Below are 54,159 nucleotides of genomic sequence, written 5' to 3'. Positions count from 1 at the left end.
GCCGCAGGAGGCCGCGTCCACCGGCGGCGATCAGGATCCACAGGTGGCGGAACAGGTCGCGGGCGGCCCGCCCGGCCTCGCGAGCCGCCCTGCGCGGGTCCGACGTGTCCGCCCCAGGGTTCCGCGCGGGATCCGGGTCGGTCGGGGCGCGCTCCGGCGCGTCTGACGTCATCGCGATACGTGTTCCGGGACCGGCCGATCCGATCGACGGAGGGTTCTAAGCTGCATTCGCCTGCGAGTCCCACCGACAAAGCGATGAGGCCGGCCTGCCGGAGACGATCGCGCCCGAGCGTGTGACGCGCGCCACGCGGTCCGGTCTCGAACCGCGGGCGGGCGGCGGCTTACCACCCCGCTGCCGTGTGCCGGCTGCGCAGCTGGAAGGCCAGGATCAGCAGGAGCACGCCGAACGCGATCGTGTAGGCGCCGATCCACCAAGTGAGCACCAGGGCCGACATGCCCGGCTCCAGGGCCAGCGCGATGCCGAACAGGATCGAGACCAGACCGCCGAGTCCGAGCCACCAGCGTCCGTAATGGAGGTGCAGCCGGAAGGCGGCCGCGATCATCAGGCCGCCGGTCACGAGCGCCCAGGCGGCGAGCAGCAGCACGAACGCCCAGACAGCCGCGCCCGGGACGAGCACGGCGGCCACGGCCACGATGATGTCGACGAGGCCTTCGAGCAGCAGGAAGCCCCAGCGCTCGTGCCGCTGCGCGGCGCGTACGGCGCCGACGATCGCGAAGGCGCCGTCGACCAGGGTGTAGGCGGCGAACAGCAGCACGAGCGAGAGCACGAAGGCCCCGGGCGCCGCGAAGGCGACGATGCCGAACAGGATCGCGACGACGCCGCGCAGGGCGATGAGCCACCAGTTCCGGGCAAGCGCCGCGCTCATCGCATCGAGGCGCGCGCTGCCGGTGAGCGGGATGCCGGAGGGTGATGTCGCGGTCGAGCCGGAGCCTGAGCCCTGCGGGTTGGGTGTTTGGGTTTTGGTCATGGCGGAACTCCGAAACGCGCCGGGCCCGCCGGCCCGGTCAATCCGCCCGCAGAACGCTGCACTGCGACAAGCGTTCCTGAGGCCGGCCACGGGCCGGGTGGAACCTTGGTGCAATCCCTGACTTTTGCTGACCGAGGCGGGCACGCGTACAGCCCGGCTGCCGTGCGGCGGCCGGTCCATCCAGTGGTGATGAGACGCCATGTTTGACGAGCAGCGGCAGGCCGCCGAGCCCGCATCACGTCCGCTGTCGGTCGAGGGACCGCCCGAGGCGCCCCAGCGCGACATTCTGGATCTCGGCCGCGACGGCGCCCGCCGGAGCCGCGAGACCGCGCGCAAGCCCGACACACGAGACGACGATCCGGGTTCCTCCGACGCAGAGGGCCGGGACGACGATGCCCGAGAGGAGGACGAGCCCGAGGACGAGGAGCGGCGCCCGAACATTTTGCGGCGCCACCCCTGGGCCTTCCTGTTCGGAGGCCTCGCGGTGGTCGCACTGTGCGTCGGCGTGTTCTTCTACTGGCTCCTGTACATGCATCCCTATGAGAGCACCGACGACGCATTCGTCGATGCTCGCAGCATCGCGGTCCAGCCGAAGGTCGGCGGATATCTGGTCGAGGTTCCGGTCACCGACAACCAGCATGTCGAGGCCGAACAGATGCTGTTCCAGATCGATCAGCGCGACTACCGGATCGCTCTCGAGCAGGCGAAGGCTCAGGTCGCGGCCGACGAGGCGGCGATCACGAATATCGACGCCCAGATCCAGGCCCAGTACGCTAATATCGACGTGTCCAAGGCCCAGGTCGCCACCGCCGAGGCGGCCCTGAAGTTCGCCCAGGAGGATGCGGCCCGCTACAAAGACCTCGCGGAGCGGGGCTCAGGCTCGGTCCAGCAATCCCAGTCGGCGACCTCGACGCTGCAGCAGCGCCAGGCCTCGGTGCAGAGCGCGAATGCGAGCGTCGTCGCCGCGCAGAAGCAGATCGGCTCGCTCCAGGCCCAGAAGGCCTCGACCCAGGCGCAGATGGCCCGGGACAAGGCCCAGGTCGAGCAGGCCGAGTTGAATCTCGGCTACACGACGATCCGTGCGGTGCAGCCGGGGCGGGTCGTGCGGCTGACGGGCGGTATCGGGGCGCTGGCGCAGGCCGGGCAGAGCCTGTCGATGTTCGTGCCGGACGACATCTGGGTCACGGCGAACTACAAGGAGACGCAGATCGCCGACATGCGTCCCGGCCAGCCGGTGGACCTCGTCATCGATGCCTATCCGGGTCGCACGATCCACGGGACCGTGGCCTCCGTCCAGCCGGGTTCGGGCACCGCCTTCAGCCTGCTGCCGGCCCAGAATGCCACCGGCAACTACGTGAAGGTTACCCAGCGCATCCCGGTGAAGATTGTCGTGAAGGATTGGCCGACGGACGTCTCGATCGGCCCGGGCATGTCGGTCGTCCCCACCGTCACGGTGCGGTGACCGCGATGGCCGGGACCGGCCGGGCTTCCGCCGGCAAATCGTCCGCCGCCAAGGCGCCGGGCGGACACAATCCGTGGCTGATCGCATGCGTGGTGGCGCTGGCGACCTTCATGGAGGTGCTCGACACCACCATCGCCAACGTCGCCCTGCGCTACATCTCCGGTGGGCTCGCGGTCGGGCCCGACGAGGCGGCCTGGGTGGTGACGAGTTACCTCGTGGCCAACGCGATCACGCTGACGGCGTCCAGCTTCCTGGCCAAGCGCTACGGCCGCAAGGCGTTCTTCATGTGGTCGGTGGCGCTGTTTACCATCGCGTCGATCCTGTGCGGCTTCGCATGGAGCCTCGAGTCGCTGCTGCTGTTCCGGGTGCTGCAGGGGCTGGGCGGCGGCGGTATGGCCCCGCTGGCGCAATCGATCCTGGCCGATTCCTTCCCGCCCGAAAAGCGCGGCCAAGCCTTCGCGCTCTACGGTGTCGCCATCGTGGTCGCGCCGGTGATCGGCCCGACTTTGGGCGGCTGGCTCTCCGACAACGCCTCCTGGCACTGGTGCTTCCTGATCAACGGGCCGATCGGCGTGATCGCGCTCGGGCTGATGTACTGGCTGATCGAGGACAGCGACGCGGCCAAGAAGGAGCGCCGCGCCCTGGTGCGCAAGGGCATCCGGTTCGACATCGTCGGCTTCCTGCTGGTCGCCGTGTTCCTCGGCTCGTTGGAGGTCATTCTCGACGAGGGGCAGCGGAAGGACTGGTTCGGCACGTCGACCCTGATGAACGTCTCCGGCCTGCTGATGGTCGTCTCGTTCATCGCCATGATCCCCTGGCTCCTGACCCGGAAGAACCCGGCGGTGGACCTGCGCCTGATCGGCAATCGCCAGTTCGGCTCCTGCTTCCTGGTGATGATGTTCACCGGGGCGATCTTGATCGCCACCACGCAGTTCATCCCGCAGATCACGCAGGAATATTATGGCTACACCGCCACCCTGTCGGGCCTCGTGCTCGGCCCCGGGGGCATGGTCACGGTGGTGATGATGTTCCTCACCGGCCGCGTCTCGGCTTATGTGCAGCCGAAATGGCTGATCGCGGCCGGCATGACCATCGTGGCGCTGGGAATGTACGACCTGACCCGGCTCAACGGCACGACCACGTTCTCGTTCTTCGCGTGGTCGCGGGTCTATATCGGTATCGGCCTGCCGATGGTGTTCCTGTCGATCACCTCGGCCTCCTACGAGGGTCTGCGCAAGGACCAGACCGACCAAGCTTCGGCACTGATCAACGTCGCCCGCAACGTCGGCGGCTCGATGGGCGTGTCGCTCGCCCAGAACATGCTGGCCTATCGCAGCCAGTTCCACCAGAGCCGGCTCGTCGAGAGCGTCAACCCGGCCGCGCCCGCCTATCAGGAGACCATGCGGCAGGCGACGCAGTACTTCTCCGAGCACGGCTATACCGGTGTCGAGGCCCAGAGCCAGGCGACCGCCTGGATCGGCAGCGTGCTTCAGACGCAGGTGGCCTACTGGGCCTATATCGACGTGTTCTGGGTGATGGGCCTGGTCGCTGCCTGCGCGGTGCCCCTCGCGCTGAGCCTGAAATCGGTCAAGCTCGGCGGCGGTGCCCCGGCAGGCGGGCACTGACGCGGTTTGGCATCAGACGCCGTCCGGAGGCAGTGCCTCCGTCACCTCGACGCGACGGTTGTCCGGCGCCTGGTCAACCGCGTTGGACGCCGTCTCGGTCGGCGCGGGCAACTTGTCGGCAATGACCGCCCCGGTCACCGCGGCGACGCCCTGGTAGCGGGTCAGGCGGCGATCGATCATGTCGTCGATCCGCCCGTGCAACTCGGCCACCGTCAGGCTGCGGCGCTTGCCGCCGGTCTTGGCGGTGAACAGGCTGCGATTGGCGCGCGCCGCGCTGCGGAACTCGCGTCCGGCCACCTCGTCGGGCTTCTCGGAGGAGAGCGACAGGAAGCGCCCGGCGCTGGCGCTGCCCAGGAAATGAGCGAGATAGAGCTCCGTAGTGGTGAGCGCCCGCCCGACCTTCGCCTCGATCCGCTCGCGGTCGCGCTTGATCAACTCGGCCGCCATCAGGGCGGCCACGCGGGGGTCGTTGCGCAGGCCGAGCACGCGGGCTCGCATGGGGCCGGCGACGGTGATCGCGGAGCCGCGGCCCTTCACGGCGGCGGCCTCCTCGGCCAGGCCGTACCGGGCGCCGTAATCGCGGATCATCTCCAGCCAGGTGCGGGTGACGAACTGGAACAGGCCCTGCGCCGAGGAGGTCCCGGCCTTGGCATCCGTGTCGAAGCTCGATTCCTTGTCGGCCAGAGCCATCATGTAAACCGGGTCGACACCGGCCTCGTCGGAGGCCTTCACGATCGTGTCGACCACTTTGCGCGGCACGCTGCGCTCGCCGAACCGCACCGCATCCTCACCCTGCTCCTGGGTCACCCGCGGCAGGGTCGCGAGATCGTCCTGAATGAGCGCGGTGGTCGCGGGCTCCTGGTCCTCGACCGGCAGTCCGGTCCAGGCGTCCGGGCTCTCCGCCGGGGGCGTGTCCGTGAAACCGGCCCGCAGGCCTTGCTCGGAGCCGCCGGCCTGCATCCAGCCGGATTCGCTGTCGGCGGCGAGCGCCCGGGCGGCGCGCGGGCTGGTGTCGATCCGGTCATGGGCTTGCGCGGACGGCGCGAAGACGGCCGGCGCGAAGGCCGCCTGCGGCAGACCGAACCCGGCGATGACGCCCAGGGCCAGGGTCCCGGTGAGGCGGCGCAGGCCAGTGCGGCCCATGCGGCGAAGTGACCGGCGCCCGTTCCCGCGTCCGGCCCGCGGCAGCCACGCCACGGTTTCAGTCTCACAAAGGCTCGCGCAGGGCACGAGTCGGCTCACGTCGTCGGCGCAATACGCCGGCTCCGGGAAAACCCCCATCACTGGTCCTTCTCTAGATTGTCCCTTGCGGCGGCCCGGCGTCTGGCGGCCGGGTTCTCTCAGACGGCGGCCCTATCGGCACTGGCCGTGACCAGAATGGGACGGCCCCGTGATTCAACCGTGGCACGGTCAACGAAGGGTTAACCCTGCTTTTTGAGGCCGCGTTAACGCCGTGATCCGGCCGCGCTTCACGTCGGTTGGGCGCAAAGTTGTCGCATTCGACTTGGAACGGGCCACGGTTGAGCCAGTTAGATATCGCCCCGGGGGGGTCGACTACTCTTTCCCCAGACGCGACGCGCGTCCCCACAAGGACAGTATTTTCTGATGAGCATGCAGACCGGTCGCCGCGTCGGCGTCGCGTTCGTTGGCATGGGTGGCGCTGTCGCCACCACCGCCATCGCCGGCATCGAAATGATCAAATCCGGATCGAACCGGCTCGACGGACTGCCGCTCGCCGGCCTCTCCGTGGCGGGCATGGCCGACTACAAGGACCTCGTGTTCGGCGGCTGGGATCTGAACGGCGACGACCTCGCCTCGGCTGCGGCCGGCCACGGCGTGCTGTCGAAGGACGACATCGAGGACGGCGCCAAGGCCCTCAAGGGCATCACGCCCTGGCCCGCGGTCGGCAGCGCCAAGTTCTGCAAGAACATCGACGGCAGCAACCGCATCGTCGCCGCCGGTCACCGCGAGGCGGTCTCGATCATCGCCAGCGACCTGCGGCGCTTCCAGCAGGAGAGCAACCTCGACGAGGTCGTGGTCGTGAACCTCGCCTCCACCGAGCGCTGGCCCGACCTGTCCGACCCGACACTGAACTCCCCGGACGCCTTCGAGAAGGGCCTGGATTCCAGCGACGAGGCGATCTCGCCCGCGATGCTCTACGCCTATGCGGCGATCAAGAGCGGCATCCCCTACGCCAACTTCACCCCCAGCGTGGCTGCTGACGTGCCGGCGCTGCTCGAACTGGCCAAGGAGCTGAACGTCCCGGTCGCCGGCAAGGACGGCAAGACCGGCCAGACCATGATGAAGACGGTGCTGGCCCCCGCCTTCAAGGCGCGCGCGCTCCATGTCGACGGCTGGTTCTCGACCAACATCCTGGGCAATCGCGACGGCCTCGCGCTGAACGACCCGAACTCGCTTCAATCGAAGCTGAACACCAAGGGCACGGTGCTCGACTCGATCCTCGGCTACCCGGTCGAGGATCACCTCGTGCACATCCACTATTACCGCCCGCGCGGTGACGACAAGGAAGCCTGGGACAACATCGACGTCACCGGCTTTATGGGCCAACGGATGCAGATCAAGGTCAACTTCCTCTGCAAGGACTCGATCCTGGCCGCACCGCTCGTCATCGAGATCGCCCGCGTTCTCGACCTCGCGAACAAGCGCGGCGACGGCGGCGTGCAGGAGCAGCTCTCGACCTTCTTCAAGGCCCCGATGGTGAAGAACGGCCACGGGCCGGAGCACGCCTTCGGCAAGCAGGAAGCGATGCTTCTCGACTGGCTCGGCGTTCACTGATGTCCGACGCGGCGGCGCCGGCCGCTCTGCGTGAACTCTTCGTCGAGATGAACGATCTCAAGCGCGTCCATTCGGCGGGCCGCGACGGATCGATCGCCGAACGGTTGTTCGCGCAGGGGTGGGGCCTGCTCACCGGTGGGGCCTCCCCGGAGGAGGTCGCCCTCGACATCGCCGCCACGACGCTGGCCGCGACACGGCTCTGCGACCTCGACGCCGCCTTCCTGGCGGCGGCGGGGCTCTCGGACGCGGCGGCCTCCGCCGTGCTGGTCGCGGGCTTCGATGCCGTGACCGGCGACCTCGACCCGGACCTCCGGGACCGCCTGCGCGCGCGGCTCGCGCCGCGCCCGCCGGGCCGGCCCGGACCGGTGCCGTCCTTCGTGGCGGCCCTGGCGAAGCAGCCGCGGGCGGGCGTTACCTGCCCCGGCCGCGCCCGGATCCTGCTGGAGCCGCCGGAGAACCACGCCGAGCATTGCCTGATCGTGGCGGTCTACGGCGTCTGCCTGAGCCCGTTCTATCGGGCGGATCCCGGGACCGTGTTCCTGGCCGCGATGGCCCACCATTTCCACAATGCCGCGATGCCCGATGCCGGCTTCACCGGCGAGATGCTGCTTGGCGACCATCTCGGCCCGATCATGGCCGTGACCACCGCCTGGGCGATGTCCGAGCTCGACGCGCCGTTGCGCGGTCACGTCGAGCGTGCCCGGGCCGTGCTGCCGGACGACGCCACCGCGGAGGGTCGTGCCTTCCACGCGGCGGATTGCGTCGACCGGGTCCTGCAGATCGCCCAGCATCTGCGCGGCGCCTCGACCACGATGGCGGCGGTGCTCGATGAGTGGGAGCTGGTCCATGCCGGCCCGGTGAAGGGTTTCCACGACCGTGTCCTGCGCGACATGCGCATTCCTTAGGACCAGATTCGCGTTGTCCGTCAGACCCGGTCGCCCATCTCATGAGGCGGTCCCGAGAGCCCATGATCCCGTTCGAACTCAGATCGCCGCAGACCGGCAACCCGCTGAAGTCCGACGCGCCGCACGCCCTGCGTGACGCCGGCACCGGGGCGCGCTGGCCCGTCATCGACGGGATCCCGTATCTGCGGGTCGGCCGTGAGGCGCTGGTCGAGCGGGTGCTGGCCCATCTCGACGCGGGCGAGTCCGATGAGGCTCTGGCCGCCCTGCTGGTCGATCAGGACGATTGGTGGAACGGCCCCCCGGCGGACCCGGCCGAGATCATCCGGCTGATCAAGGACCGCCGCGACGCGACCCTGCGGGAGGCGGTCCACCGCCTCGGCTGGGGCCGCGTCGGCGACTATTTCCTGCATCGCTGGAGCGATCCGACCTTCCTGGCCGGCCTGACCCTGCTCGAGGCCCATTGGAACGAGCCGCGCTGCGTCTTCGAATTCGCGTGCGGCATTGGTCACTACCTTCGGGAGCTGGAGCGCCGCGGTTGCAAGACCGCCGGGGCCGACGTGGTCTTCGCGAAGCTCTGGGTCGCCCGCCACTGGGTCGTGGGGCCCAAGCCGCAACTCGTCTGTTTCGACGCCGGCTCGCCGCATTGGCCGATCCCAGACGCGCCGGTCGATCTGGTGGTGTGCAACGACGCCTTCTACTTCCTCGACGACAAGACGGCCCTGCTCGAGAACCTGCGCCAGAATGCCGGCGACGATGGCTGGCTGACCCTGAGCCACATCCACAATCGCGAGTGCCCCGGTTTCTCGGCCGGCCGGGCCGTCACCGCCGAGGACATCGCCGAGCTTTTTCCCGACGCCCTCGTGTACGACGACGCCGAGCTGACCCGCGCCCTGGTCGAGGCCCGGGCGCCGGTTCCTCAGGAGCCGGCCGCCTTGAGGACCTGCGAGGCGTTCTCGGTGGTCGCCGGCCCCGGCATGCGCCCGGCGCCCCGGGCAGTGGTGGATGGTCTGACCCTGCCGAAGGCCGGCACGGTCGTGCGGCTCAACCCGCTCTATCAGCCTGACGGCGAGGGATACGTGATCCGCTGGCCCTCCGATCGCTACCGGGAGGAATACGCCCCCCGAGCGACCTACCCGATGCAGTCGTCGGGTCCCGAACAGCTTACCTTCGACGGCAGGATCGACGGTGCCGATACGCAGCGCGTCCGCGCCCGCGAATACGTCGATCTGCCGGAGCGCTGGTGATGGACGCGGTCGGCTGGGGCATCGTCGGCTACGGCTGGGTCGCCCGCGATTACATGGCTCCCGGCATCCGGGCCGCCGGGCACCGGCTCGTGGCGGTCAGCGACCCGAACCCGGAGAGCCGCGCGGCGGCCGAGCGCGAAGGCGCCCGCGCCCATGCCGACCTCGCCGGTCTCCTCGCGGAGCCCGAGGTCGAGGCGGTCTACGTCGCGACCCCGAACCATCTCCATCGGGGCGCCGTCGAGGCGCTCGCCGCCGCAGGCAAGGCGATCCTGTGCGAGAAGCCGATGGCGGCGACGCTGCCCGACGCCGAAGCCATCGTGCGGGCGGTGGAGTCCAAGACGATCTTCTACGGCACCGCCTTCGATCAGCGCCACCACCCGGCCCACCGGGCGATCCGCGCGCAGGTCGCGGCCGGGCGGCTGGGCACCGTGACGGCGGTCCGGATCGTCTATGCCTGCTGGCTCGGGCGCGACTGGTCGGAGGCCGGCCAGCCCAATTGGCGGATCGACGCCGCGCAAGCCGGCGGCGGCGCGCTCATGGATCTCGCCCCGCACGGCCTCGATCTCGTGGATTTCCTCCTCGGCGAGCCGATTGCCGACATCGCCGCCCTGACGCAGATCCGCGCCCACAATTATGCCGTCGATGACGGCGCCCTGCTGATCGGCCGCACCTCCGCCGGCGCCCTGGCGAGCCTGCACGTCGCCTACAATTGCCCCGACGCGCTGCCCCGCCGCCGTTTGGAAATCGTCGGCACCATGGGCCAGCTCACCGCCATCGACACGATGGGGCAGACGGCGGGCGGGTCCCTGACCTTCACCGACGGCGCGAGCGGACGCGCGGAGCCGCTGGCCTTCGATACAGATAGCTCGCCCTTCACCGAGCAGGTGCGGGCCTTCGGCTCGGCCCTGCGCCGACCCGAGGAGCGCGCGGCCTATTCGGCCTCCCGAGACCTCCACACGATGCGACTCGTCGCCCGTGCCTATGGGCAGGGGTAGCGCTCCCAAGACAGGATGATCGACCGCCGAGCCAAACCCCGGGATCTCCCACCCCCGCCCTCATCCTGAGGTGCCCGCGTCAGCGGGCCTCTAAGGAGCCCTCCAGAGACCCCTGCGCTTTCTGGAGGCCTCCTTCGAGGCCTTCGCTGCGCTTCGGCACCTCAGGATGAGGAGGGGACGGGTGGGATGGGGCGGCAAAGCGGTTCACGGCAGACGGGAATACGACTTGACCGACACAGCTCTCAGTCACGACCAGGACGACCGCGCCCGTCACGAGCGGATCAAGGCGCCGCGGCCCTATCGCTTCGGCGCCAAGCGCCGGATCGAGGGCCTGCCGGAGGCGCTGCCCGATCCGGTGCGCGCCTATCTCGACGTTCTGCCGGAGGGGCGCATCGTCGGATTCCCCCTGGCGCCGCTGGACCGCACCGGCGTGCCGGTCTGGTTCGTCGCCCTGTTCCTCGACGATCCGTTCTTCGTGGGCGCGATGCCGTCGGGCATCGGCTACGGCGCCACCGACGAGGAGGCGCTGATCGGCGCCGTGGCGGAGATCGCGGAGAACCTGATGCCCTCGCTCGCGGTCCTGCCGCGGGCCAAAGAGCGCGCGAGCTACGCCGACCTCGTGCGGGTCTATGGGCCGAAATCGGTCGCCGACCCGCTCACCTTGTGCCTGCCGGCGGGCTCCCCGGTCGGCCGGGACACGGTGCTCGAATGGACGCCGGCGGTCCGGCACGGGACCGGCGAGATCGTGCTGATGCCGCTCGACGTTGCCGCCACCGATTATTTTGAATTGTCGGAGGGCTACCGGCCCTTCACCAACCTGATCACCAACGGCCTCGGCGCCGGGCCGGACGTGCCCTTCGCGCTGGGCCACGGCGTGCTCGAACTGCTCCAGCGCGACGGCAACGGCCTGCTGTTCCGGGCCCTCGACCAGGGCGTCATGCTCGATCTCGACGGGATCGGCCCGGAGAACGCCGCGATGCTGGCGCGGTTGAAGGAATTGGGCATCCGCGCCCTGCCGAAATTCGCCACCGACCAGTTCGGCCTGACCAACCTCTACGTCGTCGGCTACGACGAGGATCCCGCCCGGGCGCCGGCGCCGATCGCCCTCTCGGCCTGCGGCGAGGCCTGCGATCCGGACCGCGAGCGGGCTCTGCGCAAGGCGCTGCTCGAATTCCAGGCCGCTCGGGTGCGCAAGACCTTCGGGCACGGTCCGCTGGAGCTGGCCGCCACGGTGACGCCGCCCGGCTACGTCGATGCCTTCATCCAGAAGGCGCTTCCCAGCCTCGACCTGGAGGAGAGCCGCGCCCTGCAGGCGATGCTCGCCTGGATCGAGCTGCCGGCCGCCGATCTCCGGAGTGTGCTCGCCGATACCGTGTACAGCGAGCGCAGCACCAAGCGGTTCTCGGAACTGCCGTCCACCGAGGCGGCCGACGGGCATGACCGGGGCAAGATCGCCTGCGACCGGCTCACCGAGGCCGGGTTCGACCTGCTCTACGTCGATTGCTCGCCGCTCGGCGGCAGCGTCGGCGTGGTCAAGGCGATCGTGCCCGGGCTCGAGGTCGAGACCATGAGCTATTACCGGATCGGCGAGCGCAACACGCGCAAGCTCCTCAACCGCGACCACCCGCTGATCCGCTTCGGCACCGAGAGCGAGACCCTGCGGCCGGTGCGCCTCACCCCGGAGGCCCTGGAGCGCTTCGGCGGCCAGCCGCTGTTCGACACCGCGCTCGCCGAGCAGATCGTTGGCCGGCACTATCCGCTCTATCGCGAGCCCGAATCGCATCACGCGCCGTTCCGGCTCGCGCAGAAGCAGGGGAGGATGGCGTGACCCTCCGCTTCGCCTACAACACCAACGGCGCGGCCAACCACCGTCTCGACGACGCCCTCCACCTGATCAAGGCGGCGGGCTACGACGGCGTCGCCCTGACCCTCGACATCCACCATCTTGACCCCTTCGCCGAGACCTGGGCGGCGGAGGCCGGCCGGGTGGCGAGCCTGCTGGAGAAGCTGGAACTCGGTTGCGTCATCGAGACCGGCGCCCGCTTCCTGCTCGATCCGACCGCCAAGCATGAGCCGACCCTGGTGACGGCCGATGCGGCGGGCCGGTGCCGCCGGGTCGGCTTCCTCAAGCGCGCGGTCGAGATCGGCGCGATGCTGTCGGCCGAGGCGGTGTCGTTCTGGGCTGGCGTGCCGAAGCCCGGCGTCGACCACGGCGAAGCGCGCCGCTGGCTGACCGAAGGGCTGCACGAGGTCGCGGCCTTCGCGAGCCAGGCCGGAATCGTGCCCTGCCTGGAGCCCGAGCCCGGCATGCTGATCGAGACGCTGGACGATTTCGTTGCCCTGGATGTGCCGGGCCTCAAGCTCGCCCTCGATACCGGCCACTGCCTCGTCACCGGCGAGCGCGACCCGGCCGAGGCCGTGCGCGAGTTCACCGATCGGATCGGCACGGTGGCGATTGAGGACATGAAGCGCGGCAGCCATATCCACCTGCCCTTCGGCGAGGGCGACATGGACGTCCCGGGCGTGCTCGGGGCGCTGGAAGAGGTCGGCTTCGGCAAGCTGGTCTGCGTCGAGCTATCCCGCGAGAGCCACCGGGCCGACGTGATGATCCCGCAAGCCCTCGAATATCTGCGCGGCTGCCGCCGCCCCGGCCCGGAACTGGCCGGCAAGCAGGAGATGCGGCGGCAATGGCAGTGAGGGTCGGGCCGCACCGAGTCGAGGCTCAAGCGCGGATCCCCTCTCCAGTGCGGGAGAGGGACAGGGTGAGGGGACAGGTCTCTCCGGAGACGTCGCCTCCCTCACTCCAACCCTCTCCCGTGCGGGAGAGGGGACAGCCGCGTGCGTCCTGTGTCTCGTTAAAAAGCATCGCCCGATGAGAATCCTGTTCCTCAGTCGCCGCTACTTCCCGGCGATATCGGGCATGAGCGTCTACGCGCAGAACCTGATGCGCGAGCTGGTCGGGGCCGGCCACGACGTGACGATGATCTCGCAGTACCGTGGCGATGCCTTCGGCACCCGGGTCTATGGCGGCGGCCCGCCGCCGCCGGTGCCAGGCGTCCGGGTGATCGGCCTGGAGCAGCTCGGCGAGCAGAGTTCGGGCGATTTCGAGCGCGACATCGCCACCATGGTCGAGGCGATCTGCCGGGAGCACGCGGACAAGCCGTTCGACGTGCTGCACGCGCAATACGGCTATCCGACCGGTTGGGCGGTGCTGCTCGCCGCCAGGAAACTCGGCGTGCCGAGCGTGGTCTCGATCCAGGGGGGCGACGGCCACTGGGTCGGATCCTGCTGCGAGACCCACCGGGTCGCCATGTGCGAGGTGTTGGCCCATGCCAACGCGCTGCTGATCGGCGGCGCCTCGTTCGTGGACGAGGTCTGCGAGCGGCTCGGTTCCGATCCGGCCCGCTTCACCATCGTGCCCGGCGCGGTCGACACTGAAAGGTTCGCGCAAGGCACGCCCGACGGGCTGCCGACGCCGCATCCCGGACCGGTCCGGCTGTTCTATCACGGCCGGGTCGACCGCCGGAAAGGCGTGCTCGACTTCATCGCCGCCCTGGCGATCCTGCGCGAGCAGGGCACGCCCTTCGCGGCCACGATCTCGGGGATCGGACCGGACGTGGATCCCGCCCAGGCGATGGCCGCCGACCTCGCCTTCTCGCCGCGGGAGATCGCCTTCACCGGCTATGCCGAGTACGGCCAGGTGCCGGACCTCTATCGCCGGGCCGACGTGTTCGTCTCGCCGACCTACGCGGAGGGCTTCTCCAACACGATCCTGGAAGCCATGGCGGCCGGTCTCGCGGTGGTCTCCTGCCACGCGGTCGGCGTCTCGGATTGCCTGCGCGACGGCGAGAACGGCCTGCTGGTGAATCCAGGCGACATCCCGGCCCTGGCCGGCGCGCTCACCCGTATCGTCACGGACACGGCGCTGCGCCGCGGCCTGGCGGAGGCGGGGCTCGAGGAATGCCGGCGGGTCTATTCCTGGAGCGCCGTCGGCTGGCAGATCATGGGCGTCTACGAGCGCGTGCGCCACGAGCGCCCGGCCACGGACTTCTCCGTCGACCTGCCCGAGGACCCGAGCTGCCGGTTCCGTGCCGAACCGCATCTCCTCTGATCGAGAAGCCACGCTGCGTGCCGACAGCCCTCGCCCTCTCGCCCCATCTCGACGACGCGGCCTTCTCCTGCGGTGGGCTGCTGGCGAGCCTGGCCGGGGAGGGCTGGCGGGTGGTGATGGCGACGCTGTTCACCGGCAGCGTCGCCGATCCGAAGGGGTTCGCGCTCGCCTGCCAGCTCGACAAGGGCCTGCCGGCCGAGATCGACTACATGGCCTTGCGCCGGGCCGAGGATATGCGCGCCGCCGAAGAACTCGGGATTGCGCCGCCGCTGCACCTGCCGTTCCGCGAGGCGCCGCACCGCGGCTACGGCTCCGCGCCGGAGCTGTTCTCTGCACCCCGCGCCGATGACGGCATCGCCGCCGATCTGGCGCCGGCCCTCGCCGAGCTCATCGCCGCGGAGAGGCCGGACCTCATCCTCGCCCCGCAGGCGGTCGGCGGCCATGTCGACCATGTCCAGGCGGTCCGTGCGCTGACAAGCCTCGCCGTGCCGAGTCCAATCCTGTGGTGGCGCGACTTCCCCTACACGGTCCGCGAGGCCACGCCCCGGGAGCCCCTGGCCGACCTGTTCGCCGCCCTGCCGGTGCGGCGGATCGCCCTCGATCCCGGGGCTCGGGCGCGCAAACGCGCGGCCTGCGCGGCCTATACGAGCCAGATCGGCTTCCAGTTCGGCGGCGTCGCGGGTCTCGATGCGCGGCTCGCCCGCGAGGCGGGGATCGAGGGCTTCCGCCTCGCGGGCCGGCTCGGCACGCCAATCCCCGGCCTCGATGCCGGCTGAGCCGCAGGCGCCGAAATCCCTGGTCGACCCGGAGGCGCTCGCCGCCCGCCGCGCCTTGGTCACCGCGCCGCATATCGCCCCGATCCGGGCCCTGGCCGAGCGGATTTCCGCGGAGCGGGGCGCGCCGGTTCCGGTGCCCGATCCCCTCGACGGCGGCGTCGCGGCGCGGATGCTGCTGCTTCTGGAAACGCCAGGCCCGGCGGTGCTGCGCACCGGCTTCGTCACCCGCGACAGCGCGAACGGCACCGCCGCCAACCTGTTCCGGTTCCTCCGGGAGGCCGGAATCCCGCGCGCCGACACCCTGATCTGGAACGCGGTGCCCTGGCTGATCCACGCCAAGGGCGCGTTGAACCGGGCGCCGCGCCGGGCGGAGGTTGCGGCGGCCGCGCCCTATCTGGCGCCGCTGCTGGACCTGCTGCCGCGGCTGAGCGTGGCGGTCCTGGCCGGGCGCTTCGCCGGCGGGGCGGCTCCGACGTTCGCCGCCCTGCGCCCTGGCCTGCCGCTGGTCGCCATCCCCCATCCAAGTCCGACCTATGTCTGCACCTCGCCGGAGGTGCCCGCACGGATCCGGCAGGGCCTGTCGGAGGCCGCGGCGATCCTGCGCCGCATCGATCCGTGAGGAGAGCGAGCCCGCCCCCGCCCGGCCTTCCCTGGCCTTGAGCGCCGGTTCGGCCTACATGCGGGGCAACGGGCCGCGGTCCGGGAACATCCGGCACGGGCGCAGGCCTTCGGCCGGGCCGCGCAGCCGGAAGGGCGGACGCCGAACGGCATGAACTTTCAGGGACAGCACCGGGGACCGGCAGAGCCGGTCGAGCCGGTCGAGCACGACGCTGCCGCGGGCACCTCGCGGAACAGCTGGCGCGGCCGGTATGCCTGGATCGGCACGGCCGCCAGCATCGTGCTGTTCGCGGTCTCGCTTGGCGTGCTGTGGAAGCTCGTCCAGAGCGTGAGCTGGGCGGAGGTCCGCGCGGCCGTAGCGGCGGCGACCGCCGAGCAGCTTGGCCTCGCCTTCCTGTTCGTCGGCATCAGCTACCTGTTCCTCACGGGCTACGACGCGCTGGCCCTGCGCCAGCTCCGGATCAAGGTGCCCTACCGGATCACCGCGCTCGCCTCGTTCACGAGCTACGCGGTGAGCTTCACCCTCGGCTTCCCGCTGCTGACCGCCGGCACGATCCGCTACTGGATCTATGCCCGGCAGGGCCTGTCCACGGTCAAGATCGCGGCGCTGACGGTCATCGCCGGCTTCACCTTCTGGCTCGGCATGGGCGTCGTGCTCGGCCTCAGCCTGATCATCGAGGCGGGCCAGCTTGCCGGGCTCGCCTTCACGTCGATCCGGATCAACCAGGGCATCGGCCTGGCGGCGCTGGCCCTCGTGCTCGGCTACCTCGCCTGGGTCTCGGCCAAGAAGCGCAGCATCACCGTCAAGCAGTGGCGGCTGGAACTGCCCGGCGCCTCGGTCTCGATCGGGCAGATGCTCGTCGGAATCGGCGATGTCTGCGCGGCGGCGGCCGTGCTCTACGTCCTGCTGCCGCAGGAGACGACGCTGGGCTTCACCACCTTCCTGGCGATCTACGTGCTGGCCGCCATGCTGGGCATCGCGTCGAACGCGCCCGGGGGGATTGGGGTGTTCGAGGCCACGATCCTCCTGGCTTTGTCGAGCCTGCCGCGCAACGAGGTGCTGACCTCGCTGCTGCTGTTCCGGGGCTGCTACTACATCGTGCCGTTCATGACCGCCCTCGCGATGCTCGGCCTCTACGAGATCGTGAAGCGGGCCGAGGGCGCGCGCGATCCCGGGCCACCGGAGGGGATTGCCGGCCCGTCCGGGCGGCCGCGGCCCGACGACACCGGATCCCGGTAACCGGTCCGGCACGCCCTCGACCATGTCCGACCATCCGCGCAGTTCCCAATCCTGGATGGGCGCCGCGATCGCGGTCGGCCTGTTCGGCATCGCCGTGGCACTCTCCGGCCGTCTCGAACTCCCGCTGATCCTCGTCGGCCTCGGTGCCGTCTGCATCGGCGGCTGGCTCGGCGGCCGCGGTCAGGAGGCGCCGCGCCCGCGACCGGCGGCGACTGCCCAGCGCCACGCGATCGCCGAGGCGCTTCTCGCCCATGTTCCCGACCCGGTCATCCTGGTGGACCGCCGCACCCTCGTGGTGGAGGCCAATCCAGCGGCCCGGGCGCTCCTCCCCGCCCTGCATCAGGCGCGGCCCCTGTCCTTCGCACTGCGCAGCCCGGAAGTCCTCGACGGTGTCGAAGCAGTCCTCAGTTCGGGCATGCCCCGCCGCGTTCCGCTCGCGACCCGGGTGCCCCTGGAGCGGACCTTCGAGGTCCAGATCGGCGCCCTGCCGATGCCGGACGGATCGGGGGTCAGCGCCGTGCTGTTCCTGCGCGACCTCACCTCGGCCCGGCGCCTGGAGGCGATGCGGGTCGATTTCGTGGCCAATGCCAGCCACGAGCTGCGCACCCCGCTCGCCACGCTGATCGGCTTCATCGAGACCCTGCAGGGGCCGGCCCGCGAGGATGCGCAGGCCCGCGAGCGGTTCCTGGAGATCATGCGCGTCCAGGCCCTGCGCATGACCCGGCTGATCGACGATCTGCTGTCGCTGTCGCGGATCGAGCTGCGCGAGCACGTCGCCCCCACCACCGTGGTCGATCTCGGGGCGCTCGCCCGCCAGATGGTCGACGCGCAGGGGCCGCCCGCCGAGGCGCGAGGCGCCACGGTTCAGTTCGAGGACGGGGCCGGGCCGTATCCGGTGCCCGGCGATGCCGACGAGCTCGCCCGGGTGATCGAGAACCTGATCGAGAACGCCGTAAAATATGGGGGCGGCCATGTCGGCGTCAGCCTGTCCCGGGAGGAGGATCCCCGGCTCGGCCGCCGGATCGTCCTGTCCGTGACGGATGACGGCCCCGGCATCCCGCCCGAGCACATCCCGCGCCTGACCGAGCGCTTCTACCGGGTCGACGTGGCCTCGAGCCGCGCCCGGGGCGGGACGGGCCTCGGCCTCGCCATCGTCAAGCACAGCCTCAACCGCCACCGCGGCCGCCTCGCGATCGAGAGCACGGTCGGCCAGGGGACCGTCGTGCGCGTCAGCCTGCCGGAATACGGCGCCACCGCCGAGCTGCCGCGCGCGGCCGATCAGACATAGGGGCCGATCCCGAGCGCCGTCTCGACGCGCGTGATCCAGGGGCGGAGGGCCGGGTAGGGCGCCAGGTCGAAGCCGCCCTCGTGGGCCATGCGCGTGTAGGCGACCAGCGCCACATCGGCGAGCGTCAGCGCGTCGCCGACCATGAAGGCGGAGCGTTCGAGCGTCCCCTGCATCAGCCGAAGGGCGTCCGCGCCGCGTTCCGCCAGCCGGGGATCGAGCGCGTCCGGCGTCCGCTTCAGGTAATGGAGCTGGTAGCGGCGGACCGCGATGTAGGGCTCGTGGCTGTACTGCTCCCAGAACATCCATTGCAGCATGCGGGCACGGGCGCGCGCCGCCTCGGGAATGAGGCCCGAGCCTTCCGCGAGATGGAGGATGATCGCGTTCGACTCAGACAGCGTCTCGCCGTCGGGAAACACCAGAAGCGGGACCCGGCCGGCGGGGTTCAGCGCCAGGAAGGCCGGGTCGCGGGTCCCGCCGCCCGGGACATCGACGGTGCGCCAGACTGACGGGATACCGAGATGGTCGGCCACCCATTTGACCTTGAGGCAATTCCCGGAGCCGGGATCGCCATAAAGGGTCAGGGGTTCCATCATCGGATCTCGCGCGCGGGTTGCGCAAGAAATCTGTCGGGCGCGTGGCGATTTGGCAATGGGATCCGGCTGGCCCTTGACCTTCCCATCATGGGAAGCCCCATCTGAGCCAGCATGGATGCCCCGATCGGAACCGCCCCCGTGCCCGAACACGTCTCCCTGAGCTTCCCCGTCGAGGGGATGTCCTGCGCGTCCTGTGTCGGCCGCGTCGAGCGCGCCCTCAAAGCCCTGCCCGGCGTCCGGGACGTGGCGGTCAACCTCGCCACCCACCGCGCCAGCCTCGTCCTAGACGGTGGCGCGCGCCCGGCCGACGCCGCCGCGGCGCTGGCCGAGGCCGGCTATCCGGTCCCGGAGACGCAGAGCGTGATCGCCGTCGAGGGGATGACCTGCGCCTCCTGCGTCGGCCGGGTCGAGCGCGCGCTCGCAGCCGTGCCGGGCGTGAGCGGCGCCAGCGTCAACCTCGTCACAGGCCAGGCCGCGATCCGCCATGCGGAGGGGCTCGTGGCGACCTCCGATCTCGTCGCGGCGGTGGAAGCGGCCGGCTACGAAGCGCGCCTGCTCGATGACGGGCCGCGGATCGACCCTGCGGCCCGCCAGGAGGCCGAGGGCCGAGCCCTGCGGCGCGACGCCACCGCTGCGGCGTTGCTCTCCGCCCCCGTCGTCGTCCTCGATATGGGGGGCCACCTCCTGCCGCACCTCCATGGTAGCTCGGTCACGGCCCTGGTCCAGGCCGCCCTGGCCACCCTGGTCCTCGCCTGGCCCGGGCGGCGCTTCTTCCTGCGGGGCGTACCGGGGCTGCTGCGCGGCCACCCGGACATGAACGCCCTCGTCGCCCTCGGGGCCGGAGCCGCCTACCTCTATTCGCTGATCTCGACCCTGGCGCCGGGCCTGCTGCCCGCAGGTTCCGCGCATCTCTATTTTGAGGCCAGCGTGCTCATCATCACGCTGATCCTGCTCGGGCGAACCCTGGAAGCCGGCGCCCGGGGCCGGACCGGCCAGGCCATCGCCCGGCTGATGGATCTGGCACCCAAGACCGCCCGCGTCGTCCGCGACGGTACCGAGGTTGAGGTGGGGCTGGCGGATCTGCGCATCGGCGACGTGGTCCGCGTCCGGCCCGGGGAGCGGGTCGCCGCGGACGGCGCGGTCCTGTCCGGCACGAGCCACGTCGACGAGAGCATGGTCACGGGTGAGGCGGTTCCCGTGCGCAAGGGGCCGGGAGACCGGATGGTCGGCGGCACCCTCAACGGGCGCGGCAGCCTCGACCTGCGGGTCGATGCGGTCGGCGCCGCCACGGTGCTCGCGCAGATCGCCGCCATGGTCGAGCGGGCTCAGGGCGGCAAGCTGCCGATCCAGGCGCTGGTCGATCACGTCACCGGGCGCTTCGTGCCGGCGGCGATCGGGATCGCCCTCGCGACCTTCCTGGGCTGGCTGGTCCTCGCCCCGGCGCCCGCCCTCGGGCCGGCCCTGGTCAACGCCGTGGCCGTACTGATCATCGCCTGCCCCTGCGCCATGGGGCTCGCCACGCCCACCGCCATCATGGTCGGGACCGGCCGCGCCGCGAGCCGCGGCATCCTGTTCCGCGACGGCGCGGCGCTGCAGCGCCTGCGCGACGTGCGCGCCGTGGCCTTCGACAAGACCGGGACCCTCACCGAGGGCCGCCCGCGGGTGACGGATATCGTGCCAGGGCCGGGCCTTACGGAGGACGCGGTGCTGACCCTCGCTGCCGGGCTCGAGAGCCGGTCCGAGCACCCGCTCGCCGGCGCCGTCGTGGCCGCCGCCCGGGCCCGGGGGCTCGCCATCGCCGATCCGGCGCATTTCGAGGCCCTGGACGGTTTCGGTGTCTCCGGCGAAGTCGCCGGGCGGAGCCTCGCCCTCGGCGCGCCACGCTATCTCGACAGGCTCGGCATCCCCCGGGACCCGGACCTCACGGCTCGGGCCGAGCGCCTCGCGCGCGCGGGCAAGAGCCCCATCCATCTCGCCCTCGACGGTCGCCACGCGGCCCTTCTGGCCGTGGCCGACCCGGTGAAAGCCGGTGCCCGCGAGACCGTGGCCGCGCTGAGGGCGCAAGGCCTCGTGGTGGCGATGGTGACGGGCGACGACCCTCACACCGCCGCCGGGGTCGCGACGAGCCTCGGGATCGCCGAGGTCGCGGCCGGGATCCTGCCCGGCGGCAAGGTCGAGACCGTCAGGGCTTTCCGGTCGGCGCATGGGCCGGTCGCCTTCGTGGGCGATGGCATCAACGATGCCCCGGCCCTCGCGGAGGCGGATGTCGGCCTGGCCATCGGCACGGGCACGGACATCGCCGTCGAGAGCGCCGATGTGGTTCTGATGTCGGGGGATCCGCAGGCGCTCGCGGAGGCGCTGGCCCTGTCCCGGGCGGTGATGGCCAATATCCGTCAGAACCTGTTCTGGGCCTTCGCCTACAACGCCGCGCTGATCCCGGTGGCCGCGGGGCTGCTGGTGCCGTTCGGCGGCCCGGCCCTGTCGCCGGTGCTGGCCGCCGGCGCCATGGCCTTCTCGAGCGTCTTCGTGCTCGGGAACGCCCTGCGGCTGCGCCGGGCCGGCGGGCTTCCCGCACCCGCCGAGCAGCCGGCGCTGGCGCCGAGGGCCGCATGAGTGAGGGAGCCATCACGATCGGCGAGGCGGCGCGGCGCACGGGCGTCTCGGCCAAGATGATCCGCTGGTACGAGGCGACCGGCCTGCTGCCGCCGGCGACCCGCTCCGAATCGGGCTACCGCCACTATGACGAGGCGGATCTGCACACCCTGCGGTTCGTCCGCCGTGCCCGCGACCTCGGCTTCAGCGTCGAGGCCATCGCGGATTTGCTCGCGCTCTGGCGCGACCGCGCCCGGCCCAGCGCCGGCGTGAAGGCGATCGCCGAGGAGCAGATCGCGGATCTGCGTCGCCGCATCACCGAGCTGGAGGGCATGGCCCGGACCCTGGAGCGCCTGGCCGAGAGCTGCTGTGGCGACGACCGGCCCGAATGCCCGATTCTCGACGACCTCGCGACGGAGGACAGGCCGCCTGCGCCGCGCCGGCAAACCTCACCCCTGGCGGCTCTGGGGCCCCGCTCGGCCCACCGGCGCGACAAGCGTGGCCGTTGACGGCGCGACTGGCCCCGGCTTTGCTGGTCCGGCACCGACCTGAAGGACACGAAAGCCCGGACTCATGCCCGTCCTCGAACGGATCCGCGATTTCGCCGACACGATGAAGGCGTGGCGGCACGATCTCCACGCCCATCCCGAGCTGCTCTACGACGTGGAGCGGACCGCGGGGTTCGTGGCCGATCGGCTCCGCGACTTCGGCTGCGATTCGGTGGAGACCGGCATCGGCCGGACCGGCGTGGTCGGGGTGATCCGCGGCAACGGCCGGAACTCGAACCGCGCCATCGGGCTGCGCGCCGACATGGATGCCCTGCCGATCCAGGAGATTCGGGACCTGCCCTACCGCTCCACGGTGCCGGGCAAGATGCACGCCTGCGGCCACGACGGGCACACCACGATGCTGCTCGGGGCGGCCAAGTACCTCGCCGAGACCCGGGATTTCGACGGCTCCGCGGTGCTGATCTTCCAGCCCGCCGAGGAGGGCGGTGGCGGCGGCGAGGCGATGGTCGAGGATGGCCTGATGGAGCGGTTCGGGATCGAATCGGTCTACGGGATGCACAACATCCCCGGGATGGCGGTCGGCACCTTCGCGATCCGTCCGGGGCCGATCATGGCCTCGACCGACCGTTTCACCATCACCATCGAGGGGCAGGGCGGCCATGCGGCCCTGCCGCAGAACGCCGTCGACAGCGTACTGGTGGCGAGCCACGTGATCATCGCCCTGCAGAGCATCGTGTCGCGCAACCTCCATCCGCTGGAATCGGCCGTCGTCTCGGTCTGCACGCTCGATGCCGGCGAGGCGTTCAACGTGCTGCCGCAGAGCGTCACCATGCGCGGCACCATGCGGACCCTGTCCCAGGCGGTGCGCAGCCAGATCAAAGCGCGGATCGAGACCCTGGTGGCGGAGATCGCCGGCGGTTTCGGCGCGAAAGGCGTCGTGGAATACGGCTCGAGCTATCCGGTGACCGAGAATCACCCGGCCGAGACGGATTTCATGGCCGGCGTGGCCGAGGCGCTGGTCGGGCCGGAGCATGTCGACCGGACCGTCGCGGCGATGATGACGGCGGAGGACTTCTCCTACATGCTCGGCCGCCGCCCCGGCGCCTACATGTTCATCGGTAACGGCGACAGTGCCTCGCTCCACCACCCGCATTACGACTTCAACGACGCCGCGACCCCGTACGGGGCTTCGCTGTGGGCGCGTCTGATCGAGACGGCGCTGCCCGTGACGGCGTGAGCCCGGCGGGCGCCCCCGGCCTTCCGCGTCCGACTCTGAGGCAGGCCGTCCCGGTCTGGCTGCGGGTTGCGGCTCTGTCCTTCGGCGGGCCGGCCGGCCAGATCGCCGTAATGCACCGTATCCTGGTGGAGGAACGGCGCTGGATCTCCGAGCGGCGCTTCCTGCACGGGCTCGGCTTCTGCACGCTTTTGCCCGGCCCGGAGGCGCAGCAGCTCGCGACCTATATCGGCTGGCTGATGCACGGGCCCGCCGGTGGTCTGGTCGCGGGCGGGCTGTTCGTGATGCCCGGGCTCCTGGCCCTGATGGGCCTGAGCTGGCTCTACGTCCTGTACGGCACGATCGATCTGGTCGCCGGCCTGTTCTTCGGGCTCAAGGCAGCGGTGCTCGCCATCGTGCTGCACGCGCTCTGGCGCCTCGGCGGCCGGGCCTTGCGTGGGCGGACGGACCGCCTCATGGCGGGCGCCGCCTTCGTGGCGATCTTCGCCCTCGCCGTACCGTTCCCCCTGGTGGTCGTCGTGGCGGGCGTGCTCGGCCTCGTGCTGGGGCGGAAGCCCGCCCCGGCTCCGACCGCCGCGGAGGCTGCAGCGGCCGGCGAGGCGGGATTCCTGATCGGCGAGGCGATGCTGCCGCGGGAGCACGCCAGACCGGCGGATTCGCTGCGCGTCGGCGCCCTCTGGCTGGGAATCTGGCTCCTGCCGGTGGTGGCGCTGCTGGTTCTGCCCGGCCCGGCCCCGGTCTTCGGGCAGATCGCGCTATTCTTCTCGAAGATGGCGGTGGTGACCTTCGGGGGCGCCTACGCGGCGCTCGCCTATGTCGCCCAGCAGGCGGTGGAGCATTACGGCTGGCTGCGGCCCGGCGAGATGCTCGACGGGCTGGGGCTCGCCGAGACGACGCCCGGGCCGCTGATCATGGTGCTCCAGTTCGTCGGCTTCCTGGCCGGCTACCGGGCGCCCGGCACCCTGCCGCCGCTGCTGGCCGGAACGCTGGCCGGACTGCTCACCACCTGGGTCACCTTCGCGCCGTGCTTCCTCTGGATCTTCGCCGGAGCGCCGCTGATCGGGCGTCTGCGCGGGAGCCGGCTGCTCGCCGGGGCCCTGTCGGCGATCACCGCCGCGGTGGCGGGCGTGATCCTCAACCTCGCGGTCTGGTTCGGGCTGCGGACGCTGTTCGGCGTGGTCCGGACGGTGCCGCTGGGGCCGCTGCGGCTGGACGTGCCCGTGCTCGCCAGCCTCGATCCCGCCGCCCTGGTCTTGACGCTGCTGGCGATCCTGGCGGTCTTCCGGCTGAATCTCGGGGCGCTGCCGACCCTGGCGCTCTGCGCCGGGGCCGGGATGCTGCTGCGGCTGTCGGGCCTGGCCTGACCGTGCCGCTCAGGTCCCGTAGCGGGCCTTGAGCAGCGCGTAGGTCAGGCGCGCGGTCTGGACCTCGCCCCCCTCCGGGCGGCCCGGCTTTGTCGACGGATTCCAGCCGTAGAGGTCGAAATGGCCGTGCGCCTTCGTCTTGGGCGCGAAGCGGCGCAGGAACAGCGCCGCGGTGATCGCGCCGGCGAACGGCCCCCCGGACACGTTGTTGAGGTCCGCCACCTTGGAGTCGAGCAGGCGCGCGTAGGGGGCGTGCAGCGGCATCCGCCAGATCGGGTCGATCGCCGTCCGCCCGGCCTCCGCGACGGAGGCGGCCAGGCCCTCGTCCTCGGTGAAGAACGCCGGGAGATCGGGACCGAGCGCCACCCGGGCCGCGCCCGTCAACGTCGAGAAGTCGAGGATCAGCTCGGGCTCCTCCGCGTCGGCGAGCGCCAGCGCGTCGGCGAGGATCAGTCGGCCTTCGGCGTCGGTGTTGCCGATCTCGATGGTGAGCCCCGCCCGGCTGGGCAGCACGTCACTGGGACGGAAGGCGTTGCCGGAGACCGCGTTCTCCACCGCCGGGATCAGCACGCGCAGGCGGATTCTAAGGCCGGCGCCCATGATCATGTCGGCGGCTGCCAGCGCCACCGCGGCGCCGCCCATATCCTTCTTCATCAGCAGCATGGCGGAGGATGGCTTGATGTCGAGCCCGCCGGTGTCGAAGGCGACGCCCTTGCCGACCAGGGTCACGCGCGGCGCATCGTCCGGCCCCCAGCTCAGGTCGACCAGGCGCGGCGCCCGCGGCGAGGCGGCGCCGACCGCGTGGACCAGGGGGAATTCCCGGGCCAGCGCGTCGCCCTGCGTCACCGCGATTGCGGCGCCATGGCGCTCGGCCAGGGCGCGGGCCGCGGCCTCGATCTCGGCCGGTCCGAGATCGTTGGCGGGGGTGTTGATCAGGTCGCGGCCCATCGCGACCGCGGCGGCGATCCGCCCGATCTCGTCGCTGTCGATCCCGGCGGGCGCCACGAGGCGCGCCTTCGGGCCGCCGGCGGAGCGGTAGCGGCCGAAGCGGTAGCTCCCCATCAGCCAGGCCAGCGCGGCCTCGGCCGGGTCGGGGGCGTTCTCCAGGCGGAAGTTTCCGTCCGGCAGCAGGCCCGGCAACTTCCCGGCGATCAGGCGGTCATAGGCCGGCGCCTCGGTATCGCCGAGGCCGAACAGCACCCGGGCGAGATTGCCGTCCGGGCCCGGCAGCAATGCGAGGCTCCCGGCCTTCGGCTTGAAGCCGAGCGAACGGGTGAAGCTGCTGTGGGCCGGGTTGAGGGCGGCTTCGGCCTCGGACCAGGACGCCGTCGTCACGAGGGTGACCGGCACGGCGGGCGTGTCGCCGGGTAGAAGGGCGGGATGCGTCGCGGAAGCGTCGGCCTGGGTCATGTGCCTCTCGTGGGGCGGTCGGGCCGGCAGCGGCTTAACCGGTGGTTAGGGTTAACGCTCTATCACCGGCCGGCCGGGAGCGTGAAGCGCGAGCCAGAGCCCGCCCGGCCTGTGCCGGCGGAGCGCATCATGAAGACGGCCCCGATCCGGGTCACCGGAACCCTGGCTTCCAACGTCCGCCGGGCAGGCCTCGCCGCGGCGGCCCTCACGGCGCTGGGTCTTGCCGGCTGCAACACCCGCTCGCCCGAGACCACCGGCTCGATCGGCGACCTCGGTGGGCGCCAGACGGCCGCGCGCCAGGAAGCCCCCTCTCGCCAGGATCTCGAGGCCCTGGCCGAGCGGTTCAACGCCAATCCCGGCGACGGGCGGGCGGCCATCGCCTATGCCCGCGCCTTGCGGGTGAACGATCAGGCGGCCCAGGCCTCCGCGGTGCTGCAGCAGGCGGCCCTGCGCAACCCGCGCGACACGTTCATCCTCGGCGCCTACGGCAAGTCGCTGGTCGAGGCCGGCCGTTACCGCGAGGCGATCGACGTGCTCGCCAACGCCCATTCTCCGGCCTCGCCCGATTGGCGCATCCTGTCGGCGCAGGGCTCGGCCTCCGCGCAGCTCGGCGAGCAGGCCCGGGCCCAGAGCTTCTACGAGGCCGCGCTGAAGATCCGGCCGAACGAGCCCTCGCTGCTGTCGAATCTCGGCCTGTCCTACGCCCTGTCGCGCAACCTCGACCAGGCCGAGCAGACCTTGAGGCTCGCGGCCGACCAGCCCGGCGCCGATGCCCGCGTCCGGGCGAACCTCGCTCTCGTGCTCGGCCTGAAGGGTCGATTCGCCGATGCCGAGGCGATTCTGCGTCGGGACATGAGCCCGGAGGAGGCCGCGACCAACGTCGCGTCCCTGCGCAAGCTCGCCGCCCAGCCAAATCGCTTCAAGACGCTTCCGGGCGCGCCACAGCAGGGCTGATCGCCGCCCGAACCGCATCCAGGACTGAGGGCGCCGACGGGGTCCGTCCGTGTCTCAGGATGCACCGCACCATCGAGGCACCCCCGCAGGCCCGACAGGGCCGCGCAGCTGTCATCGCAACCCGGTAGCGGCCAGATTCGAAAAGTTCTATATCGTTTCCTGGCTGCGCCGCGCGGCTCCACGGGCGTCCAAATCGCCCCCGCGCATCGTCCTGCCCGGGCACTCCCGGGGCGGCGCGCGCCCGTCGGGCGCTACACAGGCCGAACACAACTTCGTAGCGCAGGTCTTGCCTGCGCGTGTTCGACAACCCGCAGCGAGGATAGAACCAGCCGTGCCCTCACTCGACAGCTTCAAGGCCCGCCAGACGCTCCAAGCCGGCGGCAAGACCTACACCTACTATTCGATCCCCGAGGCCGAGAAGAACGGCCTCGCCTCCGCCACCGCGCTGCCCTTCTCGATGAAGGTCCTGCTGGAGAACCTGCTGCGCTTCGAGGATGATCGCTCTGTCCGCAAAGCCGACATCGAGGCGACGGTCGGCTGGCTCGCCGAGAAGGGCAAGGCCGAGGTCGAGATCGCGTTCCGGCCCGCCCGCGTGCTGATGCAGGACTTCACCGGCGTCCCGGCCGTGGTCGATCTCGCCGCCATGCGCGACGCCATGGTGGCGCTGGGCGGCGACCCGCAGAAGATTAACCCGCTGGTGCCGGTAGATCTCGTCATCGATCACTCGGTGATCGTCGACGAGTTCGGCACGCCGAAGGCGCTGGCCGACAACGTTGCCCTGGAATACTCGCGCAACGGCGAGCGCTACACTTTCCTGAAGTGGGGCCAATCGGCCTTCGACAACTTCTCCGTGGTCCCGCCGGGCACCGGCATCTGCCACCAGGTGAATCTGGAATACCTGGCCCAGACCGTCTGGACGAAGTCCGAGGACGGGACCGAGATCGCCTATCCCGATTCGCTGGTCGGCACCGATTCGCACACCACCATGGTCAATGGTATGGCGGTGCTGGGCTGGGGCGTCGGCGGCATCGAGGCCGAGGCGGCCATGCTCGGCCAGCCGCTCTCGATGCTGATCCCCGAGGTCGTGGGCTTCAAGCTGTCGGGCAAGCTGCCCGAGGGCACCACCGCCACCGACCTCGTGCTCACCGTCACCCAGATGCTGCGCAAGAAGGGCGTGGTCGGCAAGTTCGTGGAATTCTACGGCCCCGGCCTCGACGACATGGCGGTCGCCGACCGGGCTACGATCTCCAACATGGCCCCGGAATACGGCGCCACCTGCGGCTTCTTCCCGATCGACCAGCGGACCATCGACTTCCTGAAGGTCACCGGTCGCTCTGACGACCGGATCGCCCTGGTGGAGGCCTACGCCAAGGCGCAGGGCATGTGGCGCGACGCCAAGACGCCCGACCCGGTCTTCACCGACACGCTGCATCTCGACATGGGCGAGGTCCGCCCGTCGCTCGCCGGCCCGAAGCGCCCGCAGGACCGGGTTCTGCTCGATGCCGCCAAGCCCGGCTTCGCGACCTCGATGGAGAGCGAGTTCAAGAAGGCCGCCGATCTCGCCAGCCGCTACCCGGTCGAGGGCACGAACTTCGATATCGGCCACGGCGACGTGGTGATCGCGGCGATCACCAGCTGCACCAATACCTCGAACCCGTCGGTGATGATCGGCGCGGGCCTGCTCGCTCGCAACGCCGTGGCCAAGGGCCTGCGCTCGAAGCCCTGGGTGAAGACCTCGCTGGCCCCCGGCTCGCAGGTCGTCGGCGAGTATCTCGAGAAGTCCGGCCTTCAGGAGCCCCTCGACGCGCTGGGCTTCAACCTCGTCGGTTTCGGCTGCACGACCTGCATCGGCAATTCCGGCCCGCTGCCGGAGGCGATCTCTAAGGCGATCAACGATAACGACGTCGTGGCCGCCGCGGTGCTCTCGGGCAACCGCAACTTCGAGGGCCGGGTAAACCCCGACGTGCGGGCGAACTACCTCGCCTCGCCGCCGCTGGTCGTGGCCTACGCGCTGGCCGGTTCAATGCAGATCGACATCACCACCGAGCCGCTGGGCCAGGGCTCCGACGGCAAGCCGGTCTACCTCCGGGACATCTGGCCGTCCTCGGCGGAGGTCCAGCAGTTCATCGAGGAGAACATCACCTCGGAGCTATTCAAGCGCCGCTACGCCGACGTGTTCGGCGGTGACCAGAACTGGAAGAACGTCGAGGTCACCGAGGCCGAGACCTTTGCGTGGAACCCCGGCTCCACCTACGTGCAGAACCCCCCGTACTTCGTCGGCATGGAGAAGACGCCCAAGCCCGTGGAGGACATCGAGAACGCCCGCATCCTCGGGCTCTTCCTCGACTCGATCACCACCGACCACATCTCGCCCGCGGGCAACATCCGGGCGGCCTCGCCGGCCGGCGAGTACCTCCAGGCGCACCAGGTCCGCGTGCAGGACTTTAACCAGTACGGCACGCGGCGCGGCAATCACGAGGTGATGATGCGGGGCACCTTCGCCAACATCCGCATCAAGAACCAAATGGTCCGGGACCCGTCCGGCAGCGTGGTCGAGGGCGGCTGGACGCTGTTCCAGCCGTCGGGTGAGAAGATGTTCATCTACGACGCGGCGCAGAAATACGCCGCGCAGGGCACTCCGCTCGTCGTCTTCGCCGGCAAGGAATACGGCACCGGCTCCTCGCGCGACTGGGCGGCCAAGGGCACCAAGCTCCTGGGCATCCGGGCCGTGGTCGCCGAGAGCTTCGAGCGTATCCACCGCTCGAACCTCGTTGGCATGGGCGTGGTGCCGCTGGTCTTCCAGGGCGACACGTCCTGGGCGTCCCTGGGCCTCAAGGGCGACGAGACCGTCACCATCAAGGGGCTGTCCGGCGAGCTGAAGCCGCGCCAGACCCTGATCGCGGAGATCACCGCGTCGGATGGATCGAAGAAGGAGGTGCCGCTCACCTGCCGGATCGATACGCTCGACGAGCTGGAATACTTCCGCAACGGCGGCATCCTGCCCTACGTGCTGCGCTCGCTCGCGGCCTGAACCGTTTCGAGGCGGCGCCCATTCGGCGCCGCCTTTTTCATGCGCGCCGTCATGCTGCGCATCCTGACGGAATTGTCTTGCGCACAACCTTGTTTCGCGCCCGCGGCGCCCCATAACCCGGCTCCCGAAGCAGGACCGGAGCCCCATGAAGCATCTCAGCAAGACCCTCGCCGCCGCCGGACTGACAGCGCTGCTGTCGAGCGCAGCCTACGCCGCGCAGGTCGAGCGCGTCCGCGGCACGATCGACAAGGCCGAGGGCAGCACGCTTACGATCAAGACCGAGGACGGCAAGTCCGAGACCGTCGATGTCGGCGGCGCCAAATTCGCCTGGGTGGTTCCGTCGACCCTCGACCAGATCAAGGACGGCGTCTTCATCGGCACCGCCACCAAGGGCGAGAACCCGATGACCGCCCTCGAAGTCGTGCTCTTCCCCGAGTCGATGCGCGGCACCGGGGAGGGCCATTACGGCTGGGACACGATCACCGACCAGACCGGCGGCGCCGGCTCCAAGGTGAAGAGTGCCATGACCAACGGCACCGTGAAGGCCGAAGCCGCCAACGCCCCCAAGGTGAAGAGCGCGATGACCAACGGCACCGTGAAGGCCGATGCGAGTGCCGCCGGCGGCGCCCGCACCCTGACGGTGAGCTACGGCAAGGACGGGTCCAAGGAGATCGTGGTGCCGTCCTCGGCGCCGATCGTCGCCTTCGAGCCGGCCGATAAGACGATCCTGGCCCCCGGCTCCAAAGTCTTCGCCGTCGTCGCCAAGGACGGCGCCAAGGCCGAGGGCAAGCTCGTGGCGGTCGGCAAGGATGGTCTCACCCCGCCGATGTAAGACGAAACGGCCCGCGTGACGGAATGCGTCGGGCGGGCCGAAATGCTCTGCGGAGGATGGCTCCAACAGAGCGCCGAACATTCCACCCGCGCCCTCATCCTGAGGTGCCGGAGCGCAGCGGAGGCCTGGAAGGAGCCTTCTAGCACCCGCCGCGATCCCTGAAGCCCTCCTTCGAGGCTGCTCCGCAGCACCTCAGGATGAGGGCGTGGGTGGGGGCCCTAAGGACGATGCCCGGCGAGCGCACGCCGGGCCTTCGCGTATCAGCCCTTCAGGGCCACCGAAAAATCCGCCTCGGTCTTCTTGCGGATCTCCTCCTCGGAGACGCCGTCGGCGAGCTCGATCAGCGTCATGCCGCCGTCGCCCTTCTTGTCGATCTCGAAGACGCCGAGATCGGTGATCACGAGATCGACCACCCGGGTTCCGGTCAGCGGCAGGTCGCAGGCCTTGAGCAGCTTGGGGCTCTCGGTGCCGTCCTTGTTCTTGGCGACGTGCTCCATCACGACGATGACGCGCTTCACGCCGGCGACGAGGTCCATCGCGCCGCCCATCCCCTTCACCATCTTGCCGGGGATCATCCAGTTGGCGAGGTCGCCGTTTCCGGCCACCTGCATCGCCCCCAGGATCGACAGGTTGATATGCCCGCCCCGGATCATCCCGAAGGAATCCGCCGAGGAGAAGTAGCTGGTCGTCGGCAGGGCCGTGATCGTCTGCTTGCCGGCGTTGATCAGGTCCGGGTCCTCCTCGCCCTCGTACGGGAAGGGGCCCATGCCGAGCATGCCGTTCTCGGATTGGAGCTGCACCGACATGCCCTCGGGGATGTAGTTCGACACCAGCGTCGGGATGCCGATACCGAGGTTCACGTAGAAGCCGTCTTCCAGCTCCTTGGCGGCGCGCGCCGCCATCTGCTCGCGGGTCCAGGCCATCGTTCTACTCCCTTCCCTCGATCAGTGCGTGCCGCCGCCGGCGGCGGCCGCCGGCGTGGTCTCGGAGCGCTTGCGCGTGGTGCGCTGCTCGATCCGCTTCTCGCGCACGCCGACCTCGATGATCCGCTTCACGAAGATCCCGGGCGTGTGGATCGTGTCCGGGTCGATCTCGCCCGGCTGCACGAGATGCTCGACCTGCGCCACCGTCATCGTGGCGGCCGTCGCCATCATCGGGTTGAAGTTGCGGGCGGTCATCCGGTAGCGGAGGTTGCCCTCGGTATCGCCGGTATGGGCGTGCACGATCGCGAGGTCGGCGAACAGACCGCGCTCCATCACGTATGGCTCGCCGTCGAACTCCCGCACCTCCTTGCCCTCGGCGACCTTGGTGCCGACGCCGGTCTTGGTGAAAAAGGCCGGAATGCCGGCGCCGCCCGCGCGGATGCGCTCGGCGAGCGTCCCCTGCGGGTTGAACTCGATCTCCAGCTCGCCTCCAAGATATTGCCGGGCGAACTCCTTGTTCTCGCCGACATAGGACGAGATCATCTTGCGCACCTGTCGCGTGTCCAGGAGCTTGCCCAGGCCGACGCCGTCGATGCCGGCATTGTTCGAGACGATGGTCAGGCCCTTGACCCCCGAAGCGCGCACCGCCTCGATCAGCTCGTCGGGGATGCCGCAGAGGCCGAAGCCGCCGCACATTACCATCATGTCGTCGCGCAGCAGGCCGGCCAAGGCCGCGGTGGGATCCGTGTAGACCTTCTTCATCGAACCGTCCTTTTCCCGCCCGGTCTGGCCCGGCCGAAATCTTGGGAAGCGCGTTTCCTCGGGCTTGCTGTCCCCGATTCCGCGACCGAAATCCAGTACCGCGATCCCCGGCTCACATGGTGTCCGGGGCGATCCGTAACCCGCGCCGCCCTGGGGAGAGCCCGACCGCAGCGCCGGAGCCCCGCAGACAAGGCGGCCTGAGCGCGCTATGAGATGACTTCGACGAGCAGACCCTACCGGGCCGCGACGGCTTGAGGGGGCTGGCGCCGCACCCGGCCTTCGGCCGCATCTGCGGCTCGCCCATCCGGAGCATGATGTCGCCGCGCCGCCCAATCCTCGCTCTCGCCCTCGCGGGCCTCATCCTCGCGGGCCTCGGCCTTCAGGACTGGTCGGTCGATGGCCGCCGGGCGACGCGTTTTGCGGCCCATGCGCTGGACGATTACGGACTCGCGCTGACCACGCACGGGACCGCTCAACTCCGCCTCCTGCCCCTGCCGCGCCTGACCCTCGGCCAGGTGCGCATTGCCGCCGGACCCACCGGGCCGACCCTTGCGGACGCTGGGCGCTTGACGATCGCCCTCGATCCGCTCGGCTTGCTGGTCGGGCGGGCGGATCTGGGCGGGCTCCGGCTCGAGGACGCACGCCTGTCCGCAGATGCCGCCGCCTGGCGCGAGCCGCTCACGCAGCTGACCGGCCGGATGCGCTCGGGTCTGACGCAGCGCCCGCGCTGGATCGCCCTGAGCGGGGCCCGCATCGACGGGGGCGAGGATGCGCGGGATATCGCAATCGACCTCGCCTGGCCGTTCTGGAGCGCGACCGCCGAGGTCCGTGCCAGCCTGACCTGGCGGGGCGTGCCGATGCGGGTGGCGCTGACCCATCTACTGCCGGCCTACATCGCACAGGGGCTGCGCACACCGTTCACGGCTTGGGTGACTTGGCCGGATGGCAGCCTCGCGCTCGACGGGACGGCGGGACCTCCGCTGGATGGAGGCGCAATGCCGGTCCTCGCCGGGCGAGCCCGGTTCGAGAGCCGCGCGCTCCCCGAAACCCTGGCCTGGCTCGGGCGCGACGCACCGCTCGCATCGCTCGCCGGCGCCTTCTCGCTCGACGGACGTTTCGAGACGTCGGAGAAATCCGTGTCCTGGCCGAGTCTGCGTGTCGGCCTCGGCGACGACGTTCTGGAGGGGGCGGGTGCCGTGGCCCTCGGTCCGGGCACCCCGCAGCGCCTTTCGGTCCAGGCGACCCTGGCGGCCGAGACCCTCAACCTGGCGCCGCTGATGGGCGATCTGGTCAAGCTGTTCGAGGCCGAGCCGACGCCCCTGGCGCTGGCGCCACTGACCAAGGGCGATCTCGATCTGCGCCTGTCGGCGGCCGAGGGCCGGGTCGGAGTGGTTCAGGTCCAGGACCTGGCCGCCAGCATCCTCGTTCGGGATGCTGCCGTGGAAGTGGCGGTGAACCGGGCGCGCCTTCAGGACGGCACGCTCAAGGGGCGCGTCACCCTGGCGAGCGGTGCGGACCCAGCCGAGACTGAGGTGCGGATGCAGGGCAGCCTCGATCGGGTCGATCTCAGTACCCTGCTGGGCGAGATCGGGACCGGGCGGTGGATGAGCGGGCCGCTGCAGGGGCAGTTCTCCCTTGAGGGCAGCGCCCGTGACAGCGCCGGCCTGCTCGCCCATCTCGGCGGTCGCGCGACGCTCTCGGTCGACGGCGGTGCGATCTCGGGTCTCGACTTGGCAGAGCTCGTTCACCGCAACGGCGTCGTCCCCGCCGGAGCACTCGCGCGCCGCAATGGCCGGACCGCCTTCGAGCGCGCCGCGATCACGCTGCGCTTCGCCGACGGGGTCGGTGAATTTGCCGAATCAGGCCTGCGGGGGCCGAGTGTCGGGGCCAGCCTGCAAGGTCGGGTCTCGCTGCCGACGCGGCGGATCGAGGCTCGGGGCGATCTGGCGCTGCGCGCGGCGGCCGACCCGTCCCGCGGGCTCCTGTTCGAGGTCTCGGGTCCATGGGATGCGCCGACCGCGCAGGTCGTGCCCCAGGGCGAGGCGATGCTGCCAGACCCGTTCAAGGTTCCCGCTGCGCTCGGGCTGAGCGGCAACGCCCGCGCCTACGCGCCGTGACGCCGGTGATGGCGTCCGATCGTGCCCGCTTTTAAGCTCCGGCTTCAAACCTGTTCGTGACCCCCATGCGCCGCCTGCCACTCGAGGAACCGATCACCCGCGCCGGGCCGCTGTCGCGGCAGCTCGCGGTGTTCGCCATCACCGCCACCGGCCTCGCTCTGATCGTGGTCCGCGACCCGCGCGCGGATACCGACGCGGCGCTGGTCGCGCTCGCGGCCGGGCTCTGCGTCGCCCTGGCGGCGGCGGTCGCGGCCGTTTTCGCGTTCGTGCATGTCTGGCGCGAGGGCGCGCGGGGTCTGGGAGCGGCGCTGGCCGGATTGCTTCTGGCGCTCCTCCTGCTGGGCTACCCGGCCTATCTCGGCTTGCGCGGCCTACGTCTGCCGGCCCTTTCGGACATCACCACCGATATCGACAACCCGCCGGCCTTCTCGCGCTCGCGGGCCGCCTTTGCGGCGCGGGGCGGGCGCTACCCGCCGGATCCGGGTCCCGCGATCCGCGAGCGCCAGCGCGGCGCCTATCCGCAGATCGCGCCCCTCACCCTCGATATCGGCGCCGACGAGGCGTTCGAGCTGGCGCGCAAGGCGGCGCTTAACCGGCATTGGCAGATCGTCGAGGCGATCCGTCCGGGGGGACGCACCGGCAATGGCCGGATCGAAGCCGTGGCCCGCGGCCTCATCCTCAATCTGCCCGACGACGTGACCGTGCGGATCCGTCCCCGGGCCGATGGCGCCCGGATCGACGTGCGCTCGGCCTCGCGGATCGGTGGCCGGGATTTCGGCAGCAATGCCGACCGCATCCGGGCCTATCTCGACGACGTCGCCAACCTCGCGCTGGCGGTGAAGTAGGCGAGCGCCGGTCAGGCCGGGGCGTAGGCGCTGTCGAGACGCGGCGGCCCATCGCAGGCCACGAGCCCGCGCCCGACGAGATCTTCCAGATGGGCGAAGACCGACAGGGCGGCGGCACTCCGCAACCGCGGGTCGAGCCCCTGGTAGATCGCCGCAACGACCTCCGGAATGTGTGAATCCCCGGCAGCCAGCCGGGCGCGGATCGCCGCCTCCCGCTGACGGCGATGGCCGAGGAGGCAGCGGACGAGGCGCGCGGGCTCGCGGACCGGGCCGCCATGTCCCGGCCAATAGATCGTTTCGCTGCGCCCGCGCAGCTTTTCGAGCGAGGCCATGTAGGCCCGCATCTCGCCGTCCGGGGGGGCGACGATCGTCGTGTTCCAGGCCATCACGTGGTCGCCCGAGAACAGCGCCTCGCCCTCCGGCAACGCGAAGGCGAGGTGGTTCATCGTATGGCCGGGTGTTTCGACCGCCACGAGCGTCCAGCCCGGACCCGAGACGGTCTCGCCCTCCGCCATCACGCGCGCCGGGGTGTGGGCCCGGTCGGAACTGGCGTCCAACATCGGGGCCTCGCCCTCTGCGAGGGCCCGGGCTGCCCGATGCGGGCCGCAACCGACGATCGACGCACCGGTCCGGGCCGCCAGGATCCGCGCCCCGGGCGAATGGTCCCGGTGCGTGTGGGTCACCACGATGACCTCGACCTGTTCGCCGCCGAGGTCTGCGAGCAACGCATCGATATGGGTGGATTCGTCCGGGCCGGGGTCGATGATGGCGACGCGCCCGCGGCCGACCACATAGGTACACGTGCCGGTCGCCGTGAACGGCCCGCCATTCGGAGCGATTCGCCGCCGGATCAGCGGTGCCACCTGCTCCATCTGCCCGCTCTCGGGCAGCGACCGATCGAAGGTCGGCTTGCTCTCGTCCTCACCCGCCATCACCACCCCGTCCCTGTCCGGGGGCGGTTCTAAAGCCGCGTCCGACCGCGGTGCAAACGGGTCCGACCCTGAGACAGCTCCGTTGAAAGCGCCGCCGTCTCGGGACTCAGCCCATCGTCACAGAGGTGTGGGCTGAGACACAACCGGGCGCGATCAGCCCCCGCGTCGCGCGTTGCGCCGCGAATCAACCGGCCCGATGAGACCGACCGGCGCGGACGCGGACAGGCACCGGCACGGGGGCCGGCATGACGCCGAGGCCAAGGGCCGCCGCCCGCGCCGCGTCGGCAGCCCCATCGACGATCTCCGTCACGCGCGCCGCCAGGGCAGCGACCTTGGATCGAACGGCTCTCTTTGCAGCTTGCAGCATCGCGGATCCCGGTTCGGACCTAATGACCTATCATCGAACGCTACCGTCAGGCTCCCGTTCCGTCACGCAACGTCGCGGGCAGATCCGCGAGCGAGACGAATGCCGCCTCCATTGTCAAGTGCGCGGAACCAGAGCGAAACCTTGGCGTTTTCGAGTCCAGAACGACGCGGCCACCCGCGCCGGTACTTTTAAAGGATCCGCACAATGCTCGGTTGGGCCGTAACCTTCCTCGTCGTCGCTCTGGTCGCTGCTCTGCTCGGCTTCGGTGGTATTGCCGGGACCGCCATGGAAGCAGCCAAGCTCGTGTTCTTCGTTGCGATTGTCCTGTTCGCGATCTCGGCCGTCGTCGGCCTGATGCGTGGCCGCTCGCCAACTCTGTAAAGCGGTCGTAACCACTGGCGCTAGCGCCAGGCTGTGGACCGAATTGGGGAGAGCCGCCGTCATCCACGGCGGCTTTTCCGTCTCCGGGGCTTTTCAGAAGCCTAGAGACCGTCGGCCGCCCCTTACGCCTTCTCGTGATCTCCGCCATCGAGTTTGGCGATCAGTTCGGCGAAGCGATCGGGCACCGGTTGGAGCGCCACACTGTCGTACATCGCGCGCAACTGCGCGGCGAGGCGATTGCGGGTATGATCGCTCAAGGCGCCGCGGCCGCCGGACCGGTCTCCCGACACGGGGGCGGCATCCGCGGGATCGCCCGATGCAATGATCGGGGATTGGGCCGGGGGGGCTGAAGCGGTTCCAGCATACGGATCTCCGGCGCGGAGGTCCGCATCCTTGCCGTGGTCAGCCATTCACACGCCCCTTATTGCCGAAGTCCGCTGGGCCGCATTGTACTGCGGCTCGACATACGCCATGGCTGCGGCTGCAACGCCCGCCCGCCGGATCGGTTCCGCTGAGGGCGGAACGGAGTGCGAGCCTCCGCGTTGGGCGGTAGGCTGCGCAGGATACAAGCCGGCCCCGGCACGACCTTGGTCGAGCACCGAGGCATCGCGGCCGGGCAACACGGCGAGGCACAGGGGATCGAATGTCGACATCGCAACTCGTGGTACAGCACCTGCCGTACCTGCGCCGCTACGCGCGGGCGCTCACGGGGAGCCAAGTGGCGGGCGACGCCTATGTCGCCGCCACCCTGGAAACCCTCGTCAACGAGCCGGATACGCTCGGCCGCAGCACCAACATCAAGGCGGACCTGTTCCGGGTCTTCACCCGGATCTGGAACTCCCTGTCGGTGAACGGGCGCAGCGAGCAGGTCCAGCACGATTTGCCGGCTGAAGTCCGCCTCGGCCAGATCACCCCGCTGCCGCGGCAGGCCTTCCTGCTGTCCTGCCTCGAAGGCTTCTCGGAGGAAGACGCAGCCATCATCCTGGCCGTCGATGTCTCCGAGGTCCGTGACCTGGTGGACGAGGCCGGCCGCGAGCTCGCCGCCGACATGGCCACCGAAATCCTCATCATCGAGGACGAGCCGCTGATCGCCATGGATCTCGAGGCGCTGGTCGAGGGCCTCGGCCACAACGTCATCGGTGTCGCCCGCACCCGGACCGAGGCGATCAAGATCGCCAGCGAGGGCAAGCGCCCGGGTCTGATCCTGGCCGACATCCAGCTGGCCGACGGCTCCTCGGGTCTCGACGCGGTGAACGACCTGCTGAAGACCTTCGAGGTGCCGGTGATCTTCATCACCGCCTATCCGGAGCGGTTCCTCACGGGCGAGCGCCCCGAGCCGGCCTTCCTCATCGCCAAGCCGTTCCAGCCGGCGAATGTGTCGGCGGTGATCAGCCAGGCCCTGTTCTTCCAGCAGACCGCGCGTCGCCGGGAAGCCAAGACCGCCTGATCCTGCGGGCATCGGAGCGGCTGGCCGCTCCGGACCGACTCATCGAGCTCCAAAAACCCCGGCGCGAGCCGGGGTTTTTTGTTGCGCCGTTCTCGGCACGAACGCGCGCAAAAAAACGGGCTGGAGATGGCTCCAGCCCGTCGAAAAGGTTCCGGCCGATGCACAAGGGGAATGCGGGGAGGACCAGGTGGCCGGGTCTCGATGTAACGAGCGCGGCCTCGGGATGTTCCGGAAAATGCGCTTTTTGCGCGAGCGTGCCATTTTCAGCACAGGGGATGGTTGTGGATGACCGGGGTGCGCCGCCGCACCAACAGCCCGCCCGTTGACGAATACTCAGTGATCACAGGAACGGGACTGTTGTGGAACCTGCGATTGCAGGCCGCGTTGTTCGAACATCCTGTCAAGCTCTCGTGATGAGGTCGGGGCAATGCTGCGGTCTGGTTTCATTCTGGGCGTGAGTGCTCCCGCGGCTCTTCTGACCGTGCTCCTGCAGCCGGTGGTTCGTGAGACGGCCGACAATTGGTCGCCGCCCGTCATCGCCGCGAGGGCGTCCGCGCCCGCATCGCTGCCGGGGATGCGTCCGGCCTCCCTGGCGCTGAGCCCGACCCGCGTCGCCGGCGTCCAGCGCACCGAGAGCCGCCCGGTCCCGGTCGCGGAAGAGGGCCAGGAAATCGGGATCCGGCCGATCCTCAAGCCGCCGGTGCAGCCGCGCCGCTTGGTCCGAGAGGGCTGCGAGACCGCACTCAGCTCCCTGGTCGGTCCCGAGGCGCGCCGCATGACCCCGGGCCGCTGCATCTCCTGATCCCGAAAGCCTGTTCGGCTCAAAGCACAAGGCCCCGCCAGTCCGGCGGGGCCTTGTGCTTTGGGGCGGTTGTCTGAAACGGCTCTGGAAACGAGGACGGCGCCGGTCTGAGGACACGGCGCCGTTACGCAACGCGATGGTTCTGGTGCGTCACTCGGCGCGGCCAGTCCCGGTCGATTGTCCACCCTTGCGGCCCGCCGAAGAGGCCAACTCGCGGTCCTGCGAGAAGGAGCGCTTCTCGGCCGGCACGCTGCGTCCGCCCTTGCTGGCGATCTCGCGCTGCCGCGACAGGTCCATCGAGGCAAAGCCCCGCTTCGAGGTTGAATTCCCGGATGCCATCAGTTCCTCCTCAGGCTTCGCTTCACCCCGCAACAACCTTCAGCAATAACCAAGGTTCCTGTGACGAGACCTGGCCAAGTTTGGCAAAGCTAAGCTTGGCAGCAACCGCCGTCTGTGTGCGGCGTTGATCCGGGATTGATCTGCGCGCACCGCCACGGGCGCCTCAGGCGCGTTGCCTCGGGCCGGCCTTCTCTCGAAGGGCGCCCGCGGGGATCTGCGATGCAGGTCGGGAAAAAGGGTTTTGGGTGATGACGAACCGCGACATGGTTAAGACCGGGCCTGGGTCGGCGCCGAGCGTCGAACCGAACACGCCTCCGCTGCCGCCGATGCCCGCCCCCGAGGATTCCCCGACGCCGACGACGCGCGAGGAACCGGTCGACTCGCCACACCTGAATGCCAGCCTCAAGCGTCCGGCCCCCGGTCCCGGCGAGCAGGGCCTGTCGACGAAGCGCTGAGCCGGCTCGGCCTCAGCCGGCGTGCAGGCGCGTCCGGCGGGTCAGGCCGACGATCAGCAGACCGATCCCCAGGATCGTCGCGATCCCGGCTACCGTCAGGATCCGCTGCACGAGGGGTGTGTAGAGGCCGCGTGCGGCATCGTAGCCGTAGCAGAGCAGCGTCAGGCGATCGGCCAGGCTTCCGACCCGGCCCTCGCCGGCCTCCGTCAGGGCGAGGCGAAGATCCCGCCCGGTCAGCGCCAGCGGCGACAGCACGCGGGCGACCCGGCCGTCACCGGCAAGCAGCATGGCGGCCGCGGGATGAGCGAAACTGTCCGTCCCGGCATCGTAGACCGCGCTGTAGCCCAGGGCGCCGGTCAAGGCCGCGAGGGCGGCATCAGAGACGAGCAGGGGGCGGATGCCGGCCGCGCGCTCGCCCAACGTCTCCGCGAGCATGCGTCTTGCCGCCGCGGCATCGTCCCGCGGATCGATGCCGACCAGCACGAATGCGTAGTCCTCCGCGGCGAGGCCGGTGGCCGCCAAGGCGTCCGCCGCCATCGACACCATCGGGTCGCAGACGTTGCCGCAGGTATAATCCACCGGCAGCAACAGGGCGACGCGCCCACCGAGGGACTGACCCAGCGTCGTCGCCCGCCCAGTCCGTGCGTCCGTAACGGCCAGCTCCCAGGGGACCCGGGCATCCGGCAGGGGAGCGACCGCGACGCGGGCCAGATCGGCCTGGACCAGCCGGGCGCAGACCGGCACCGGACCGACCAGAAGCCCGCCCAGGATCGTGAGCAGGGCGGCGATCAGGCTGCGGACGGCTCGGTCTGCGCCGGGGCTGGGACTGGACAAGCGCTTGACGAACCGCATGGATGTGTGGGCCGGTGCGGCCACCTGAAGACCATCCATGCCCGCGAGGGCGTGAAACCCCTCGCGGAGCCCGCGAATGACCCTCGATACCGAGGTTTCCTCTTTAAGGCAGGTTCCGCTGTTCCGCGAGGTGGAGCCGGCGCGCCTGAAGCTTCTGGCCTTCACGAGCGAGCGCGTGCATTTCGAGCCGGGGCAACGCTTCTTCGCCCGGGGCGACGTGGCGGATGCAGCCTACGTGATCCTCAAGGGCAGTGCCGAGGTGAGCATCGACGGCCCGGCCGGCCCGGTCAGGCTCGCATTGCTCGGACAGGACGCCTTGGTCGGCGAGATGGGCATCCTGGCCGACCAGCCCCGCTCCGCCACCGTGACGGCGGAATCGGCCGTGACGGCGCTCCGCATCGATCGCGGCGTCTTCCTGGAACTGCTGGCGCAGTTCCCGCAGATCAGCATCGCGCTGATGCGGGTGCTTGCGTTGCGGCTCGAGCAGACGAACCAGGCGCTGGCCGAGAGCCGGGGCTGACCTCACGCGGTCGGATAGGTGATGAATTCGAGCAGCGAGCCGTCCGGATCGCGAAAGTAGACGCTGAGTCCGGCCCCCGCGGCGCCGTTCCGCTCGACCGGGCCGAGTTCCACGGCCACCCCCGCAGCTTCGAGATGCGCCATCGCGTCCTCGATCGGGCCGGACCAACGAAAGCACAGGTCGCTGTTTCCCGGCAGCACCGGCTTGGCTGCCACCGGCTCCGCCTTCACACCGGGGCCGTGGCAATTGAGCTGAACGCCGCCGAACCGGTAGGCAAAGCCGTCCCCGCGCGCGATCACCTCGGCCCCGACCACATCACGGTAGAAGGCGTTGGACTGCGCCCAGTCGGTGACGTGGATCACGCAGTGATCGAGGTGGATCGCCGGGCGCAGCGGCACCTCGGGCGCAACCGGCGCGTCGGTCGCAAGCGTCTCCGTCTCGGCCATGACTCACCTCCGCGCGGGCCGGGCGAGCCCCCGGTCCCGTATTATCAATTAGGGCGCAACCGTGGCCGCGGCAGCGGGCACTCGCGCGCCGCTGCGGCGCAAAAGCTACATCGCCACCGACGGGGAGACGGTAGGCATAGGGTCCAGGACCGTATCCCGCATGTCAGGACCCATGATCGCAACACGCCCATCGGCCTGGAGCCGAATTCGCCGGTTCCTGCTCTCGCGAATTCTGCTCGCCGTGGTGGCGATCGCGCCGCTGGCGGCCTGCCAGACACGCCAGGCCCAGCTCGCGCAGGACGATGAAGCGGCCTGGTACATCGGGACGAAGCCCGACAAGCCCTACGACATTCCCCTGGTCGACACGTCGAAGCTCGATCCGAAGTACCGCCGCCAGCAGGTCAGCTACAACGGCCCGGAGAAGCCCGGGACGATCCTGGTCGATATCGACCAGCGCCAGCTTCTCCTGGTCCAGGCGGACGGCACCGCGATGCAGTACGGCGTCGGCGTCGGCAAGGCCGGCTTCTCCTGGAAGGGCGAGGCGCGGGTCGGTCGCAAGGGTGTCTGGCCGGATTGGAGCCCGACCGTCACGATGGTCTCGCTCAACCCCGACCTGCCGCGGACCCGCAAGGGCGGGGTCGACAACCCGCTCGGTGCCCGCGCCCTCTACCTGTACCAGGGCAACCGCGACATCCTGTTCCGCATCCACGGCACCAACGAGCCCTGGAGCATCGGCGAGCAGATGTCGTCCGGCTGCGTCCGGATGCTCAACGAGGACATCGCCGACCTGTACGAGCGCGTGCCGGTGGGCGCCCGGGTGCTGGTCAAGCGCAACGGCAAGTACCGGGTCTGACGCCCGATCATCGCGGGGTCTGCGCTTCGGACAGCGCCGGCTCCGCCGTCATTTCCCGAACCCGCGCGATCCCGGCGGCAAGTTGCAGCTATCGGGCACGCGACGATGCGCAGCGTCCGCTGCCGAAAGCCCGACGTTGCGGCTATCCGTGCCGCGCTGCACGCTTCTGCCAGGCACCGTGTCGCAGCGCATCGGCCGGGAACGCTTTCGCAACCTATCGGCACCACCCTCGGGTGAGCCTGCAGGCGTCGGTTTCGCGGGCGCATCGGGTTCGACGGGACGCCCCGGGCCTCCCCAGGCGCATAGCTTAGCTGGCAAAAACGCCACAATGGCAGCCGATCCTGCGCGCTCCTGACACGTTCTGCCGCCTCTTCGTGGACAGCTTTCTGATGACAAGATTGATGCTCGCCCTGCTTCTCCTCTGTAGCCCCGCCGCTGCGGCCGGGACGATCAGCGGGCCGGCGACGGTGATCGACGGCGACACGATCGAGGTGCACGGCACCCGTATCAACCTCTACGGGATCGACGCGCCTGAGACGGCCCAGAGCTGCCAGACCGTAACCGGGCAGGACTACCGCTGCGGCCGCGAGGCCGCGCAGGCGCTGAGCGCCCATATCGGCGGCGCCGTCGTCACCTGCGAGCGTCGCGAAGGTACGGCCGCGAGCGGCATGGCCGGCCTCTGCCTCGCGCATGGCGAGGATCTGTCGGCCTGGATGGTGGCGAAGGGCTACGCGCTCGCCAGCCGCCAGGTGATGCCCGCCTATACCCGCCAGGAGGGCCAGGCCTGGGCGACGCGTCGCGGTCTCTGGGCCGGGACCTTCGAGAAGCCGGCCGATTGGCGCCAGGACCGCCGCCGCATGGAGGCCTCGGCCGGGGCGAGCGCGGCCGACTAGGCCCACTCACACCGTCTTGTCGCGGCCCTCGGTGAATTCCCGCCAGAGTAGGACCAGGGCCGCCATCACGGCCGGGCCGACGAACAGGCCCAGCAGACCGAAGGTCTCGACGCCCCCGAGGATGCCGAGTAGCACCCACAGGAACGGCAGCTTCGTGGTGCCGCCGATCAGGGCCGGCCGGACGAAGTGGTCGGCCACGAAGGTGACGACGAAGCCGGCCACCGCCACGATGATCGCCGCCTTCACCGACCCCGCCGCGACCAGCAGCAGGGCCGCGATCGCGATGGCGAGCGCCGCGCCGAAGGGGATCATGGCGGCGACCGCCGTGAAGGCTCCGAGCAGCACCGGGTGCGGCACGCCGGCGAAATAGTAGACCACCCCGAGGATGAAGCCCTCGCCGAGGCCGACGAGGACGAGCCCGTCGACGGTGCCGTGCACCGAGGCTACCATCTGCCGCGCTACGCGCTCGCCCCGGGGGCCGAACAGCCGGTCGCAGGCGACCCGGGCCTGCTCCGTCACCGTCCGCCAGTCGCGGAACAGGAAGAACAGGGCCACCAGGCTGAAGCCGAACAGGACGATCCGGTGCAACACCTCGCGGCCGAAGTTGCGCGAGGCGCCCACCACCGAGTGGTTCTCGAACCGGTGCAGCAACTCGGAACCGGCCTGGGCGTGCCCGAGATTGTCATTCCACCATGCGGTGGCCTGGGCGGCCCCGTAGGGCAGGTGCTGGAGGAATTCGGGGGCCGGGACACCGTTCGCTTCGGCGTTGCGCACGAACTCTGCGACGTCATGGGCTTCGCGGGCCGCCTGGACGCCGAGAATCGCCAGGGGGGCGAGGAAGACCAGGGCCACCGCGGCGGTCATCAGCGTCGGTAGCAGCAGGTTGTGCCGACCCGGCGGGAAGCGCCGTTCCAGGCGGGCGTAGAGCGGCCACAGGGCGATCGCCAGCACCACCGCCCAGGCCAGGGCCGGCAGGAAGCCGTGAAGGATCCACAGGCCGAGCGCGGAGAGTGCCAGGACGAGCACGACCCGGGCCGCACCCTGCGAGCGCGCCCGCTCCGGCGGGGGTGGGGGACCGAGATGAGTCGGAGGCGGGACGGAATGGGCCGTGGGTAACATCCGTTTCGTCTCCTGAAGGCCGCGCGAAGGGCGCGTCCGCGCAAGGGCGCAAGAGATCGCGTCGCTGCGAAGAAGTCCGTTCATGACCGCGAACCAGCGCTGCAACGCGCCGGGAACCGTCGCGGTTGCCGCCTCCAACCCCCTCGTGTAGAGGTCGCGGCCGTCCGACGGGCCCGCAGCGCGGGCCCCGTACGCGTATTGGTGGCCGCGCGGGGCGTGAGCGCCGGGTCGCCCGGCATCGAGGGGGCTCCCCGCCCGACCGATCCGGAAATCGAACAGCCCGCGAGAAGACATGTCCGACGAGCCCGCCCACGGCAGCGCCACCTTCGAGCGCGTGGCCGACATCATTGCCGAGACCGCCGACATCCCGCGGGACAAGATCACCCCGGAGAGCCACGCCATCGACGACCTCGGCATCGACAGCCTGGCCTTCCTCGACATCGCCTTCGCGGTCGACAAGGCCTTCGGGATCAAGCTGCCGCTCGAGCGCTGGACCCAGGAGGTCAACGAGGGCAAGGTCCCGGCCGAGCAGTATTTCGTCTTGAAGAACCTGTGCGCGCGCATCGACGCCCTGGTGGCCGAGAAGGCCGCAAAGGTCTGACGCGCTAGAGACCGACGCACCCCCATGCGCCTCGAATATTTCGAGATGATCGATGCCGTGCGGCACCTCGACCGGGCCGCCGGCCGGATCGAGGCGCTCGCCCGGGTGCCGCTGGAGAGCCCCGTCTTCGAAGGGCACTTCCCCGGTCACCCGCTGGTGCCCGGCGTGCTCCTGACCGAGACCATGGCGCAGGCCTCCGGCTACCTCGTGCTCGCCCATCTCGACTTCACCCGGATGCCCTTCCTCACCGGGGTCGACAAGGCCCGGTTCCGGTCCTTCGTTGGGCCCGGCGCGGAGCTGGTCGTCACCGCCACGCTGGAGCATGACGGCTCGGGCTACGCGGTGACCAAGGCCGCGATCAGCCATGCCGGCAAGCCGCTCTGCGACGCCGAGCTGCGCTTCCGCACCATGCCGTTCCCGGACGGGCTCGACGCGCCGATGCGCGAGCGCGCCCGGACCATCGGCCTGTTCCCGGATCCGGTGCAGCCATGACCCGCCCGGTCCTCGTCACCGGCCTCGGCCTCGTCTCCTGCGCGGGGGAGGGGATCGCGGCGCATCTCGCGGCCCTCGACGCCGACGCGGCGCCCCGGACCGACACCGAGACCTTCGCGCCCTATTGCGTGCATCCGGCGCCGCCGATCGCCTGGGATGGGCAGATCCCGAAGCGCAGCGATCAGCGCCAGATGGAGGCCTGGCAGCGGCTCGGCGTCTACGCCGCGGGCCTCGCCCTCGACTCCGCCGGCGTGAAGGACGACGCCGCCCTCAAGCAGGCGCTCCACCTCGTGGTCGCGGCGGGCGGCGGCGAGCGCGACTATGCGGTGGACGGTGCGATCCTGACGGGCTTGCGCGATGCGGCCGATCCGGGCGCCTACCTGAACGAGCGCCTGCAGAACGACCTGCGGCCGACGCTGTTCCTGGCCCAGCTCTCGAACCTGCTCGCCGGCAACATCGCCATCGTGCACGGGGTCACGGGCGCCTCGCGGACCTTCATGGGCGAGGAATCGTCCGGCGTGGATGCGCTGCGGATCGCGCAGGCGCGCGTCGCGTCGGGCCAGATCGACGCGATCCTGGTCGGCGGTTCCTACAGCGCCGAGCGTCCGGACGTGCTCGTGATCCACGAGATGGGCGGCTACCTCGCCCGATCGCCCTATCGCCCCGTATTCGAGCGCGGCGGACCGGGCGATGGGGACGCCGGCTTCATCCTCGGGAGCTGCGCGGCCTTCCTGATGCTGGAATCCGAGGACCACGCGGCCGCCCGTGGGGCCCGGGCGCTCGCCCGGCTGGACCGGGTGGCAAGCGATCGCACGCGGCGCGCCCCCGGGAGCATCGCCGGTAGCCTCGAAACCCTCTGGCCGCAGGCCGGGCTCTCGGCACCGGATCGCGTCCTGTCCGGGGCCACCGGGGTCGCGCCGATCACCGCGGAGGAGCACGGGACGCTGAGGCGGCTCGCGCCGGCGGCGCGGATCCGGGCGCTCGGCGACGTGATCGGACATGGGCTCGAGGTCGTCGCCCCGTTCGGAGCCGCACTCGCGGCCGGCCTCGTCGCCGCCGGATCGGCCCGCGAGGTGGCGGTGACGACGATCGGCCATCGCCGCGGCGAAGGCGTGCTGCGTCTGGTTCAGGCCTGACCGGCATCCGGGACCGGGCTGGCGGCAGGACGCCGCGAGCTCATCCGGTTTTGCAGGGGCCCGGCTATCTGTCTGACGACGCGCAACTTCCCAGCCCGTCGCGCTTCTACTGTCCGGGATAAAGCCGGCGCTGCGTCGATCTTGGAATCCGTCGAAATATTTCTTCGGACTTGCCAATGCGTCAATGAAGGTCTATCCCAGTTTTATCGGCACGTGTCCGGATATCTTGGACCGTTACGCCTTCGCAGGGCGGTTCTGACTTTCCTATCGCTATCGGTCGATACCGGTATCCGCTTTCCGAGCGGCTGCTATCTCTCACTACGCCTGCGAAGATCGAGGAATTCCATGAGCACCGGAACCGTCAAGTGGTTCAACGAGACCAAGGGCTACGGCTTCATCCAGCCGGATGACGGCGGCAAGGACGTGTTCGTCCACGTCTCGGCTGTCGAGCGCGCCGGCCTGCGTGGCCTGAACGAGGGCCAGAAGGTCTCCTACGAGCTGGAAACCGACCGCCGCAGCGGCAAGGAATCCGCTGGCCAGCTCCAGACGGTCTGATCGCCGAACCGACGGCCATTGTCGAAGCCGCTCTCGAGGGAGCGGCTTCTTCGTATCTACATTCGATTTCGGGACGACGGCGGCCCGCCGCGCCCAACACAGGAGTGTCTGTGAGCTTTCCGAATAAGCAAGGTGTCGTCGATCGACTGGAGGCCGCTGCCAAGGCGCGGTCCGAGATGCTGGCCCGCTTCCGGGCTCGCCCGACTGCCGATGATCCGGCCGTCCTCGCCCGTCAATCCGCGCGCCGCGCCGTGGTCGATGCCCGCGAGGCCCGCGCGGCTGAGCGTGCCGCCCAGCGCGAGGCGGAACTCGCTCGTGCCGCCGCCCAGGCCGAGGCCGAGCGTCAGGCCGAGGCCGAGCGCAAGCTCGCCGAGCAGCTCGCTGCCCAGGAGCGTGCCAAGGCCCTCCAGGCCGAGCAGAAGCTCCAGCGCGATGCGCGCTACCTCGCTCGCAAGGCCAAGGCGCAGAAGCGGCGCTAAGAGCCTCTCATAAAACTCCCGCCGCACCGTCGCGTGCGAAGGGAGAGCTCCCGGGAACCGGGAGTTTTGTGAGGTGCTCTAGGACGTTTGCGGCCGAACCAAAGCCTGGTTCGGCGCGAGCGGGCGCCCCAGAACATCGATTCGGAGCCGTCTCCGGCCGCCTCGCGGTCGGACGTTGCCCCGGAGGCGCCGCCCCTTCGAAACCACGCCCCAGGAGCCCTGGCATGACCCACAAATTCAAGATCGGCCAGCGCGTCTGCCGGGTGCAGCTTGGACTTCCCGGCGACAAGGGCGGCGGCGAGGTCTTCGAGATCCTGCGCCTGATGCCGGAGGATCAGACCGGCGAGCGCTCCTACCGGATCCGGACGGAAGCCGGCGAGCGTGCGATCCGCGAGAGCGAGCTGGTCGCGGTCAGCTCCCTCTGAACGAGCCGCATCTCAGAGCGTCCTGAACATCACCAGGGCGTCGACGAAGCCGAGACCCGGATGCCGGAAGGCCCCCGGGAGCCGGCCGACCTCCGCGAAGCCGAGGCTCCGCCAGAGCTTCACAGCGCGCTGGTTGCTCGAAACCACGAAATTGAACTGCATCGCCGAGAAGCCGCGCTCGCGCGCCCGATCGAGGGCGTGCTCGCCCATGGCCCGGCCGATGCCGCACCCCGCTGCGGCCGCGCCGGTCATGAAGCCGCAATTGGCGACATGGGCGCCGCCACCAGCCTGATTGGCGCGCAGATAATAGGTGCCGAGCACCACCCCATCCTGTCCCGCCACGAAGGTCTCGCGGTCCGCACCGGTCCAGTAGGCAACGGCGTCCGCCTCGCTGAGCCCGGGATCGAGCGTGTAGGTCTCGCCGGCCCGGATGGTCGGCAAAATGATCCGGGCGATCGCCGGGTGGTCGGACGCCCTTGCCGGCCGAATCTCCAGGCTCACCCGAACTGCTCCCGCAGGATGCGCTCGTCGAGGCTGTGCCCGGGATCGTGCAGCAGGACGAGCTCGGTGGCGCGGTCCAGCGAGGTCTCCACCGTGCAGACCCGGCGGAACTCGGTGTGGTCGGCCACCGCCGCCACGGGACGGTGCGGGGCGTCGAGCACGTCGATCCGGATCTTGGCGTAGTCCGGGAGCAGGGCGCCGCGCCAGCGCCGGGGGCGGAAGGCCGAGATCGGGGTCAGCGCCAGCAGCTTCGCGTCGAGCGGCAGGATCGGTCCACCCACCGAGAGGTTGTAGGCGGTGGAGCCGGCCGCCGTGGCGACCAGCACCCCGTCGGCGATCAGCAGGTCCAGCCGGACATGCCCGTCCACGGCGATCTTGAGCTTGGCGGTCTGATGCGTCTGGCGCAGCAGGTAAACCTCGTTGATCGCCCGGGCCCGGTGGCTGCGGCCCTCGGTATCGACCACATCCATCACCAGCGGGTGGATGACGCTGCGCTGGGCCGCCTCCAGATGCACCAGCAGGTCGTCGTCCCGGAATTCGTTCATCAGGAAGCCGACTGTGCCACGGTTCATCCCGTAGATCGGCTTCGGGTGATCCATGAACCGGTGCAGCACCTGCAGCATCAGCCCGTCGCCGCCCAGCGCGACGACGACATCCGCCTCTTCCGGTGGGACGTGATCGTAGCGCCGCATCAGGGCGGCGGCGGCTTCCCGGGCGTAGCCGGTCGGACTCGCCACGAATGCGATCTTCTTGAATATCGGCATGGCGTCAGGCGGTGCCTGGCAGGCGCGTCGAGGTCCCGTCGGGGGTCACGTCACGGCTCCAATCTGATGAGCGAACCGCCCGGTTGACGTCGGTGCCCCGCATGCGTCTGACTCGCCGGGCACATGCGCGATCCCGGAGGCATAGCATGGAGCGTCCGCTCCTCGTCTACACCACCTTTCCCGATGCCGCCTCCGCGCTGAATATCGGCGAGGCCCTGGTCCGCGAGCGCTTGATCGCCTGCATCAACGTCCTGCCCGGGATGCAGTCGGTCTACAGCTGGAAGGGGGCGGTTGAGCGTGGGGAGGAGGTCGCCGCGATCCTCAAGAGCCGCGAGGGCCTGGCCGACCTCCTCTCGGCCGCCCTGAAGGCGCGCCACCCCTACGAGGCGCCGATCATCCTGCATCTCCCGGTCGCCGGGGCCGACGCCGACACGGCGGCCTGGATCCTGGCGGAGACGCAGCCAGCCGACGCGACCCTCGCGGCGCCGCCGTCATCCTGATCGCCGCGATACTGCCCTACGACGATGCCTGGGCGGTCGCGAATACAGCCTTTGGAGGCATTCATTGCGGAGCGCTGCGGTGTGTTCGCAAATCGACTCCGGTGACAATTGACTTCATCAAAATTCGATGGTGAATTTCCCGAGTGCCGTGAATCGAATACGGCACCGTGACTTGCGGTGGCGCGCGATGAGAGGATTGATTGCAATCCTTGCGATCGGATTCGGCCTCCCGGCTGCGCAAGCCCTGGAAGCCGACGCGGTGGTCGGAACCTGGCGCCTCGTCTCCGCCACGCGGAAGATCGTCGAGACCGGCGAGGTCATCGACGCCTATGGCGGGCCTAAGCCCAATGGCTGGATCACCTACGGGCGCGACGGGCGGATGATGGTCGTCTGCGCCTTCGAAGGACGCGCGCGTCCCGCCGCCAACGACACGATGTCCGACGCGGACAGGATCCACCTGCACAAGACCTTCTTCGCCTATGCGGGGACGTACAAATTCGACGCCGACCGCGTCACCCACATCATCGACACGTCCTGGAACGAGGCCTGGACGGGGACCTCTCAGGTCCGGCACGTCGAGCAGAAGGGACGGCAACTGATCTACACGACCACGCCGTTCAAGTTCAACGTCGACGGAAAGCTGAGCGTCATCACGCTGATCTGGGAAAAGTACCCCTGATTTTTCGATCTACGGCTCAACAGGGAGGACGACATGCCCCGAATGTATGGTCTGTCGGCGCTGGTTTTCGCGGCCGCCCTCATGCCTGATCTGTGCCGTGCGGAGGCCCTGGAAGCCGATGCCCAGAGCGCGGCGACCAAGTGGGACGAGGCCTATAACCGCGACGACATGGATACGCTGGGCAAGCTCTACGCGCCCGACGCCCTCGTGGTGACCAAGGGCGGGACGCAGACCCGCGACGGCATCCCGAAGTTCTTCTCCGGACTCAAGGCCAAGGGCTGGGACGACCACAAGACGACGGTGAAGACCGCCGTCGCCAAGGACAAGCTGCTCATCGTTTCGGGGCGCTGGCAGATGACCGGTCCCGGGGATGGCGGCGCCCGGAAGACCTTCGAGGGCAATTGGGTGAACGTGCTCGAACGCCAGCCGGACGGCTGGCGGACGGTGCTTCACACGTGGAATTGAGATCGTTCGGCGCCCCGGGCGACGGACGCGCCCTGACGATCCCGCGCCGCGGGGTGGAACGCGGGCCAACAACATGTGGATAGACCCGCGCGGTGTCGAGAGACCGACCGACGGGAAGAAAAATCGTTGTCGTTCCGGCGCATCCGAAAACAAATCGTGGATCATACGATCGCTTTGATGATAGATTACCTATTTTCGATGTAGTTCAAAGCATAGTGTCTGGATTTATAGTTCAATGCGTTGTGGACCTGTCTCCGAACGACTATGAGCGCGCTGGCGCTGTTTCGGCGCCATCGGTTCGAGGACGTCGAGACCATGAAGGCATTCAAGATCGCCAGGCGCATCGCGTGGGTGCTGCTGGCGTCCGGCGCGGGCGGGACGGCCGTTCTGGCGGCCGGCGGCAAGGCGAGCGAGCCGTTGATGACCATCGAGCCGGCCCCGTCGGGCCCGGCGGGCCTGACCGCAGCCAACCCGCCGGCGCTGCGCTACGGCACCCTCTACGCCGACGCCAAGGGCCAGAGCCACGTCCAGTATTGCGACCTGAAGAACTTCCTCTTTAAGAGCTACGCACCGCCGGCGGCACCCCAGTATGTCGGCTTCCCGCCGGGGGATGTGGCCTCGATCAAGTACGCGATCCTGCCGGTCGGCTATGTCGGCACCTGGCACACCGCCCCCGGCCCGCAATGGGTGATCACCCTGTCGGGGCGCTGGTCGGTGGAGGCGACGGACGGCTCCGTACTCGAGCAGGGGCCGGGCGAGGTCGAGTTCAACGCCGATACCGGAGCAACCCCGCAGGGTCCGGAGGGCCATGTCGGGCACCTCACCCGCCAGGTCGGCGACGTGCCGAACGTCCAGCTGATCGTGTCGCTGAAGCCCCGCACGGGCAAGCGCTCCACCGATCCGTGCCAGCCGACCGCGCGGTGAGGGCCGGGCCCGCTCGACGCGTGCGAGAGTCATCCGGCGGACATGCTTCGCCGGATCTTCGAAGAAACTTCAGGCGCCCCTGACCGGATAGGTGCGGCCCTTCCAGGTAGCCGCGCCGGCGCGGCCGCCCCGCAGCAGCACGTTCCACTGGATCGCGAGCGCCACCAGCACGGCCGCCGGGTGGAGCGGGATCGTCGCCAGCGGCGCCCGCACCGCGACGGTGATCGCCGTCCGGCTCGCCAGCGACAGCGCGCAGGCCGCCACGGACGCCACCAGAGCCATGGGCGGCATCAGGCCGAACAGGCCGGCCAGCACCAGCAGCGGCGGCAGGACCTGGCCGCAGCCGAGGAGCACGGTCCAGACCGGCAGGGCGCGGGGCGTCGCCATGCCCTCGTGCGCGTTCTTGGAGAAGCCCGCCCACGCCTCCGAAAAACCCCGATACATCCGGCAGGTCGCGAGACCCGCCCCAGCCACGAGGTCGGTGCGGTAGCCCGCCGCGCGCAGGAGCCGGGGCAGGCGCACGCCATCGTGCAGGAAGCCGCGGATCGCGCCGTGGCCGCCGATCGCCACGTAGGCCGCGCGCTCGAACAGGATGAGCTGCCCGCAGGCGGCGCCCAGCGCCGGATCGGGGCGGCGGCGCATCAGCGGCACCGGCAGGAAGCCGACCAGCAGGAAGTCGATCATCGGCACGGTGAGCATCTCGCCGAGCGTCCCGGTGCGCTGCCGGGGCACGCCGCTGACCAGCGCCGCATCCGCGCGCCGGGCCTGCGCCACGAGCGACGCCGCGGCCTCGGGCTCCAGGCGGACATCGGCATCGATGAACAGCAGGTAGCGGCCCTCGGCGAGCCCGGCAATGTGGGCGCAGGCGTGGTTCTTGCCGGTCCAGCCCTCGGGCAGCGGCGGCACCGGGACGACGCGCAGGCGCGGGTCGCCGAGGCCGCGCACGATTTCGGCGGTGCCGTCCATGGAATGGTCGTCGCCGACGATCACCTCCACGGGCACGGCGGTGCTGGCAAGGGCGGCCCGCACGGTCCCGGCAATGTTGCCCGCCTCGTTGCGCGCCGGGATCAGGATCGAGACGAGGCCAGGATCGGCCTCCGGAGCGGGCCGGCGCAGGGCGAACAGGTTCACCGCCGTCAGGATTGCCGGCAGGGCGGCGGTGAGCAGGCAGAGGAGGGCCAGCGCCGTGAGGATCGGCTCGCTCATCGCCCGGGCTGCCCGTCGCCGGCCCGGTGGGCCGGATCGAAGCGGCGCCCGGCCAGCCGCGCGGACAGGCGCCGCCAGAGATCGTAGACGCCGCCGACGCCCTTGCGGCCGGCGACCAGGGCCCGGAAGCGCTCCGGCTCGCGGCTGACCACGTCGGCGCTCAAGCGGTCGAGGGTCGCGGTCAGGTCGCCCTCCAGGCGGGCGAGCCGGTCCGCCCGCGGCAGGGCCGCCAGTTCGGCACCCGGAATCCCGGGCCCGAAGGCCGCGAAGGCCTCGGCCCCGCGCTCGTCCCAGAAGGCATATTCGAGGGCGAGCGGCACGAACAGCGCGTCGGGGGCGATCTCGGCGAGCCGGGCCACGCCCGGGCGGAGGCCGAGGGGCCGGACCCGGACGTCCACGAAGCGGCCCTGCGCGGTGATCCAGAGGGCCGTGCCGGAGCGCGTCAGGATCGCCCGGGCGGCGGACAGGAACTGGGCGGCGCCCCTTGGGCTGTCGAGATCGACCCCGAAGGCGCCGATCCGCTCGAACACCCGGTAGCGCGTCAGCATGGCGGCGTCGAACGGGGCCCGGTTCTCGCGGTGCGGGTAGAGCCGGCCTGACAGCACGATGATCACCGCGGCGTCCCACCAGGCAGGGTGGTTGCAGTAGATCACCAGCGGGCCGGCATGATCCTGGGATGGCGGCGCGCTCCACTGCGGCAGGCGCAGGGCGTCGAGGTGCCGATGCAGGTAGCGCTCGAACCACGCCTCCATGAAGCGGCGGATCAGGGGCAAGACTGGTTGCAGGAGATCGGGGGGCGGACGGCGCCGCT

The 54,159-nt window shown here is 70.2% G+C and carries 57 protein-coding genes (1 of these 57 only partly in view); 40 read left to right on the top strand and 17 right to left on the bottom strand.

Going from position 1 to position 54,159, the window contains the following annotated elements; genetic code table 11:
• Both AKJ13_RS19415 and AKJ13_RS19410 read right to left on the bottom strand, forming a co-directional pair.
• A protein-coding gene (locus tag AKJ13_RS19415) for a PBP1A family penicillin-binding protein (protein WP_050734838.1) crosses the window boundary here: on the bottom strand, positions 1-172 show its 5' portion. 2,276 nt of this gene lie to the left of the window's left edge; 172 of the gene's 2,448 nt are visible here — the first part of the coding sequence; the start codon lies at positions 170-172; its stop codon lies off the left edge, out of view.
• A 169-nt stretch (positions 173-341) separates the two neighbouring features.
• The gene (locus AKJ13_RS19410) at positions 342-989 is read right to left on the bottom strand and encodes an HdeD family acid-resistance protein (protein ID WP_050734837.1); all 648 of its coding nucleotides are present in this window, start codon (positions 987-989) and stop codon (positions 342-344) included.
• Between the two features lie 199 nt (positions 990-1,188).
• Between AKJ13_RS19410 and AKJ13_RS19405 the strand changes: the two genes are divergently transcribed.
• Both AKJ13_RS19405 and AKJ13_RS19400 read left to right on the top strand, forming a co-directional pair.
• Positions 1,189-2,451, top strand: coding sequence for an HlyD family secretion protein (locus tag AKJ13_RS19405; protein ID WP_050734836.1), 1,263 nt, complete (start codon positions 1,189-1,191; stop codon positions 2,449-2,451).
• 5 nt (positions 2,452-2,456) lie between these two features.
• Positions 2,457-4,076, top strand: a complete 1,620-nt coding sequence (locus AKJ13_RS19400) for a DHA2 family efflux MFS transporter permease subunit (RefSeq protein WP_050734835.1) — start codon at positions 2,457-2,459, stop codon at positions 4,074-4,076.
• Positions 4,077-4,088: 12 nt separating this feature from the next.
• Here AKJ13_RS19400 and AKJ13_RS19395 read toward each other — a convergent pair whose 3' ends face one another.
• Positions 4,089-5,357 (bottom strand): transglycosylase SLT domain-containing protein, encoded by a 1,269-nt coding sequence (locus AKJ13_RS19395; protein WP_050734834.1) that lies wholly within the window; start codon positions 5,355-5,357, stop codon positions 4,089-4,091.
• Positions 5,358-5,681: 324 nt separating this feature from the next.
• On the opposite strand from AKJ13_RS19395, the gene AKJ13_RS19390 reads away from it, so the two are divergent.
• The 11 genes from AKJ13_RS19390 (at position 5,682) to AKJ13_RS19340 (ending at position 18,049) form a co-directional block, all read left to right on the top strand.
• Entirely contained in the window at positions 5,682-6,872 is a 1,191-nt protein-coding gene (locus AKJ13_RS19390; protein ID WP_050734833.1) for an inositol-3-phosphate synthase, read from the top strand.
• Complete coding sequence (locus tag AKJ13_RS19385) at positions 6,872-7,777, top strand: hypothetical protein (protein ID WP_050734832.1); 906 nt, start codon at positions 6,872-6,874, stop codon at positions 7,775-7,777. The genes AKJ13_RS19390 and AKJ13_RS19385 overlap by 1 nt, the downstream gene beginning before the upstream one ends.
• A 62-nt stretch (positions 7,778-7,839) precedes the next feature.
• Positions 7,840-9,021, top strand: coding sequence for a methyltransferase domain-containing protein (locus AKJ13_RS19380; protein WP_050734831.1), 1,182 nt, complete (start codon positions 7,840-7,842; stop codon positions 9,019-9,021).
• The gene (locus AKJ13_RS19375) at positions 9,021-10,016 is read left to right on the top strand and encodes a Gfo/Idh/MocA family oxidoreductase (protein WP_050734830.1); all 996 of its coding nucleotides are present in this window, start codon (positions 9,021-9,023) and stop codon (positions 10,014-10,016) included. Before AKJ13_RS19380 ends, AKJ13_RS19375 begins: the two co-directional genes overlap by 1 nt.
• 226 nt (positions 10,017-10,242) lie before the next feature.
• Positions 10,243-11,844, top strand: a complete 1,602-nt coding sequence (locus AKJ13_RS19370) for a YcaO-like family protein (protein ID WP_050734829.1) — start codon at positions 10,243-10,245, stop codon at positions 11,842-11,844.
• Positions 11,841-12,713: a sugar phosphate isomerase/epimerase family protein gene (locus tag AKJ13_RS19365; RefSeq protein WP_050734828.1), complete on the top strand. Its 873-nt coding sequence runs from the start codon at positions 11,841-11,843 to the stop codon at positions 12,711-12,713. Before AKJ13_RS19370 ends, AKJ13_RS19365 begins: the two co-directional genes overlap by 4 nt.
• Before the next feature lie 175 nt (positions 12,714-12,888).
• Positions 12,889-14,127 carry a glycosyltransferase family 4 protein gene (locus tag AKJ13_RS19360; protein ID WP_050734827.1) on the top strand — a complete coding sequence of 413 codons (1,239 nt, stop codon included), beginning with the start codon at positions 12,889-12,891 and terminating at the stop codon, positions 14,125-14,127.
• 17 nt (positions 14,128-14,144) lie between these two features.
• A complete protein-coding gene (locus tag AKJ13_RS19355) occupies positions 14,145-14,903 on the top strand; it encodes a PIG-L family deacetylase (protein WP_050734826.1) in 759 nt (252 codons plus the stop codon).
• A complete protein-coding gene (locus tag AKJ13_RS19350) occupies positions 14,893-15,522 on the top strand; it encodes a uracil-DNA glycosylase (RefSeq protein ID WP_050734825.1) in 630 nt (209 codons plus the stop codon). The genes AKJ13_RS19355 and AKJ13_RS19350 overlap by 11 nt, the downstream gene beginning before the upstream one ends.
• A 150-nt stretch (positions 15,523-15,672) precedes the next feature.
• Positions 15,673-16,761, top strand: coding sequence for a lysylphosphatidylglycerol synthase domain-containing protein (locus AKJ13_RS19345; protein WP_050734824.1), 1,089 nt, complete (start codon positions 15,673-15,675; stop codon positions 16,759-16,761).
• 22 nt (positions 16,762-16,783) lie between these two features.
• Positions 16,784-18,049, top strand: a complete 1,266-nt coding sequence (locus tag AKJ13_RS19340) for an ATP-binding protein (protein WP_050734823.1) — start codon at positions 16,784-16,786, stop codon at positions 18,047-18,049.
• Here the strand turns inward: AKJ13_RS19340 and AKJ13_RS19335 are convergent.
• The gene (locus AKJ13_RS19335) at positions 18,040-18,642 is read right to left on the bottom strand and encodes a glutathione S-transferase family protein (RefSeq protein ID WP_050734822.1); all 603 of its coding nucleotides are present in this window, start codon (positions 18,640-18,642) and stop codon (positions 18,040-18,042) included. The two genes, AKJ13_RS19340 and AKJ13_RS19335, sit on opposite strands and share 10 nt — an antisense overlap.
• 111 nt (positions 18,643-18,753) lie before the next feature.
• Here AKJ13_RS19335 and AKJ13_RS19330 point away from each other — a divergent pair, with 111 nt between their 5' ends.
• The 4 genes from AKJ13_RS19330 (at position 18,754) to chrA (ending at position 24,341) form a co-directional block, all read left to right on the top strand.
• Positions 18,754-21,255, top strand: a complete 2,502-nt coding sequence (locus AKJ13_RS19330) for a heavy metal translocating P-type ATPase (protein ID WP_050734821.1) — start codon at positions 18,754-18,756, stop codon at positions 21,253-21,255.
• Positions 21,252-21,743: a Cu(I)-responsive transcriptional regulator gene (cueR, locus tag AKJ13_RS19325; RefSeq protein WP_050734820.1), complete on the top strand. Its 492-nt coding sequence runs from the start codon at positions 21,252-21,254 to the stop codon at positions 21,741-21,743. The genes AKJ13_RS19330 and cueR overlap by 4 nt, the downstream gene beginning before the upstream one ends.
• A gap of 64 nt (positions 21,744-21,807) precedes the next feature.
• Entirely contained in the window at positions 21,808-22,980 is a 1,173-nt protein-coding gene (locus tag AKJ13_RS19320; RefSeq protein ID WP_050734819.1) for a M20 aminoacylase family protein, read from the top strand.
• Entirely contained in the window at positions 22,977-24,341 is a 1,365-nt protein-coding gene (gene chrA / locus AKJ13_RS19315; RefSeq protein WP_050734818.1) for a chromate efflux transporter, read from the top strand. Before AKJ13_RS19320 ends, chrA begins: the two co-directional genes overlap by 4 nt.
• A 9-nt stretch (positions 24,342-24,350) precedes the next feature.
• Here the strand turns inward: chrA and AKJ13_RS19310 are convergent, their stop codons facing one another.
• Positions 24,351-25,751 carry a leucyl aminopeptidase family protein gene (locus tag AKJ13_RS19310; protein ID WP_050734817.1) on the bottom strand — a complete coding sequence of 467 codons (1,401 nt, stop codon included), beginning with the start codon at positions 25,749-25,751 and terminating at the stop codon, positions 24,351-24,353.
• A gap of 129 nt (positions 25,752-25,880) precedes the next feature.
• On the opposite strand from AKJ13_RS19310, the gene AKJ13_RS19305 reads away from it, so the two are divergent.
• From AKJ13_RS19305 to AKJ13_RS19295, 3 genes are all read left to right on the top strand, one after another.
• Positions 25,881-26,705: a CDC27 family protein gene (locus AKJ13_RS19305; RefSeq protein ID WP_050734816.1), complete on the top strand. Its 825-nt coding sequence runs from the start codon at positions 25,881-25,883 to the stop codon at positions 26,703-26,705.
• A 331-nt stretch (positions 26,706-27,036) separates the two neighbouring features.
• Complete coding sequence (gene acnA / locus AKJ13_RS19300) at positions 27,037-29,736, top strand: aconitate hydratase AcnA (protein ID WP_050734815.1); 2,700 nt, start codon at positions 27,037-27,039, stop codon at positions 29,734-29,736.
• A gap of 145 nt (positions 29,737-29,881) precedes the next feature.
• Positions 29,882-30,568 (top strand): hypothetical protein, encoded by a 687-nt coding sequence (locus AKJ13_RS19295; protein ID WP_050734814.1) that lies wholly within the window; start codon positions 29,882-29,884, stop codon positions 30,566-30,568.
• Positions 30,569-30,828: 260 nt separating this feature from the next.
• Here the strand turns inward: AKJ13_RS19295 and AKJ13_RS19290 are convergent, their stop codons facing one another.
• Both AKJ13_RS19290 and AKJ13_RS19285 read right to left on the bottom strand, forming a co-directional pair.
• Entirely contained in the window at positions 30,829-31,491 is a 663-nt protein-coding gene (locus tag AKJ13_RS19290; RefSeq protein ID WP_050734813.1) for a CoA transferase subunit B, read from the bottom strand.
• A 21-nt stretch (positions 31,492-31,512) separates the two neighbouring features.
• Positions 31,513-32,253 (bottom strand): CoA transferase subunit A, encoded by a 741-nt coding sequence (locus tag AKJ13_RS19285; protein ID WP_050734812.1) that lies wholly within the window; start codon positions 32,251-32,253, stop codon positions 31,513-31,515.
• Between the two features lie 311 nt (positions 32,254-32,564).
• Between AKJ13_RS19285 and AKJ13_RS19280 the strand changes: the two genes are divergently transcribed.
• Together AKJ13_RS19280 and AKJ13_RS19275 are read left to right on the top strand one after the other, a co-directional pair.
• Positions 32,565-34,370 (top strand): AsmA family protein, encoded by a 1,806-nt coding sequence (locus AKJ13_RS19280; RefSeq protein WP_244471660.1) that lies wholly within the window; start codon positions 32,565-32,567, stop codon positions 34,368-34,370.
• A gap of 65 nt (positions 34,371-34,435) precedes the next feature.
• Positions 34,436-35,215, top strand: a complete 780-nt coding sequence (locus AKJ13_RS19275) for a DUF1499 domain-containing protein (RefSeq protein WP_050734811.1) — start codon at positions 34,436-34,438, stop codon at positions 35,213-35,215.
• An 11-nt stretch (positions 35,216-35,226) separates the two neighbouring features.
• On the opposite strand, the gene AKJ13_RS19270 is transcribed toward AKJ13_RS19275, so the two are convergent.
• Positions 35,227-36,147: an MBL fold metallo-hydrolase gene (locus tag AKJ13_RS19270; protein WP_050734871.1), complete on the bottom strand. Its 921-nt coding sequence runs from the start codon at positions 36,145-36,147 to the stop codon at positions 35,227-35,229.
• 571 nt (positions 36,148-36,718) lie between these two features.
• Between AKJ13_RS19270 and AKJ13_RS30015 the strand changes: the two genes are divergently transcribed.
• Positions 36,719-36,895: a DUF1328 domain-containing protein gene (locus AKJ13_RS30015; RefSeq protein ID WP_007568853.1), complete on the top strand. Its 177-nt coding sequence runs from the start codon at positions 36,719-36,721 to the stop codon at positions 36,893-36,895.
• A gap of 122 nt (positions 36,896-37,017) precedes the next feature.
• Here the strand turns inward: AKJ13_RS30015 and AKJ13_RS19265 are convergent, their stop codons facing one another.
• On the bottom strand, positions 37,018-37,305 hold the full coding sequence (locus AKJ13_RS19265; RefSeq protein WP_050734810.1) for a NepR family anti-sigma factor: 288 nt from the start codon (positions 37,303-37,305) through the stop codon (positions 37,018-37,020).
• Positions 37,306-37,538: 233 nt separating this feature from the next.
• On the opposite strand from AKJ13_RS19265, the gene AKJ13_RS19260 reads away from it, so the two are divergent.
• The 3 genes from AKJ13_RS19260 (at position 37,539) to AKJ13_RS19255 (ending at position 39,144) form a co-directional block, all read left to right on the top strand.
• Positions 37,539-38,342, top strand: coding sequence for a response regulator (locus tag AKJ13_RS19260; protein WP_007568855.1), 804 nt, complete (start codon positions 37,539-37,541; stop codon positions 38,340-38,342).
• Between the two features lie 285 nt (positions 38,343-38,627).
• Positions 38,628-38,756: a hypothetical protein gene (locus AKJ13_RS33130; RefSeq protein ID WP_280137119.1), complete on the top strand. Its 129-nt coding sequence runs from the start codon at positions 38,628-38,630 to the stop codon at positions 38,754-38,756.
• A 13-nt stretch (positions 38,757-38,769) separates the two neighbouring features.
• A complete protein-coding gene (locus AKJ13_RS19255) occupies positions 38,770-39,144 on the top strand; it encodes a hypothetical protein (RefSeq protein ID WP_050734809.1) in 375 nt (124 codons plus the stop codon).
• Between the two features lie 150 nt (positions 39,145-39,294).
• On the opposite strand, the gene AKJ13_RS19250 is transcribed toward AKJ13_RS19255, so the two are convergent.
• Entirely contained in the window at positions 39,295-39,483 is a 189-nt protein-coding gene (locus tag AKJ13_RS19250) for a KGG domain-containing protein (RefSeq protein WP_007568857.1), read from the bottom strand.
• A 248-nt stretch (positions 39,484-39,731) separates the two neighbouring features.
• Here AKJ13_RS19250 and AKJ13_RS19245 point away from each other — a divergent pair, with 248 nt between their 5' ends.
• On the top strand, positions 39,732-39,938 hold the full coding sequence (locus AKJ13_RS19245) for a hypothetical protein (RefSeq protein ID WP_050734808.1): 207 nt from the start codon (positions 39,732-39,734) through the stop codon (positions 39,936-39,938).
• A gap of 12 nt (positions 39,939-39,950) precedes the next feature.
• On the opposite strand, the gene AKJ13_RS19240 is transcribed toward AKJ13_RS19245, so the two are convergent.
• Positions 39,951-40,814 carry an SCO family protein gene (locus AKJ13_RS19240; protein WP_082317024.1) on the bottom strand — a complete coding sequence of 288 codons (864 nt, stop codon included), beginning with the start codon at positions 40,812-40,814 and terminating at the stop codon, positions 39,951-39,953.
• A 52-nt stretch (positions 40,815-40,866) separates the two neighbouring features.
• Between AKJ13_RS19240 and AKJ13_RS19235 the strand changes: the two genes are divergently transcribed.
• Positions 40,867-41,310, top strand: a complete 444-nt coding sequence (locus tag AKJ13_RS19235; protein ID WP_007568861.1) for a Crp/Fnr family transcriptional regulator — start codon at positions 40,867-40,869, stop codon at positions 41,308-41,310.
• 2 nt (positions 41,311-41,312) lie between these two features.
• Here AKJ13_RS19235 and AKJ13_RS19230 read toward each other — a convergent pair whose 3' ends face one another.
• Positions 41,313-41,756, bottom strand: coding sequence for a VOC family protein (locus tag AKJ13_RS19230; RefSeq protein ID WP_050734806.1), 444 nt, complete (start codon positions 41,754-41,756; stop codon positions 41,313-41,315).
• Between the two features lie 172 nt (positions 41,757-41,928).
• Between AKJ13_RS19230 and AKJ13_RS19225 the strand changes: the two genes are divergently transcribed.
• Both AKJ13_RS19225 and AKJ13_RS19220 read left to right on the top strand, forming a co-directional pair.
• Positions 41,929-42,609: a L,D-transpeptidase gene (locus AKJ13_RS19225; protein ID WP_082317023.1), complete on the top strand. Its 681-nt coding sequence runs from the start codon at positions 41,929-41,931 to the stop codon at positions 42,607-42,609.
• 389 nt (positions 42,610-42,998) lie between these two features.
• Positions 42,999-43,502: a thermonuclease family protein gene (locus tag AKJ13_RS19220; protein ID WP_050734870.1), complete on the top strand. Its 504-nt coding sequence runs from the start codon at positions 42,999-43,001 to the stop codon at positions 43,500-43,502.
• A 6-nt stretch (positions 43,503-43,508) separates the two neighbouring features.
• On the opposite strand, the gene AKJ13_RS19215 is transcribed toward AKJ13_RS19220, so the two are convergent.
• On the bottom strand, positions 43,509-44,621 hold the full coding sequence (locus tag AKJ13_RS19215) for an AI-2E family transporter (RefSeq protein WP_050734804.1): 1,113 nt from the start codon (positions 44,619-44,621) through the stop codon (positions 43,509-43,511).
• 292 nt (positions 44,622-44,913) lie between these two features.
• On the opposite strand from AKJ13_RS19215, the gene AKJ13_RS19210 reads away from it, so the two are divergent.
• From AKJ13_RS19210 to AKJ13_RS19185, 6 genes are all read left to right on the top strand, one after another.
• Complete coding sequence (locus AKJ13_RS19210) at positions 44,914-45,222, top strand: acyl carrier protein (RefSeq protein WP_050734803.1); 309 nt, start codon at positions 44,914-44,916, stop codon at positions 45,220-45,222.
• Between the two features lie 24 nt (positions 45,223-45,246).
• A complete protein-coding gene (locus tag AKJ13_RS19205; protein ID WP_007568873.1) occupies positions 45,247-45,714 on the top strand; it encodes a 3-hydroxyacyl-ACP dehydratase FabZ family protein in 468 nt (155 codons plus the stop codon).
• Positions 45,711-46,850, top strand: a complete 1,140-nt coding sequence (locus tag AKJ13_RS19200) for a beta-ketoacyl-ACP synthase (RefSeq protein WP_050734802.1) — start codon at positions 45,711-45,713, stop codon at positions 46,848-46,850. Before AKJ13_RS19205 ends, AKJ13_RS19200 begins: the two co-directional genes overlap by 4 nt.
• A gap of 345 nt (positions 46,851-47,195) precedes the next feature.
• On the top strand, positions 47,196-47,405 hold the full coding sequence (locus AKJ13_RS19195; RefSeq protein WP_007568877.1) for a cold-shock protein: 210 nt from the start codon (positions 47,196-47,198) through the stop codon (positions 47,403-47,405).
• A gap of 110 nt (positions 47,406-47,515) precedes the next feature.
• On the top strand, positions 47,516-47,884 hold the full coding sequence (locus AKJ13_RS19190) for a DUF6481 family protein (protein WP_007568880.1): 369 nt from the start codon (positions 47,516-47,518) through the stop codon (positions 47,882-47,884).
• Between the two features lie 224 nt (positions 47,885-48,108).
• On the top strand, positions 48,109-48,309 hold the full coding sequence (locus tag AKJ13_RS19185; protein ID WP_007568882.1) for a hypothetical protein: 201 nt from the start codon (positions 48,109-48,111) through the stop codon (positions 48,307-48,309).
• Positions 48,310-48,321: 12 nt separating this feature from the next.
• Here the strand turns inward: AKJ13_RS19185 and AKJ13_RS19180 are convergent, their stop codons facing one another.
• Positions 48,322-48,804 carry a GNAT family N-acetyltransferase gene (locus AKJ13_RS19180; protein WP_050734869.1) on the bottom strand — a complete coding sequence of 161 codons (483 nt, stop codon included), beginning with the start codon at positions 48,802-48,804 and terminating at the stop codon, positions 48,322-48,324.
• 2 nt (positions 48,805-48,806) lie between these two features.
• On the bottom strand, positions 48,807-49,574 hold the full coding sequence (locus AKJ13_RS19175; RefSeq protein ID WP_050734801.1) for an NAD kinase: 768 nt from the start codon (positions 49,572-49,574) through the stop codon (positions 48,807-48,809).
• A gap of 146 nt (positions 49,575-49,720) precedes the next feature.
• On the opposite strand from AKJ13_RS19175, the gene cutA reads away from it, so the two are divergent.
• From cutA to AKJ13_RS19155, 4 genes are all read left to right on the top strand, one after another.
• Positions 49,721-50,074 (top strand): divalent-cation tolerance protein CutA, encoded by a 354-nt coding sequence (cutA, locus tag AKJ13_RS19170; protein ID WP_050734800.1) that lies wholly within the window; start codon positions 49,721-49,723, stop codon positions 50,072-50,074.
• 187 nt (positions 50,075-50,261) lie between these two features.
• Complete coding sequence (locus AKJ13_RS19165; protein WP_050734799.1) at positions 50,262-50,753, top strand: lipocalin-like domain-containing protein; 492 nt, start codon at positions 50,262-50,264, stop codon at positions 50,751-50,753.
• A gap of 33 nt (positions 50,754-50,786) precedes the next feature.
• Complete coding sequence (locus tag AKJ13_RS19160; protein ID WP_050734798.1) at positions 50,787-51,218, top strand: nuclear transport factor 2 family protein; 432 nt, start codon at positions 50,787-50,789, stop codon at positions 51,216-51,218.
• Positions 51,219-51,482: 264 nt separating this feature from the next.
• Entirely contained in the window at positions 51,483-52,142 is a 660-nt protein-coding gene (locus AKJ13_RS19155; protein ID WP_244471659.1) for a hypothetical protein, read from the top strand.
• Between the two features lie 69 nt (positions 52,143-52,211).
• Here the strand turns inward: AKJ13_RS19155 and AKJ13_RS19150 are convergent, their stop codons facing one another.
• Both AKJ13_RS19150 and AKJ13_RS19145 read right to left on the bottom strand, forming a co-directional pair.
• On the bottom strand, positions 52,212-53,348 hold the full coding sequence (locus AKJ13_RS19150) for a glycosyltransferase family 2 protein (protein ID WP_050734797.1): 1,137 nt from the start codon (positions 53,346-53,348) through the stop codon (positions 52,212-52,214).
• The gene (locus AKJ13_RS19145) at positions 53,345-54,100 is read right to left on the bottom strand and encodes a lysophospholipid acyltransferase family protein (protein ID WP_050734867.1); all 756 of its coding nucleotides are present in this window, start codon (positions 54,098-54,100) and stop codon (positions 53,345-53,347) included. Before AKJ13_RS19145 ends, AKJ13_RS19150 begins: the two co-directional genes overlap by 4 nt.
• Between the last annotated feature and the right edge of the window lie 59 nt (positions 54,101-54,159).

Source organism: Methylobacterium sp. ARG-1, assembly GCF_001262595.1.
Classification (GTDB): Bacteria; Pseudomonadota; Alphaproteobacteria; order Rhizobiales; family Beijerinckiaceae; genus Methylobacterium; species Methylobacterium brachiatum.
The sequence above is the reverse complement of the archived record's forward strand: the minus strand, read 5'-3'. Positions and strand labels throughout refer to the sequence as shown.

What these genes read in the sequence shown, in the direction of transcription:
- AKJ13_RS19390 (WP_050734833.1), top strand. Translation starts at nt 5,682, where the DNA reads ATGAGCATGCAGACCGGTCGCCGCGTCGGCGTCGCGTTCGTTGGCATG.
- AKJ13_RS19220 (WP_050734870.1), top strand. Translation starts at nt 42,999, where the DNA reads ATGACAAGATTGATGCTCGCCCTGCTTCTCCTCTGTAGCCCCGCCGCT.
- AKJ13_RS19260 (WP_007568855.1), top strand. Translation starts at nt 37,539, where the DNA reads ATGTCGACATCGCAACTCGTGGTACAGCACCTGCCGTACCTGCGCCGC.
- AKJ13_RS19305 (WP_050734816.1), top strand. Translation starts at nt 25,881, where the DNA reads ATGAAGACGGCCCCGATCCGGGTCACCGGAACCCTGGCTTCCAACGTC.
- AKJ13_RS19205 (WP_007568873.1), top strand. Translation starts at nt 45,247, where the DNA reads ATGCGCCTCGAATATTTCGAGATGATCGATGCCGTGCGGCACCTCGAC.
- AKJ13_RS19165 (WP_050734799.1), top strand. Translation starts at nt 50,262, where the DNA reads ATGAGAGGATTGATTGCAATCCTTGCGATCGGATTCGGCCTCCCGGCT.
- AKJ13_RS19175 (WP_050734801.1), bottom strand. Translation starts at nt 49,574, where the DNA reads ATGCCGATATTCAAGAAGATCGCATTCGTGGCGAGTCCGACCGGCTAC.
- AKJ13_RS19200 (WP_050734802.1), top strand. Translation starts at nt 45,711, where the DNA reads ATGACCCGCCCGGTCCTCGTCACCGGCCTCGGCCTCGTCTCCTGCGCG.
- AKJ13_RS19375 (WP_050734830.1), top strand. Translation starts at nt 9,021, where the DNA reads ATGGACGCGGTCGGCTGGGGCATCGTCGGCTACGGCTGGGTCGCCCGC.
- AKJ13_RS19270 (WP_050734871.1), bottom strand. Translation starts at nt 36,147, where the DNA reads ATGGCGGGTGAGGACGAGAGCAAGCCGACCTTCGATCGGTCGCTGCCC.
- AKJ13_RS19340 (WP_050734823.1), top strand. Translation starts at nt 16,784, where the DNA reads ATGTCCGACCATCCGCGCAGTTCCCAATCCTGGATGGGCGCCGCGATC.
- AKJ13_RS19405 (WP_050734836.1), top strand. Translation starts at nt 1,189, where the DNA reads ATGTTTGACGAGCAGCGGCAGGCCGCCGAGCCCGCATCACGTCCGCTG.
- cutA (WP_050734800.1), top strand. Translation starts at nt 49,721, where the DNA reads ATGGAGCGTCCGCTCCTCGTCTACACCACCTTTCCCGATGCCGCCTCC.
- AKJ13_RS19385 (WP_050734832.1), top strand. Translation starts at nt 6,872, where the DNA reads ATGTCCGACGCGGCGGCGCCGGCCGCTCTGCGTGAACTCTTCGTCGAG.
- AKJ13_RS19285 (WP_050734812.1), bottom strand. Translation starts at nt 32,253, where the DNA reads ATGAAGAAGGTCTACACGGATCCCACCGCGGCCTTGGCCGGCCTGCTG.
- AKJ13_RS19290 (WP_050734813.1), bottom strand. Translation starts at nt 31,491, where the DNA reads ATGGCCTGGACCCGCGAGCAGATGGCGGCGCGCGCCGCCAAGGAGCTG.
- AKJ13_RS19335 (WP_050734822.1), bottom strand. Translation starts at nt 18,642, where the DNA reads ATGATGGAACCCCTGACCCTTTATGGCGATCCCGGCTCCGGGAATTGC.
- AKJ13_RS19330 (WP_050734821.1), top strand. Translation starts at nt 18,754, where the DNA reads ATGGATGCCCCGATCGGAACCGCCCCCGTGCCCGAACACGTCTCCCTG.
- AKJ13_RS19155 (WP_244471659.1), top strand. Translation starts at nt 51,483, where the DNA reads ATGAGCGCGCTGGCGCTGTTTCGGCGCCATCGGTTCGAGGACGTCGAG.
- AKJ13_RS19400 (WP_050734835.1), top strand. Translation starts at nt 2,457, where the DNA reads ATGGCCGGGACCGGCCGGGCTTCCGCCGGCAAATCGTCCGCCGCCAAG.
- AKJ13_RS19195 (WP_007568877.1), top strand. Translation starts at nt 47,196, where the DNA reads ATGAGCACCGGAACCGTCAAGTGGTTCAACGAGACCAAGGGCTACGGC.
- AKJ13_RS19250 (WP_007568857.1), bottom strand. Translation starts at nt 39,483, where the DNA reads ATGGCATCCGGGAATTCAACCTCGAAGCGGGGCTTTGCCTCGATGGAC.
- AKJ13_RS19150 (WP_050734797.1), bottom strand. Translation starts at nt 53,348, where the DNA reads ATGAGCGAGCCGATCCTCACGGCGCTGGCCCTCCTCTGCCTGCTCACC.
- AKJ13_RS19410 (WP_050734837.1), bottom strand. Translation starts at nt 989, where the DNA reads ATGACCAAAACCCAAACACCCAACCCGCAGGGCTCAGGCTCCGGCTCG.
- AKJ13_RS19295 (WP_050734814.1), top strand. Translation starts at nt 29,882, where the DNA reads ATGAAGCATCTCAGCAAGACCCTCGCCGCCGCCGGACTGACAGCGCTG.
- AKJ13_RS19210 (WP_050734803.1), top strand. Translation starts at nt 44,914, where the DNA reads ATGTCCGACGAGCCCGCCCACGGCAGCGCCACCTTCGAGCGCGTGGCC.
- AKJ13_RS19160 (WP_050734798.1), top strand. Translation starts at nt 50,787, where the DNA reads ATGCCCCGAATGTATGGTCTGTCGGCGCTGGTTTTCGCGGCCGCCCTC.
- AKJ13_RS19320 (WP_050734819.1), top strand. Translation starts at nt 21,808, where the DNA reads ATGCCCGTCCTCGAACGGATCCGCGATTTCGCCGACACGATGAAGGCG.
- AKJ13_RS19235 (WP_007568861.1), top strand. Translation starts at nt 40,867, where the DNA reads ATGACCCTCGATACCGAGGTTTCCTCTTTAAGGCAGGTTCCGCTGTTC.
- AKJ13_RS19380 (WP_050734831.1), top strand. Translation starts at nt 7,840, where the DNA reads ATGATCCCGTTCGAACTCAGATCGCCGCAGACCGGCAACCCGCTGAAG.
- AKJ13_RS19265 (WP_050734810.1), bottom strand. Translation starts at nt 37,305, where the DNA reads ATGGCTGACCACGGCAAGGATGCGGACCTCCGCGCCGGAGATCCGTAT.
- AKJ13_RS19145 (WP_050734867.1), bottom strand. Translation starts at nt 54,100, where the DNA reads ATGGAGGCGTGGTTCGAGCGCTACCTGCATCGGCACCTCGACGCCCTG.
- AKJ13_RS19215 (WP_050734804.1), bottom strand. Translation starts at nt 44,621, where the DNA reads ATGTTACCCACGGCCCATTCCGTCCCGCCTCCGACTCATCTCGGTCCC.
- AKJ13_RS19185 (WP_007568882.1), top strand. Translation starts at nt 48,109, where the DNA reads ATGACCCACAAATTCAAGATCGGCCAGCGCGTCTGCCGGGTGCAGCTT.
- AKJ13_RS30015 (WP_007568853.1), top strand. Translation starts at nt 36,719, where the DNA reads ATGCTCGGTTGGGCCGTAACCTTCCTCGTCGTCGCTCTGGTCGCTGCT.
- AKJ13_RS33130 (WP_280137119.1), top strand. Translation starts at nt 38,628, where the DNA reads ATGACCGGGGTGCGCCGCCGCACCAACAGCCCGCCCGTTGACGAATAC.
- AKJ13_RS19345 (WP_050734824.1), top strand. Translation starts at nt 15,673, where the DNA reads ATGAACTTTCAGGGACAGCACCGGGGACCGGCAGAGCCGGTCGAGCCG.
- AKJ13_RS19360 (WP_050734827.1), top strand. Translation starts at nt 12,889, where the DNA reads ATGAGAATCCTGTTCCTCAGTCGCCGCTACTTCCCGGCGATATCGGGC.
- AKJ13_RS19245 (WP_050734808.1), top strand. Translation starts at nt 39,732, where the DNA reads ATGACGAACCGCGACATGGTTAAGACCGGGCCTGGGTCGGCGCCGAGC.
- AKJ13_RS19225 (WP_082317023.1), top strand. Translation starts at nt 41,929, where the DNA reads ATGATCGCAACACGCCCATCGGCCTGGAGCCGAATTCGCCGGTTCCTG.
- AKJ13_RS19280 (WP_244471660.1), top strand. Translation starts at nt 32,565, where the DNA reads ATGATGTCGCCGCGCCGCCCAATCCTCGCTCTCGCCCTCGCGGGCCTC.
- AKJ13_RS19275 (WP_050734811.1), top strand. Translation starts at nt 34,436, where the DNA reads ATGCGCCGCCTGCCACTCGAGGAACCGATCACCCGCGCCGGGCCGCTG.
- AKJ13_RS19350 (WP_050734825.1), top strand. Translation starts at nt 14,893, where the DNA reads ATGCCGGCTGAGCCGCAGGCGCCGAAATCCCTGGTCGACCCGGAGGCG.
- AKJ13_RS19255 (WP_050734809.1), top strand. Translation starts at nt 38,770, where the DNA reads ATGCTGCGGTCTGGTTTCATTCTGGGCGTGAGTGCTCCCGCGGCTCTT.
- AKJ13_RS19230 (WP_050734806.1), bottom strand. Translation starts at nt 41,756, where the DNA reads ATGGCCGAGACGGAGACGCTTGCGACCGACGCGCCGGTTGCGCCCGAG.
- AKJ13_RS19310 (WP_050734817.1), bottom strand. Translation starts at nt 25,751, where the DNA reads ATGACCCAGGCCGACGCTTCCGCGACGCATCCCGCCCTTCTACCCGGC.
- cueR (WP_050734820.1), top strand. Translation starts at nt 21,252, where the DNA reads ATGAGTGAGGGAGCCATCACGATCGGCGAGGCGGCGCGGCGCACGGGC.
- AKJ13_RS19395 (WP_050734834.1), bottom strand. Translation starts at nt 5,357, where the DNA reads ATGGGGGTTTTCCCGGAGCCGGCGTATTGCGCCGACGACGTGAGCCGA.